Source organism: Sphingopyxis sp. (genome assembly GCF_050725655.1).
Lineage (GTDB): Bacteria > Pseudomonadota > Alphaproteobacteria > Sphingomonadales > Sphingomonadaceae > Sphingopyxis.
The window spans coordinates 1-56,309 of sequence record NZ_JBOHHT010000109.1; the positions used below are offsets into that span (position 1 = coordinate 1).

The 56,309-nt window shown below is 65.3% G+C and carries 48 protein-coding genes, 1 tRNA gene and 2 pseudogenes; 29 read left to right on the forward strand and 22 right to left on the reverse strand.

Annotated features, from left to right (window positions below; all coding sequences use genetic code 11):
- Positions 1-202: 202 nt before the first annotated feature.
- Positions 203-763, reverse strand: a complete 561-nt coding sequence (locus ACREBX_RS16270; protein WP_431562783.1) for a DUF4402 domain-containing protein — start codon at positions 761-763, stop codon at positions 203-205.
- Between the two features lie 102 nt (positions 764-865).
- Here ACREBX_RS16270 and ACREBX_RS16275 point away from each other — a divergent pair, with 102 nt between their 5' ends.
- From ACREBX_RS16275 to ACREBX_RS16295, 5 genes are read left to right on the forward strand one after another with little or no spacing between them, the layout of a single operon-like run.
- Entirely contained in the window at positions 866-1,789 is a 924-nt protein-coding gene (locus ACREBX_RS16275; protein WP_431562784.1) for an ABC transporter ATP-binding protein, read from the forward strand.
- The gene (locus tag ACREBX_RS16280) at positions 1,782-2,234 is read left to right on the forward strand and encodes an endonuclease domain-containing protein (RefSeq protein ID WP_431562785.1); all 453 of its coding nucleotides are present in this window, start codon (positions 1,782-1,784) and stop codon (positions 2,232-2,234) included. Before ACREBX_RS16275 ends, ACREBX_RS16280 begins: the two co-directional genes overlap by 8 nt.
- Positions 2,231-3,817 (forward strand): L-aspartate oxidase, encoded by a 1,587-nt coding sequence (gene nadB / locus ACREBX_RS16285; protein ID WP_431562786.1) that lies wholly within the window; start codon positions 2,231-2,233, stop codon positions 3,815-3,817. Before ACREBX_RS16280 ends, nadB begins: the two co-directional genes overlap by 4 nt.
- A gap of 57 nt (positions 3,818-3,874) precedes the next feature.
- A complete protein-coding gene (locus ACREBX_RS16290) occupies positions 3,875-4,600 on the forward strand; it encodes an AAA family ATPase (protein WP_431562787.1) in 726 nt (241 codons plus the stop codon).
- Positions 4,597-6,051 carry a hypothetical protein gene (locus ACREBX_RS16295; RefSeq protein ID WP_431562788.1) on the forward strand — a complete coding sequence of 485 codons (1,455 nt, stop codon included), beginning with the start codon at positions 4,597-4,599 and terminating at the stop codon, positions 6,049-6,051. The genes ACREBX_RS16290 and ACREBX_RS16295 overlap by 4 nt, the downstream gene beginning before the upstream one ends.
- Here the strand turns inward: ACREBX_RS16295 and ACREBX_RS16300 are convergent.
- The 3 genes from ACREBX_RS16300 to ACREBX_RS16310 are packed head-to-tail and all read right to left on the reverse strand — an operon-like array spanning position 6,048 to position 8,679.
- Positions 6,048-6,293, reverse strand: coding sequence for a GlsB/YeaQ/YmgE family stress response membrane protein (locus ACREBX_RS16300; RefSeq protein WP_431562789.1), 246 nt, complete (start codon positions 6,291-6,293; stop codon positions 6,048-6,050). The genes ACREBX_RS16295 and ACREBX_RS16300 overlap by 4 nt on opposite strands.
- A complete protein-coding gene (locus ACREBX_RS16305) occupies positions 6,290-7,486 on the reverse strand; it encodes a M20 metallopeptidase family protein (RefSeq protein ID WP_431562830.1) in 1,197 nt (398 codons plus the stop codon). Before ACREBX_RS16305 ends, ACREBX_RS16300 begins: the two co-directional genes overlap by 4 nt.
- 5 nt (positions 7,487-7,491) lie before the next feature.
- The gene (locus ACREBX_RS16310) at positions 7,492-8,679 is read right to left on the reverse strand and encodes an acyl-CoA dehydrogenase family protein (protein ID WP_431562790.1); all 1,188 of its coding nucleotides are present in this window, start codon (positions 8,677-8,679) and stop codon (positions 7,492-7,494) included.
- A 91-nt stretch (positions 8,680-8,770) separates the two neighbouring features.
- Here ACREBX_RS16310 and ACREBX_RS16315 point away from each other — a divergent pair, with 91 nt between their 5' ends.
- On the forward strand, positions 8,771-10,042 hold the full coding sequence (locus tag ACREBX_RS16315) for a dipeptidase (protein WP_431562791.1): 1,272 nt from the start codon (positions 8,771-8,773) through the stop codon (positions 10,040-10,042).
- A 3-nt stretch (positions 10,043-10,045) separates the two neighbouring features.
- Here the strand turns inward: ACREBX_RS16315 and ACREBX_RS16320 are convergent, their stop codons facing one another.
- Entirely contained in the window at positions 10,046-10,465 is a 420-nt protein-coding gene (locus ACREBX_RS16320) for a DoxX family protein (protein ID WP_431562792.1), read from the reverse strand.
- A 73-nt stretch (positions 10,466-10,538) separates the two neighbouring features.
- Between ACREBX_RS16320 and ACREBX_RS16325 the strand changes: the two genes are divergently transcribed.
- A complete protein-coding gene (locus ACREBX_RS16325) occupies positions 10,539-10,997 on the forward strand; it encodes a TlpA family protein disulfide reductase (RefSeq protein WP_431562793.1) in 459 nt (152 codons plus the stop codon).
- 8 nt (positions 10,998-11,005) lie between these two features.
- Here the strand turns inward: ACREBX_RS16325 and ACREBX_RS16330 are convergent, their stop codons facing one another.
- Positions 11,006-12,298, reverse strand: coding sequence for an FAD-dependent oxidoreductase (locus ACREBX_RS16330; RefSeq protein WP_431562794.1), 1,293 nt, complete (start codon positions 12,296-12,298; stop codon positions 11,006-11,008).
- A gap of 155 nt (positions 12,299-12,453) precedes the next feature.
- Between ACREBX_RS16330 and ACREBX_RS16335 the strand changes: the two genes are divergently transcribed.
- Positions 12,454-12,527, forward strand: a tRNA-Gln gene (locus ACREBX_RS16335).
- Between the two features lie 76 nt (positions 12,528-12,603).
- Here the strand turns inward: ACREBX_RS16335 and ACREBX_RS16340 are convergent.
- From ACREBX_RS16340 to ACREBX_RS16360, 5 genes are all read right to left on the reverse strand, one after another.
- Positions 12,604-14,721 carry a phosphocholine-specific phospholipase C gene (locus ACREBX_RS16340; protein ID WP_431562795.1) on the reverse strand — a complete coding sequence of 706 codons (2,118 nt, stop codon included), beginning with the start codon at positions 14,719-14,721 and terminating at the stop codon, positions 12,604-12,606.
- A 32-nt stretch (positions 14,722-14,753) separates the two neighbouring features.
- Complete coding sequence (gene phnE, locus ACREBX_RS16345) at positions 14,754-15,737, reverse strand: phosphonate ABC transporter, permease protein PhnE (protein ID WP_431562796.1); 984 nt, start codon at positions 15,735-15,737, stop codon at positions 14,754-14,756.
- A gap of 8 nt (positions 15,738-15,745) precedes the next feature.
- Positions 15,746-16,471 (reverse strand): phosphonate ABC transporter ATP-binding protein, encoded by a 726-nt coding sequence (locus ACREBX_RS16350; RefSeq protein WP_431562797.1) that lies wholly within the window; start codon positions 16,469-16,471, stop codon positions 15,746-15,748.
- Entirely contained in the window at positions 16,468-17,418 is a 951-nt protein-coding gene (locus ACREBX_RS16355; protein WP_431562798.1) for a phosphate/phosphite/phosphonate ABC transporter substrate-binding protein, read from the reverse strand. Before ACREBX_RS16355 ends, ACREBX_RS16350 begins: the two co-directional genes overlap by 4 nt.
- 87 nt (positions 17,419-17,505) lie before the next feature.
- Positions 17,506-19,683 carry a TonB-dependent receptor plug domain-containing protein gene (locus ACREBX_RS16360; RefSeq protein WP_431562799.1) on the reverse strand — a complete coding sequence of 726 codons (2,178 nt, stop codon included), beginning with the start codon at positions 19,681-19,683 and terminating at the stop codon, positions 17,506-17,508.
- Positions 19,684-19,932: 249 nt separating this feature from the next.
- Between ACREBX_RS16360 and ACREBX_RS16365 the strand changes: the two genes are divergently transcribed.
- From ACREBX_RS16365 to ACREBX_RS16410, 10 genes are all read left to right on the forward strand, one after another.
- Complete coding sequence (locus ACREBX_RS16365; protein WP_431562800.1) at positions 19,933-20,826, forward strand: MurR/RpiR family transcriptional regulator; 894 nt, start codon at positions 19,933-19,935, stop codon at positions 20,824-20,826.
- Between the two features lie 116 nt (positions 20,827-20,942).
- Complete coding sequence (locus ACREBX_RS16370) at positions 20,943-21,428, forward strand: cupin domain-containing protein (RefSeq protein WP_431562801.1); 486 nt, start codon at positions 20,943-20,945, stop codon at positions 21,426-21,428.
- A gap of 629 nt (positions 21,429-22,057) precedes the next feature.
- Complete coding sequence (locus ACREBX_RS16375; protein ID WP_431562802.1) at positions 22,058-23,923, forward strand: TonB-dependent receptor; 1,866 nt, start codon at positions 22,058-22,060, stop codon at positions 23,921-23,923.
- 336 nt (positions 23,924-24,259) lie between these two features.
- Positions 24,260-25,213 (forward strand): TauD/TfdA dioxygenase family protein, encoded by a 954-nt coding sequence (locus ACREBX_RS16380; protein ID WP_431562803.1) that lies wholly within the window; start codon positions 24,260-24,262, stop codon positions 25,211-25,213.
- A gap of 122 nt (positions 25,214-25,335) precedes the next feature.
- Entirely contained in the window at positions 25,336-27,009 is a 1,674-nt protein-coding gene (locus ACREBX_RS16385) for an arylsulfatase (protein ID WP_431562804.1), read from the forward strand.
- A gap of 110 nt (positions 27,010-27,119) precedes the next feature.
- Positions 27,120-27,386, forward strand: a complete 267-nt coding sequence (locus ACREBX_RS16390; RefSeq protein ID WP_431562805.1) for a TauD/TfdA dioxygenase family protein — start codon at positions 27,120-27,122, stop codon at positions 27,384-27,386.
- Positions 27,387-27,388: 2 nt separating this feature from the next.
- A complete protein-coding gene (locus ACREBX_RS16395; RefSeq protein WP_431562806.1) occupies positions 27,389-28,786 on the forward strand; it encodes an FAD/NAD(P)-binding protein in 1,398 nt (465 codons plus the stop codon).
- A gap of 201 nt (positions 28,787-28,987) precedes the next feature.
- A complete protein-coding gene (locus tag ACREBX_RS16400; RefSeq protein ID WP_431562807.1) occupies positions 28,988-29,578 on the forward strand; it encodes a hypothetical protein in 591 nt (196 codons plus the stop codon).
- Positions 29,484-30,110 carry an RNA polymerase sigma factor gene (locus ACREBX_RS16405; RefSeq protein ID WP_431562808.1) on the forward strand — a complete coding sequence of 209 codons (627 nt, stop codon included), beginning with the start codon at positions 29,484-29,486 and terminating at the stop codon, positions 30,108-30,110. Before ACREBX_RS16400 ends, ACREBX_RS16405 begins: the two co-directional genes overlap by 95 nt.
- Positions 30,107-30,430, forward strand: a complete 324-nt coding sequence (locus ACREBX_RS16410; protein ID WP_431562809.1) for a hypothetical protein — start codon at positions 30,107-30,109, stop codon at positions 30,428-30,430. Before ACREBX_RS16405 ends, ACREBX_RS16410 begins: the two co-directional genes overlap by 4 nt.
- A gap of 13 nt (positions 30,431-30,443) precedes the next feature.
- On the opposite strand, the gene ACREBX_RS16415 is transcribed toward ACREBX_RS16410, so the two are convergent.
- From ACREBX_RS16415 to ACREBX_RS16425, 3 genes are all read right to left on the reverse strand, one after another.
- The gene (locus tag ACREBX_RS16415) at positions 30,444-31,166 is read right to left on the reverse strand and encodes a hypothetical protein (protein ID WP_431562810.1); all 723 of its coding nucleotides are present in this window, start codon (positions 31,164-31,166) and stop codon (positions 30,444-30,446) included.
- 8 nt (positions 31,167-31,174) lie between these two features.
- A complete protein-coding gene (locus tag ACREBX_RS16420) occupies positions 31,175-32,386 on the reverse strand; it encodes a toxic anion resistance protein (protein WP_431562811.1) in 1,212 nt (403 codons plus the stop codon).
- 64 nt (positions 32,387-32,450) lie between these two features.
- Positions 32,451-33,419: a bile acid:sodium symporter family protein gene (locus tag ACREBX_RS16425; RefSeq protein ID WP_431562812.1), complete on the reverse strand. Its 969-nt coding sequence runs from the start codon at positions 33,417-33,419 to the stop codon at positions 32,451-32,453.
- A 215-nt stretch (positions 33,420-33,634) separates the two neighbouring features.
- On the opposite strand from ACREBX_RS16425, the gene ACREBX_RS16430 reads away from it, so the two are divergent.
- From ACREBX_RS16430 to ACREBX_RS16465, 8 genes and pseudogenes are all read left to right on the forward strand, one after another.
- A complete protein-coding gene (locus tag ACREBX_RS16430; RefSeq protein ID WP_431562813.1) occupies positions 33,635-34,285 on the forward strand; it encodes a purine phosphorylase in 651 nt (216 codons plus the stop codon).
- A 72-nt stretch (positions 34,286-34,357) separates the two neighbouring features.
- Entirely contained in the window at positions 34,358-35,278 is a 921-nt protein-coding gene (locus ACREBX_RS16435; protein ID WP_431562814.1) for a tetratricopeptide repeat protein, read from the forward strand.
- Positions 35,245-36,171, forward strand: a complete 927-nt coding sequence (locus ACREBX_RS16440) for a hypothetical protein (protein ID WP_431562815.1) — start codon at positions 35,245-35,247, stop codon at positions 36,169-36,171. The genes ACREBX_RS16435 and ACREBX_RS16440 overlap by 34 nt, the downstream gene beginning before the upstream one ends.
- A gap of 104 nt (positions 36,172-36,275) precedes the next feature.
- The gene (gene typA / locus ACREBX_RS16445; RefSeq protein ID WP_431562816.1) at positions 36,276-38,120 is read left to right on the forward strand and encodes a translational GTPase TypA; all 1,845 of its coding nucleotides are present in this window, start codon (positions 36,276-36,278) and stop codon (positions 38,118-38,120) included.
- A gap of 119 nt (positions 38,121-38,239) precedes the next feature.
- Positions 38,240-38,743, forward strand: a complete 504-nt coding sequence (locus ACREBX_RS16450; RefSeq protein WP_431562817.1) for a hemerythrin domain-containing protein — start codon at positions 38,240-38,242, stop codon at positions 38,741-38,743.
- Between the two features lie 48 nt (positions 38,744-38,791).
- A pseudogene (locus tag ACREBX_RS16455) lies at positions 38,792-38,970 on the forward strand (hypothetical protein); the annotation flags it as partial.
- A gap of 84 nt (positions 38,971-39,054) precedes the next feature.
- Positions 39,055-40,695, forward strand: coding sequence for an NAD(P)/FAD-dependent oxidoreductase (locus ACREBX_RS16460; RefSeq protein ID WP_431562818.1), 1,641 nt, complete (start codon positions 39,055-39,057; stop codon positions 40,693-40,695).
- The gene (locus ACREBX_RS16465) at positions 40,692-41,246 is read left to right on the forward strand and encodes a pseudouridine synthase (RefSeq protein ID WP_431562819.1); all 555 of its coding nucleotides are present in this window, start codon (positions 40,692-40,694) and stop codon (positions 41,244-41,246) included. Before ACREBX_RS16460 ends, ACREBX_RS16465 begins: the two co-directional genes overlap by 4 nt.
- Positions 41,247-41,365: 119 nt before the next feature.
- Here the strand turns inward: ACREBX_RS16465 and ACREBX_RS16470 are convergent, their stop codons facing one another.
- Together ACREBX_RS16470 and ACREBX_RS16475 are read right to left on the reverse strand one after the other, a co-directional pair.
- Complete coding sequence (locus tag ACREBX_RS16470; protein ID WP_431562820.1) at positions 41,366-43,459, reverse strand: DNA methyltransferase; 2,094 nt, start codon at positions 43,457-43,459, stop codon at positions 41,366-41,368.
- Positions 43,456-44,277, reverse strand: a complete 822-nt coding sequence (locus ACREBX_RS16475) for a hypothetical protein (RefSeq protein WP_431562821.1) — start codon at positions 44,275-44,277, stop codon at positions 43,456-43,458. The genes ACREBX_RS16470 and ACREBX_RS16475 overlap by 4 nt, the downstream gene beginning before the upstream one ends.
- Positions 44,278-44,579: 302 nt before the next feature.
- Between ACREBX_RS16475 and ACREBX_RS16480 the strand changes: the two genes are divergently transcribed.
- Complete coding sequence (locus tag ACREBX_RS16480; protein ID WP_431562822.1) at positions 44,580-45,077, forward strand: hypothetical protein; 498 nt, start codon at positions 44,580-44,582, stop codon at positions 45,075-45,077.
- Positions 45,078-45,083: 6 nt separating this feature from the next.
- On the opposite strand, the gene ACREBX_RS16485 is transcribed toward ACREBX_RS16480, so the two are convergent.
- On the reverse strand, positions 45,084-45,668 hold the full coding sequence (locus tag ACREBX_RS16485) for a hypothetical protein (protein ID WP_431562823.1): 585 nt from the start codon (positions 45,666-45,668) through the stop codon (positions 45,084-45,086).
- A gap of 24 nt (positions 45,669-45,692) precedes the next feature.
- Between ACREBX_RS16485 and ACREBX_RS16490 the strand changes: the two genes are divergently transcribed.
- The gene (locus ACREBX_RS16490) at positions 45,693-46,925 is read left to right on the forward strand and encodes a TonB-dependent receptor (RefSeq protein ID WP_431562824.1); all 1,233 of its coding nucleotides are present in this window, start codon (positions 45,693-45,695) and stop codon (positions 46,923-46,925) included.
- A 54-nt stretch (positions 46,926-46,979) separates the two neighbouring features.
- Here ACREBX_RS16490 and ACREBX_RS16495 read toward each other — a convergent pair whose 3' ends face one another.
- The 3 genes from ACREBX_RS16495 to ACREBX_RS16505 form a co-directional block, all read right to left on the reverse strand.
- On the reverse strand, positions 46,980-49,658 hold the full coding sequence (locus ACREBX_RS16495) for a TonB-dependent receptor (RefSeq protein ID WP_431562825.1): 2,679 nt from the start codon (positions 49,656-49,658) through the stop codon (positions 46,980-46,982).
- A 214-nt stretch (positions 49,659-49,872) separates the two neighbouring features.
- Positions 49,873-52,377 (reverse strand): DNA ligase D, encoded by a 2,505-nt coding sequence (gene ligD / locus ACREBX_RS16500; protein WP_431562826.1) that lies wholly within the window; start codon positions 52,375-52,377, stop codon positions 49,873-49,875.
- 1 nt (position 52,378) lies between these two features.
- Entirely contained in the window at positions 52,379-53,245 is an 867-nt protein-coding gene (locus tag ACREBX_RS16505) for a Ku protein (protein WP_431562827.1), read from the reverse strand.
- 233 nt (positions 53,246-53,478) lie between these two features.
- On the opposite strand from ACREBX_RS16505, the gene ACREBX_RS16510 reads away from it, so the two are divergent.
- Positions 53,479-53,949 carry a hemerythrin domain-containing protein gene (locus ACREBX_RS16510; RefSeq protein WP_431562828.1) on the forward strand — a complete coding sequence of 157 codons (471 nt, stop codon included), beginning with the start codon at positions 53,479-53,481 and terminating at the stop codon, positions 53,947-53,949.
- On the opposite strand, the gene ACREBX_RS16515 is transcribed toward ACREBX_RS16510, so the two are convergent.
- A complete protein-coding gene (locus tag ACREBX_RS16515) occupies positions 53,921-55,555 on the reverse strand; it encodes a ShlB/FhaC/HecB family hemolysin secretion/activation protein (protein WP_431562829.1) in 1,635 nt (544 codons plus the stop codon). The two genes, ACREBX_RS16510 and ACREBX_RS16515, sit on opposite strands and share 29 nt — an antisense overlap.
- 11 nt (positions 55,556-55,566) lie before the next feature.
- Positions 55,567-56,309, reverse strand: a pseudogene (locus ACREBX_RS16520) (hypothetical protein); the annotation flags it as partial.

A 56,309-nucleotide genomic window follows, 5' to 3' on the forward strand; every position in this document is an offset into this window, starting at 1 on the left:
CGCAGCGATGGGGAGGTGGCAGCGCGTAGCGCTGACGGAGGGGCTAATGGCGCAACGTTGCGGCCCCTCCACCATCCTGCGGATGGTCCCCCGCCCCATCGCTGCGCGACAGGGAGGATTAAACTGGGGTCTTGACGGCACCGGCAAGCGGCCTTTCGGGCGCAGATGGTCCCCGGTGCCGTCCTTCCCCCCACGGAAGGCCCTAAAGATAGTTGAGCGTGATCGTGAACGTGCCGCTGTAGTCGCCCGGCGCCTGGTTGGCGCCGACTTCGAGCGTACCGCCGACCGGGAAATTATAATTGCCGAGCGGCGAGGTGATACGAAAACGCGTCGGCGAGGTCGACAGGATCGCGGTCGGGGTGCTGCCGATCTCGAAATCGCGCACGCGCATTCGCACCCCCGGCCCGGTGATCCAGATACTGTTCGATCCGAGCGAAATATTGACCTGGCGATTCGGGGTTCCGAGCCCGGCAAAGCGGGCAGGCTCGCCGCCGCCGCCAGCGAGCGTTACCCCGCCGGTGCGGCTACGCGTGCCGTCGGGAGCAAGCCGCACCGTTCCCGATGTTCCCGACGCGATGATGCTGCCGAAATCGAGGTCGTTGACCTTGAAGAAAGAAAGCGGGCGAAGCACGATCGCTTCGGCCTCGCTCTGCGCGCTGCCTTGCGCCAGCGCCGGCGAAGCGGCGGCGGGTGCGATCAGGAGCGCAAAGATGGCTAGGCCGCGCTGCATCGGCAGCGGGCAAATGATGTGGCTGGTCCTCACACTCGCTGCTCTAGCGGTGAGTTTCGAATTTAGCGTTAATGCGGTGCTGAGGAAGAATTAGCGGGCTTTCGCAGGCTGGAGTGCGCGGCTATGGAGGCGGCCATGAGTGAAGCCGCTATCCGCATCGACGCCGTCTCCAAACTCTATGCCGGCGGCAAGCAGGCGCTCGACAATGTCAGTTTCGACGTGCCGCGCGGCCAGATCTTCGGGCTGCTCGGGCCGAACGGCGCGGGCAAGTCGACGCTGATCAACATCCTTGCCGGGCTGGTCAATAAGACCGGCGGGTCGGCGAGCATCTGGGGCTTCGACATCGACGCCGACCCGCGCAACGCCAAATATTCGATCGGCATCGTGCCGCAGGAAATCGTCTTCGATCCGTTTTTTACGCCGTATGAGACGCTCGAAAATCAGGCGGGGCTGTACGGCGTGCCGAAGGCGAAGCGCATTTCGGACGAACTGCTCGCCGCGGTGCATCTGTCGGACAAGCGCGACGCCTATGCGCGCACGCTGTCGGGGGGCATGAAGCGCCGGTTGCTCGTCGCCAAGGCGATGGTGCATTCGCCGCCGATCATCATACTCGACGAACCGACCGCGGGGGTCGACATCGAACTGCGGCAGCAGCTCTGGTCCTATGTGCAGTCGCTCAACGATCGCGGCGTCACGGTGGTATTGACGACGCATTATCTCGAAGAGGCCGAGGAGCTTTGCGACCGGATCGCGATCATCAACCATGGCAGACTGATCGCGAACAAGCCGACGCGCGAATTGCTCGACATGGCGCGCGAAAAGATCGTCGTCGTAACGCTCGACCAGGAAGTCACCGAGCTGCCGACGCACCCCGCCTTCGACAAGGTCGAGCGCGAGGGCGAACGCGGGCTGGCAATCAGTTACAACAAGGACCGGATGAACGCGGGCGAAGTGCTCGCCGCGGTGAATGCGATGGGGCATGGCATCGTCGACGTGTCGACGCGCGAGGCCGACCTCGAAGATGTGTTCCTGAATTTGACGCGCGCCACGAATGGGTGAGGGCGTCCCCTCTTCTCCCCTCCCGCAGGCGGGAGGGGTCGGGGGTGGGCCTGTACGGAAGTTCGGTCCACGCGAAACGCCAAAGGCGCAGAAGCTTCGTCGTGAAGCGACGCCGCCGGAACGAACGCTTTGGCGGGCTATCTCCAAGCGCCAGCTTGAAGGCTGGAAATTCAGCCGTCAAATGCCGATCGGTCCTTATGTAGCGGATTTTCTATGCCGCGAAGCGAAGCTCGTCGTCGAACTCGACGGCAGGTCGCATGATGCGCGCCAGGAACAAGATCGTCGCCGCGATGCTTATCTTTGCGAGCAGGGCTATCGGACGCTGCGTTTCTCAAATGCGGATGCCATGTCGAATCTGGAAGGTGTGTTGATGACGATTGCGGCGGCGTTGAATTCGGGCCCACCCCCGGCCCCTCCCGCCTGCGGGAGGGGAGGAAAACAATGACCGAAACGACCACCCACGACGTCATCATCGTCGGCTCAGGCGCCGCGGGGCTGACCGCCGCCATCGCGCTCGCCGATCATTGCCGCGTGCTCGTGCTCGCGAAGGGCGAGCTCACCGGCGGGTCGACCGCGTGGGCGCAGGGCGGGATCGCGGCGGTACTCGATGCGGGGGACACCTTCGAAAATCATATCGAGGACACGATGATCGCGGGCGGCGGGCTCAACCGGCGCGATACGGTCGAATTCGTCATAGAGAATGCGCCGCACGCGATCGAGCGGCTCGTCGAAATGGGGGTGCCGTTCAACAAGCAAGCCGAGGCGCTGCACCTGACGCGCGAAGGCGGGCATTCGCACCGCCGCATCGTTCATGTCGACGACGCGACCGGCTGGGCGGTGCAGGCCGCGCTGCTCAAGACCGCCGAGGCGCATCCGAATATCACCTTGCTGCCGGGACAGGCGTGCATCGACCTGATCACCGGCCGGCACGAGGCGCGCTATTCGGGGTCGGGGCGCGTGTGGGGCGTCTATGCGCTCGATGAAAAGAGCGGCAAGGTGCACGCGCATGTCGGCCGCGCGACGATCCTCGCGAGCGGCGGGGCGGGGCGTGTGTATCAATTCTCGACGGCTCCCAGAGGCGCGACCGGCGACGGCATCGCGATGGCATGGCGCGCCGGCTGCCGCGTGTCGAACATGGAAATGATGCAGTTCCACCCGACCTGCCTCTATAATCTCGACGTCAAGAATTTCCTGATCACCGAGGCGGTGCGCGGCGAGGGCGGCATATTGAAGCACCCCGTCACCGGCCACCGCTATATGCCCGATTATGACGCGCGTGCCGAACTCGCGCCGCGCGATGTCGTCGCGCGCGCGAACGATGACCAGATCAAACGGTCGGGGCTCGACTATGTCCATCTCGACATCAGCCACCAGGATCCCGATTTCGTCGCCGGCCATTTCCCGAACATCTATGAAAAGCTGTTGACGCTCGGCATCGACATGACGAAACAGCCGATCCCGGTGGTCCCCGCGCAGCATTATACGTGCGGCGGGGTGTTGATCGACCTCGACGGGCGCACCGACCTGCCGGGGCTCTATGCGGCGGGCGAATGCACCGAGAGCGGGCTCCACGGCGCCAATCGCCTCGCGTCGAACTCGCTGCTCGAATGTTTCGTGTTCGGCGAGGCGGCGGCGAAGCATATCATCCAGTGCTGGGACCAGCTCGACACGCCGCCCGCGATCCGGCCGTGGGACGCGAGCCGCGTCACCGACTCCGACGAAGAGGTCGTCATCAAGCAGAACTGGACCGAGATCCGCCGCTTCATGTGGAATTATGTCGGCATCGTGCGCACGACCAAAAGGCTGGAGCGCGCGCGGCACCGCATCGACATGATGACGCACGAGGTCGAGGATTATTACGGCCATTTCCGCGTCACGACCGACCTGATCGAGCTGCGCAACCTGCTGCAATGCGCCGAACTGATCGTCCGCAGCGCGCTCCACCGCAAGGAAAGCCGCGGGCTGCACTATACGCTCGATTACCCCGACCTCCTGCCACAGGCGGTCGATACGGTGCTGGTGCCGTGATCGGTGGCTAAAGGATCGCGGACGAAGCTTCCGCCGCCCTATCTGCGGCGGGTGTGGATGCGGGAGCCAGCCCCGGACGCGGACGCGCCCGGGGTCGATCGAGATCAATACCCCTTCAATATCCCGCTATTCGGCGATCCGGGGTTCGAAATCCGGTTCGAGAAACCCGTCACGATCCTGGTGGGCGAGAACGGATCGGGCAAATCGACGTTGCTCGAGGCGATCGCGGTGCTGGCCGGATTCAGCGAGGGCGGGGGCGGCTATGGCCATATGGCCGTCGAGCGGTCGGACATCTCGGGAAGTGATGGCGGCATATTGGCCGATGCCCTTCGTGCCGCGTGGCTCCCCAAGATCGGCAAAGGCTTCTTTTTCCGCGCCGAAACCTTCTTCACCCTGGCGCGCTACGTCGATCAGGCCGCCTATGACGTTGGCGCAGGGCGGCCCGATTATCTGTCCTGGTCGCACGGCGAAGGGTTTCTGGGTTTTTTCGAAGAGCGTGCCGATCAACAGGGCATCTATATTTTCGACGAGCCCGAATCGGCGCTCTCGCCGTCGCGCCAGTTCGATTTCCTCAAGCTGCTTCGCCGCATTCAGCACGCGAACAACAGTCAGGTGATCATGGCAACCCACTCGCCGATCCTGATGGCGCTGCCCGACGCGGACCTGTGGCAGATCAGCCCGCTCGGCATCGAGCCGGCGCGGCTCGAAGACACGTCGCATTACCGGCTCTATCGCGAGTTCATCCAATATCCGCACGCGACGGTGGAAGCGATGACCGAATGACGCGGGGCGCGGCAATCAGCGAGCGCCAGATCTTCTGGGGCGCGATTCTGCTCGCCGCTATGTTGCGTGCGGCGGCGTCGATCCCCTTCACCGTCGGCTGGTTCGACGAGATCTGGCAATATCTGGAGCCCGCATGGCACCTGGTCGAAGGGCCGTGGGTGCAGACCTGGGATTATCGCTCGGGCATCCGCAGCTGGCTGATCCCCGAACTGCTCGCGCTGCCGATGGGCGCGGGGCATGCGCTGGCGCCCGAGACGACATTCCACCTGACGCTGGTGCGGCTGACGCTCGCCGCCTTGTCGCTGGTAGTGGTCGGCGCGGCGACCGCGCTTGGGCTCAAATTGTCGCGGTTGCACGGGGCGATGGCGGGGTTCGTCGCGGCGATCTGGTTCGAGCTGATTTTCTTTGCGCCGCGCGCTCTCGCCGAACCGATCGGGCTTGCGCCGCTGATGGGCGCGGTCTGGCTGCTCGTCGCGCGGCGGCCGCCGCCGGGACCGCGACAATTCGCGGTCGCGGGGCTGTTGATGGGATTGAGCTTCGTCGCGCGCATCCATTACGCGCCCGCGCTGCTCGTCCTCGCGATCTTTACTGCGAAGCGCGACGGGCGCAGCGCATGGACGCCGCTGATCGCGGGCGGGCTCGTCGCGCTCGGCATCGACGCCGCGGCCAATCTCGCAATGGGGGCGGTGCCGTTCCAGTGGGCGGTCGAATCGGTGCGCATCAACATCGTCGAAAATCGCGCCGCGGCCTATGGGACCTCGCCGGTAACCGGCTATCTGGGGCTGTTCGGGCTTTACTGGCATGTCGCGCTGGTGCCGCTCGTGCTGCTCGCCTGGCTCGGGGCGAAGCGCTATCCGCTACTGTTCTGGATGGCCGCGGTACACCTGCTGTTCCACTCGCTGATCGGGCACAAGGAGTATCGCTTCGTGTTGCTCACCGCGGCCTTGCTCGTCATCCTTGCGGCGATCGGCACCGCCGATCTGTTGCGTCGGGTGCCGCGCCGGCGCCTGATGATCGCGGCCGCAGGCGCGATGGCCATGTGGGCGGGCGGTTCGGCCGCGCTCGCGGCCGCGAATTTCCGGCCGAACTGGTCGATGGAGGCGGGGCTCGCCGATGCGCTCGAACGCGCCGGGCGTCCCGCAAAGACCTGCGGGCTCGCGCTCTATCGCCCGCGCGGGACGGTGGCGGGCAGCTACGCGCTCTACCGCCGCGCCACGCCGATCTATGTCCTGACGTCACCCGCAGAGGCAGCGCGGCACACCGCGGCGTTCGACGTCGTACTGACCGGCCCGAAGCATAAGGATGAGCTTCCCGCTGCCTACCGCCTCGAAGCCTGCGCGCCGCCCGGCGTTACCGACGCGCCGTCGTGCGTACTCCGCCGCGTCGGCGGCTGTACGCCCGGCCCGGGGTTGCGCGAACTGAACGACTGGCTCGCCGCGGCGGGCAATTAGCCGCCGACGCCGAGCAAGCGCCCGACAAGGATCAGCACGATCGCGCCGATCACCGAGGCGAGGCAGCCCGCGCGGCTGAAGTCGCCGCGGCCGCGCGATGTCGCGAGACCGGCGAGGAGCGAACCGCCGATGCCGAGCAGGATCGTCGCGATCCACCCCATCTCGACCGCGCCGGGATAGAAGAAGCGCGCGAGCGCACCGATGATCAGGCCCGAGAGGATCGCGCCGATGATGTTGATCATGCATTGAATCCTTCATTGAGGAAGCGTTCGGCGAGCGCGGCATGCAAGGCGGCGCCGCGCGCCATCACACTTTCGTCGAGCACCATATGATTACTGTGGAGTCCGCAGCACTGCCGCCAGTCGCTGCCCGCCTCGCTCGCGCCGAGCCAGAACATCGCGCCGGGCACTTTTTCGAGCACATAGGAGAAATCCTCTGCGCCCATCACCGGATTGTCCATCGTCAGCCAGGCTTCCTCGCCGAAGGTCTCCTCGACCACCGACTGGCCAAACGCGACCGCACGGCTGTCGCAGATGGTGACGGGAAAGCCTTCCTCGATCTGCACCTCGGCGGTGCAGCCATGCGCCTCGGCGATCGCGGGGGCGAGGCGCTTCAGCTCGCGCGCGACCATCGTGTGGCGCTCGGGCGACAGCGTGCGGATCGTACCAAGCATTTCGGCGGTTTCTGGGATGATGTTGTTCGTCGTTCCTGCGGCGATCTTCGCGATGGTGACGACCGCGGGGTCGAACACCGAGATGCGGCGCGTGACCATCGTCTGGATCGCGGTGACGATTGCGCAGGCGACGGGGATCGGGTCGATGCTGTCGTGCGGCATCGAGGCGTGGCCGCCCGCGCCCTTGACTATGATCGAGAGGACATCGGACGAGGCGAGCAGAGGCCCCGCGCGCCCCGCGAAAATCCCGTGCGGCGCGTTCGGCATGATGTGAAGCGCGAAAGCCGCATCGGGCAGCGGGTCGATGATCCCGTCCTCCAGCATGAAGCGCGCGCCATGATGGCCCTCCTCGCCCGGCTGGAACATGAATATCACGGTGCCGGGCAGACGATCCTGCGCCGCGCAGAGCAGCTTCGCCGCGCCGACGAGCATCGCGACATGCGTATCGTGCCCGCATGCGTGCATCGCCCCGGCGATCTCCGACGTGAAATCGAGCCCGGTATCCTCAAGCAAAGGCAGCGCATCCATGTCGCCGCGCAGCAACACGGTGCGCCCGTTCGCAGGGCCGCGCAGGATGGCGATCAGGCCGGTGGTCGACGGCCCCTCGCGAAACTCGAGCGGCAGCCCGGCGAGTGCATCCTTGATCTTCGCGAGCGTTTTCGGGTTCTGCAGCCCGAGTTCGGGCTCGCGATGGATCGCGCGGCGGAGGTCGACGAGGTCGGGGAGGAGGGTTTCGGCTTCGGCGGGCCAGCTTCGGGCGATTTCGTTCACTTCTTTCCTCCAAACAACTGCCGCCCCGCAAGGTCGAGCATGATTTCCTCGCTCCCCCCACCAATCGCATTGACGCGGACTTCGCGGTAGATGCGTTCGACCTTGCTGCCGGTGATATAGCTCGCGCCGCCGAGGACCTGTGCGGCCTCGCGCGCGACGGCCTCCAGCATCCGCGTCGCCTGGACCTTGAGCATTGCGAAGTCGGCGGGGCGGGCCTTGTCGTTCTTGACCTGCCACGCGGCGAGGTCGACCCACGCCTGCGTCGCTTCGATCTGGCGCTCCATGTCGGCGAGTTTGATGCGGATCGACTGGTGGCCGACGAGCGGCTTGCCGAACGTCTCGCGGTTCTGCGCCCATTCGGCCGCCTCGGCCATCGCGACGCGCGCGTAGGCGCAGCAGCCCATTGCCATGCCGAGCCGCTCGCTGTTGAAATTGCGCATGATGCCGATGAAGCCGGCGTTCTCCGGGCCGATCAGGTTTTCCGCCGGGACGCGGACGCCATCGAAATGGATCGCGGCGGTGTCGCTGCAGCGCCAGCCCATCTTGTCGAGCCGCGAGCGTTCGACGCCGGGGCTGTCCATGTCGATCAGGAGCAGCGAAATGCCTGCCGCGCCCGGCCCGCCGGTGCGGACGGCGCAGGTCAGCCAGTCGGCGCGCATGCCGCTGGTGATGAACATCTTGCCGCCGTTGACGATATAGTGGTCGCCCCCGGAATCATTGGCGCGGACCGCCGTCGTCTTGAGGTTCGCGACGTCGCTGCCGCCGCCCGCCTCGGTGATGCCGAGCGCGATGATCCTGTCGCCCGCGAGCACGGGCGGCGCGACACGCTGCTTCAATTCTTCGGAACCCAAGGCGAGGATCGGGGGCAGGCCGATGCCGTGCGTCATCAGCGAGGCGCCGAGGCCGCCCGCGCCAACCGCGGCGAGTTCCTCGGTCAGCACGAGGCCGTGGAAATTGTCGAAGCCCTCGCTGTGCCCGCCATATTGTTCGGGATAGCGCAGGCCGAGGATGCCCGCCTCGGCCGCCTTTTTGTGCAGTGCGCGCGGCAGCTCGCCTTCGGCCTCCCAGCGGTCGATGTGCGGCGCGATCTCGCGCGCGACGAAGCGGCGGACGCTTTGCGCCAGCGCTTCGTGGGTTTCGTCATAATAGGGCGATCTTGCGCGCCAGTCATCGAAGGCTGTCATGGGCCGATGCTGCGCGGCGTTGACGCGCCGGTCAAGTGGGGGCGTCAAGTCGGGCTTGCACTGCGGCAACAAGCACTTAAGGTCGCGCGCCATGACAAAGCCCATCCTGCTCGCCGGCCTCGCCGCATTCGCCCTGATCTCCACCCCTGCCACGGCGCAGAAATCGCCCGAGGCGACCGCCGAAGCCGCGCTCAAGAAGGCGCCGGTGTTCGACGGGCACAATGACGTGCCGTGGGCGCTGCGCGGGCGCGAGGGCAATATGATCAACAGCTTCGATTTCCAGGACACGACCGACACCGCCCGGCCCGACGCGACCCCGCCCGAGATCGCGATGCACACCGACCTGATGCGGCTGCGCAAGGGGCATGTCGGCGCGCAATTCTGGTCGGTCTATGTACCGAGCAACCCGAACGAGCAACTGGCGGTGCAGCAGACGATCGAGCAGATCGACGTGATGAAGCGGCTTGTCGCCCGCTATCCGAACGATCTTGCGCTCGCATCGACCTCGGCCGAACTCGAAAAGGCGATGAAGGCGGGCGAGATCGCCGGAATGCTCGGCATGGAGGGCGGCCATTCGATCGGCTCGTCGCTCGCGGTGCTGCGCCAGATGTATGACCTTGGCGCGCGTTACATGACGCTGACGCATTCGAAGAATCTGAGCTGGGCCGATGCCGCGACCGACGCGCCCGCGCACGACGGCCTCACCGATTTCGGACGCCAGGTGGTGCGCGAGATGAACCGCATCGGGATGATCGTCGATCTGAGCCACGTCAGCGAAGCGACGATGAAGGATGCGCTCGAAACCTCGCACGCGCCGGTGATGTTCAGCCATTCTGGTGTGCGCGCGATCAATCCGCATCCGCGCAACGTCCCCGACAGCGTGCTGCCTGCGGTGAAGGCCAATGGCGGGATCGTCATGATCGTGCTGCTGCCGGGCTTCCTCGACGCCGATGTCCGCGCGCAGGGGCTGGCGCGCACTGCCGAGCAGGCGCGGCTGAAGGCGCTCTATCCGGGCGATCCGGCGGCGGAGAAGGCGGCGCTCAAAAGCTGGGACGCCGCCAATCCGACGCCAACGACCAATGTCGCCAAGGTCGCCGAGCATATCGATCATCTCAAAAAGACGATCGGGGTCGATCATATCGGGCTCGGCGGCGACTATGACGGGATGGATTCGGCGCCGGTCGGCATGGAGGATGTGTCGGGTTATCCCGCGCTGTTCACCGAACTCGCGAAGCGCGGATACAGCCAGGCTGATCTCGAGAAGATCGCGAGCGGCAATATGCTGCGCGTGCTGAAGACGGTCGAAGCCTATGCGGCGAGCCAAAAAGGCCAGCCACCGATCGAGACCCCGGTCGCGAAATAAGGGCTAGGGGCGGCGGCGAAACGGCCAGTTGGTCGCGCCGCCCGCCCACAGCGCCCACCAGATGATCAGCGGCTGCGCGGCAAGGCGCGGGCCGTGATACCACCAGCCTAAAGTCTCGCCGCCGATCGCGACATTGGCGAGCGCATGGTGGACATTCGCGGGCCAGACGCACAGCGCATAGAGCGCGAGGCCCCAGCCGGCGGCCTTGCGCGTGGCGGGGATCATCAGACCAACCGCGCCCGCGATTTCGGCAACGCCGGTTGCGGCGACGACCAGTTCGGGCTGTGGCACCCACGGCGGCGTGATCGCGAGGAAGGGCGCGGGACGCGTGAGATGCGCCCAGCCCGCATAGGCATAGGCGAGCGTGAGCAGCCAGCGAAACAGAATGCGGGCCCGATGTTGTTTCGTCTTGCCTCGTTTCATTTTTCTCTCTTACAACCCGGGCATGCAGGGGCAAATATTCCGCCATCGGGGGATGGCATTCGCGGTCGCCTTGATGGCGCCTTTTCTTGTCGGGGCAAGCAAGTCGACGCCGAAAATCGGCGTGGCAGCGCCCGAATTCACGCTTACGACCTTCGCCAAGCGCAAGGTGCGATTGTCCGAACTGCGCGGCAAGGTGGTGATCGTCAATTATTGGGCGACCTGGTGCGCGCCGTGCAAGGCGGAGATGCCGATGATGCACGATTATTTCCGGAAGAACGAGGCGCGGGGGTTGGAGATGTTCGGGGTGACGACCGAGGACAGCGTCCCGCCCTTTCAGCTGAAGAAGCTTTCCGCGGCGCTGTCCTATCCACTCGCGGCCAAGATCAACGGCAGCTATGGCGCGATCGGGAATGCGGTGCCGTCGACCTATATCATCGACCGCAAGGGGGTGGTGCGCGTCGCGCGCGCCGGTGTCTTCACGGCCGCCACCTTCAAGGCGGCGGTCGATCCCCTGCTTGCCGAAGCGCCATAGGTCCTGTTTTAGCGGCCGAGCGCGGTCAGCATCGTCTCGATGCTGGTGAATTTTTCGCGCGGGCGGCCGTCGAGCGCGGCCGCAACCTCGGCCTCTTCGATCCGGCGCCAGTCGCGGAAGGTGACGGGGGTGACGTTGCGGCTCGCGAGCAGCGCATCGAGCCCGGGGCGTCCCGCCTTGCCGCCACCGCGGCCGATATCTTCCAGCACCATTTCGCCGATGCGCGCGCCGTCGGGCTTGTTGGTGCCGATCGTTCCCGACGGGCCGCGCCGTGCCCAGCCGACGGCGTAGAGACCAGGCAGGATACGTCCCTCGTCGCTCGCGAAGCGGCCGCGGCCATGCTCATAAGGCACGCCCGGGATCGGCGGGGTCTGATAGCCGATGCAACTGATGACCAGCCCCGCATCGAGCGCATAGGTCTCGCCCGTGCCGTGACTGCGCAGGTCAGCGTCGAGCGTCGTGCGCTCGACGATCACGCGCTGGACGCGTCCGTCACCCTCGATCGCGATCGGCATGGCGAAGAAGTCGAAGTCGATCGTCACCGGCTTGGCGACCGGGTTGGCGGTGAAGCTGCGCAAATGCGTTACCGACTTGCGCATGCCGGGTTCGAGCATGGCATCGTCACCCTCGGGCGGCAGGTCGGCGGGGTCGACGCGCGGGCTGGCGCGTTCGAGATGGCCGAGCTCGCCGAGTTCCTTCGGCGTCATCGCGATCTGGTGCGGGCCGCGGCGGCCGAGGATCTGGATATGGCGCACCGCGCTTTGCGCCAGCGCATCGCGCGCGTGTGCGACGATGTCGCTGCCCGCGAATTCGCCCGGCGTCTTGGCGAGGATGCGCGCGACGTCGAGCGCGACGTTGCCGTTACCGATCACCACGACGCCCGGGGCGTCCAACGGCGGGTTCAGGTCGGCGAAATCTGGATGGCCGTTGTACCAGCCGACGAAGGCGGCGCTGCCGATCACCCCGGGCAGGTCGGCGCCGGGAATATCGAGCGGCCGGTCGTTGGGTGCGCCGGTCGCGAGGATGACGGCGTCGTAAAGCGCAACGAGCTCGTCGATCGTCACATCGGTTCCGACCGACACATGGCCGACGAAACGGACGTTATCGGTCAGCGCTGTGCCCTCGTAGCGGCGCGACACCGCCTTGATCGATTGGTGGTCGGGCGCGACCCCGGTGCGGATCAGGCCATAGGGGACGGGCAGCCGGTCGATGACGTCGACCGCAATATCGTCCGCTTTCTGCAATGTTTCGGCGGTATAATAACCCGCGGGGCCCGACCCGACGATCGCGACATGACGCATCAACCCACTCCTTCGGGTGTCCGCGCGGCCGCGCGGCCCCTATCTTGTTATGCGGGCGATGCTAGCGGCGAAATGCGCTAGGGCAAGCGGACTTGTTCGAGCGGCGAACCGGCCTTGACAGCGCGGCCGTCCAATCATATTGCGCCCGCCTCTGCTGCCCTGTCGTCTAATGGTAAGACTGCGGTTTCTGATACCGCCTATCGAGGTTCGAATCCTCGCGGGGCATCCAGAGCTTTCCTTAAATCGCTGAAGTTGAAGCGTCCGCGAAGCGCCGGGCGGCCCGATGGCGCGCCCGGCATGGCCTGCTAAACTGCGGTCAGCGGATCGCTGATGCCATGCGCGCCGCGTTCGATGCGGCCGGCGAGGCGGACTTCGATGCCCGACAGCGCGACGGTAACGTCGTACCAGTCGTGATCCTTCGACGTCGGCCATGCTTCGACCGCCTTGCCGCGGCTCGCGATCGTGACCGTCTTGCCGGCGGAAGGGACATAGGCGTCGCGGAGGATTTTCGCTTCCTGCCCATCGCCGCCGTCGTTGACGAAGGCGAGGGCGAGCGCGCGCTGCATGACGCTGTAGCGCGCGGTCATTGTCGGCGCACGCGCCGCCTCGCCGAGCGTGCCGCGGAAGGCGCGGTGGAAGCCGTTGGGGCCGAGAACCCAGAGATCGAATTCTCCGTCGGTCCCGACGGTCCAGCGATCGTCGATCCGTTTGCCCGCCTCGACCGTATAGCGGCGCGGGATGCGGTCGAGGTCGCGCTTGTCATAGACGTGGAACACCGCGCCCGCCGCACCCTCGTTGATGAAATCGAGCACGACCGCCTTGGCGGCCGCGTCGATTCGCGCGTCGACGTGGAGTATATAAGGCAGCGCGCGCGAGCGGCGGATGCCCTTTTCCTGGAACAGGTCCTGCGGCACGCGCGGCGGCAGCGCTTTCGGGCGCTGGAGGTGCGTATCGAGGATGGCGGTCGAGCCGCTGACATCGGGCAGCGCGGGGAAGGCCGCATCGGCGCCCTTCGAGAAGTCGAAGCACGAGGTCATGTCGCCGCAGACCGAACGGTGCCACGGGCTGATCGCCGGAATGGTGACGCCGAAACGCTGTTCGAGGAACTGGCCGACCGAGGTGTGGTCGAACACCTCGCTGCTGACCCAGCCGCCCTTGCTCCACGGCGAGACGACATACATCGGCACGCGCGGGCCTAGGCCGAACGGGCGCGTGCCGCCGGAGATCGTGTCGTCGCGCGACAGATATTTATCCTCATGATCGTCGAAATAATGGCCGGGCAGCGCGAGCGTCGCCTTGCCCGCGAGCGTGCCGTCGGCGTTGTAGGAGGGCGGCGCGGCAGGCGGGAAATGGTCGAACAGCCCGTCATTCTCGTCGAATGTCTGGAAGAAGACCGTGCCCGCCCATGTGTCGGGATTGGCGGTCAGCGCATTGAGCACCGATGCGGTGAATTCGGCGCCCTCGATCGGGGTCGAAGCCGAGGGATGTTCGGACCATTGTTTGGGCGGCAGCACCCATGACACCGCGGGCAGCGTGCCGTTCTTCGCATCCTCGGCGAGCTTTTCGAGCGAATGGTGCGACATTCCGCGTTCGTAGATCGGCGAGCCCGGCTTCGCGTCGCGGAAGCCCTTGAAGGCGAGGCCGCCGTGCATCGCGCCGGTCCAATTGTCGTTGGGGTCCTGATAGATGCGCCAGTCGACACCCGCCGCTTCGAGCACTTCGGGAATCGTCGCCCATTCGAGCGCGTTGCCGGCGTAGGTATAGCCGGGTTCGGGCAGCGCGCCCTTGATCCAGCAGCGCAAATTATTGGGTTCGGACTTGTCGTCGCGGCAGTTGGTGCCCGTTGCAGCGACCCCGGGATCGAAATTGGATCCCGACCAGAAGACGATGCGGTTGGGATCGGTGCCGGTGGTGATCGAGCAATGATAGGCGTCGCAGATGGTGAAGGCTTCGGCGAGCGCGAACTGGAAAGGAATGTCCTCGCGCTTGTAATAGCCCATCGAATAGTCGGTCTTGAACTTGGGCCAGAGGCCGAACTTGCCCTGGTTCCACGCCGCCTGAGCGTCGGAGAAGCTGTGCGGGGTGCCCGGCACCTTCAGCGCGTTGGTGCGTGCGGTGTCGAGGTGGAACGGCGGCAGGTCGCGCGCGCCGTTGCTCTGGAACCAGACATTCTTGTCGCCGGCGAGCGGGATCGGGTGGCGGTCGCCGAAACCGCGCACACCCTTCATCGTCCCGAAATAATGATCGAACGAGCGGTTTTCCTGCATCAGGATGACGATGTGGCGGACGTCCTTGATCGTGCCCGTCGTGCCCGTCGTGCGCTTCGCCGGGATGGCGAGCGCGCGGCCGATGCTGGCGTGAAAGGCGGCGGCGGACCCCGCAACGCCTGCGGCCTTCAGGAAATCGCGTCTCGAATTGCTCATTCAAACTACTCCGGGTTCAAAGGGAAATAGGGTTAGCGCCGCGCTTGGCGCGCGCGCGACGCGATCAGGTCGAGCCCGAGGATGACGAGGAAGATGGCGATCAGGATCGTGCCGACATGGCCATATTCGTACAGGTCGAAGCGGCCCTTGAGTTCCTGCCCGATGCCGCCCGCGCCGACGAGGCCGATCACCGAGCCCATGCGGACGTTGCGGTCGAAGGTGTAGAGCGTGCAGGCGATATGCTGCGGCAGCACCTGCGGCACGATCGCACTGCCCCAGATCGTCAGGCGGCCGGCGCCCATCGCCGCGAGCGCTTGCTGCGGCCGCGGATCGGCATCCTCGACATCGTCGGCATAGAATTTGCCGAGGAAACCTGCCGAATGGAGGCCAAGCGCCAACACTCCGGCGGTCGGTCCGAAGCCGAAGGCGATGACGAGGAACAGCGCCGCGATCAGTTCGGGGATAGCGCGCAGGAAAGCCGAGGTGGAACGCGAACCCGTCCGCAACGCCGGGTGCGGTGTGACGTTGCGCGCGCCGAGCAGCGCGAGCGGCAGCCCGATCAGCACCGCGATCACGCTGCCCCACAATGCGATCTCAAGCGTTTCGAGCATCTTGGCCGCGACATGGAAGGCGTAACCGAACGGTTCGACCAGCCAGGCGGTGCGCACCATGCGCTCTTCGCGGCGCAGCGTTTCGGGATTGAGTTCGGTGACGCGCGTCTGGGCCAATTCGACATGGGCAAAGGGCGGCAGGTGCGCGGGATCGAAACCCTCGATCCGGCTGACTTCGCGCCGCGACGATAATTGGATCGGCACCAGCTCTGCCAGCGTCGATCCGAGCCCGTCGGCGACTTGCGACCGGTCGGCCATGCCCGCCTGCGCCAGCACCGCCTCGCCGCCGAGCGCGAGCATACGGCCGATCTCGACGCGCTGCCCGGTGTACCAGAGGGTCAGCAGCGCGGCGACAAGCAGCGCGACGGCGCGCGCGTTGAGCAACGAAGGGAAGCGCCAAGGCATGGCCGGGCTCACCGCGCCGCCGCCCGGATTCGCGGCGCGATCCGCTCGCCGTCGAGCATCGCGGGCGTGCCGTCGAAGATCACGCGCCCCGCGTCGAGCATGATGATGCGATCGGCGAAGCGGCGCGCGAGCTCGGGCTGATGCAGGCTGCAGAGCAAAGTCGCGCCGAGGCTGCGGGCTTCGTCGCGGATCAGCGCGAGGGTGGCCTCGCCCGTCGCCGGGTCGAGGCTGGCAATCGGTTCGTCGGCAAGAATGATTGCGGGACGATGGAGCAGCGCGCGCGCGATCGCGACGCGCTGTTGCTGTCCGCCCGAAAGACTGTCGGCGCGCCGCGCGAGATGCGCTTCGTCGAGCCCGAGACCCGCGAGCAGTTGCGCGGCGCGCGCGCGATCGGCCGGCGGGTAAAGACCGGCGAGCGACCGCGCGATGCCGATATCGGCGACCGCCATGACGTTGCGCGCGACGCTGGCGCGTCCGCTCAGCGCGAAATCCTGCGGGATCAGGCCGAGGCGGCGGCGCTCGGCGTGGCTGGCGGGGGAGCCGTCATAGAGGATGCGCCCGCCGCTTGGGGCGACAAGCCCGCCGATCGCGCGCAGCAGCGTCGATTTGCCCGCGCCCGATGCGCCCAGCACTGCGCAGACCTGACCCGCGGGGATGTAGAGCGTGACGTCCGCGAGCGCATGGGTGCCGCCCGTATGGCGAACGCAGAGGTCCGCGATGCCGATGTCCATCATCGCGTCGGCCTTTCGGCCGCCTTGCGCAGCATTTCGTCCTTCAGCGCCGGGGTGACCTGCGCCATCTTGCGCGTGGCGGGGTCGAAATGGTCGGCGGGAACATGGCCGACATAGCCGTCGACGCGCGCGCCGCCATAGCCGCGGATCATTTCGGGCGTGACGCCCGCGGTGTGGTTGATCTGCTCGAACGCGCCGCGCAGCCGGTTGCGGAGAGCGGGATCGAGGCGCATATTCGCGATCAGCGGCGGATAGGGAATCGGCTCGCTGCGCGCGATCACGCGAAGGTCGCGCGCGCCGGGGACATCGGCACGCACCGCCTTGTCATAGCTGTCGAAGGAAAGCGCGGCGGCGTCGACTTCGCCGTTGATCAGCGCGGCGAGGCTGTTCGCGTGGGTGCCCGTCATGCGTACCGCCGACAGGTCGCGGACCGGATCGATCCCTGCGTCTAGGAACATTGCGACGGGGAAGATGAAGGCCGATGTCGAATTGACGTCGCCGAACGCGACGCGGCGGCCGCGAAGGTCGCCGATCGATCGGACGGGCGAGTCGGCGCGGACGAACAGCCCCGAATAATAGACCGAGCGGCCACCCTTGACCGCGACGGCGAGCAGTTCGGCGCAGCCGCGCTTTTGCGCCTGGAGATAGGTGACCGAACCGACGAAGGCGATATCGGCAGCGTTGTTGCACATCGCCTCAACGACCCCGCCATAGGATTGCGCGACCTTGAGGTCGAAGCGCAGGGAGGTGCTGCGCGCGATCGCGTCGAAGATCGGCCGATAGTCGGCGAGCGTGCCGCTTTCGGTCCCGCCGTCGGCGGGGATCAGCAGCACGCGGAGCGGCGGCGGCTGGGCCGAGCGCGGGGACGCCGACCACGGGGACAGGGCCAGCCAGGCCGGGCCGGCGACGCATAGCGCCGCCAGCACGCCCGCAATCATCCACCGCCGCATACACAATCTCCGTCGACCCGAAAACCGAGGGGCGATTACGACGGGGCTGTGACAGCGGCATGAACCGGACTCTCCGAACCGGCCCGATCAGAATGTGGTCGAGAAGGAGACGTACACGGCGCGCGGCTTGCCCTCGAACTCGTAACCATAGAAATATTCGGGGCTGTTGAGCGCTATCTCGCCGCGGATGAACGCCGAGCTGTAGCGCATGTTGCCGTAGCCGTAGCGTTCGGCATATTCCTTGTCGAAGATGTTGACGACGCGCAGCTGGATCTGGTGCTGGCGCTCGTCGCCGAGGCGGTATCCGATCGATCCGTTGAGCAGGAAATAATTGCCGAAATTGTGGCGCAGCGAGCTGTTGACGCCGCCCGTCGCATATTCGGGACCCTGATAACGCGGGAAGAGCGTGACCGAGAAGCGGTCGTCGGGGCTGGTCCAGCGGACGTTGCCACCGATCATATATTCGGGGGTCTCGTTGATCTGCAGCTTGCTGCCGTCGAGGCGCGCTTTCTGTTTGGTGTAGTTGACGTTGAACGAAAAACCCTTGCCGACGCGTATATCGAGTTCGGCGGTGAGCCCGCGGATTTCGGTGATGCGGTCGTTGTTGAAATAGGTGTTGGGGGTCAGGCCCGACGTCGTCTGGATGCGGTTGGTGACGTCGGTGTGGAATGCGCCGACCTCGGCATTCACCTGCACATTGCCGAAGCTCTGCGAAAAGCCGATGCCGCCATTATAGGTTTCGGTTTCCTCGGTCTTGAGATCGGGATTGCCGATCAGGGTCGGGCTTTCGGCGTAAAGCTCGTTGGTGCGCGGCAGACTGTACGAGGTGCCGCCGTTGCCGCGGATATAAAAAGCGCCGATCGGCTGACGGAAACCGAATTTCCAGATCGTCCGCGATCCGAAGCTGTCGGCGAAATCGGTGCGCAGCGCGAGCGAGAGCTTGGTGTCGGGGCTGAACGGGATCACCGGGCGGAAATCGGCATAGACGCCGGTGATCGTGTTCGCCTTGTTCGAGATCGGGAACACGGGGTCCGAGTCGTTCTTGTACGACACGACCTGGACGCCCGCGACGACTTCGAGGATGTTCGGGAGCGACAGCGTGTTGCGGACGTTCAGCCCCATTTCGCGGAAACCGCCGACCTTCGAATCCTTGCCGAAGCCCTTGTTGGGGAAGGGGACCGACTTGCCGGTCGCATCGCCGAAGCGGATGAGCTTGCCCGTCGTCGGGTCGGTGCAGCCCGCCGGGGTCTTGCAGATTTCGGCGAAAGTCTCGGTGTTGTTGAGCCGCGGGTTGCTCCAATAGCCCGCGATCTCGGTGTAGAGATTGTCCGACCAGCGGCGGTCGAGCGAGAAGTCGACGATCGGATAGCGGACGCGGTTCGGCGAAAAGGTTTCGGCGTCGGGGAAGGGATCGTGGAATTCGATCTGGGTATATTGGCCGTTCACCCGGAATTCGCTCTTGTCGTCGACCTTCCACAGATATTTGACGCCGATATTGCTGCGGTTGAGCGGATAATCCTGGATGCCGCCGGCCTTGGCGACATTGTCGACATAGGATTCGGGGGCAAAGATGCGCGGGCCGTCGGTCTGGATCGTGCCGCCATAGACCATCAGGCTGTGGCGTCCCTCGGGATCGATCGGGAAACTGGCGTTGCCCCAGATTTCGCGCGTGTTGAACGCGCCATACTGCGCGCCGAGTTCGAACTTGCTGGTGCCGTCGGGGCGTTTGGTGACGAGGCTGATCACGCCGATGCCGCCGTTGCTGCCGAAGAACAGGCTGTTGCCGCCGCGAAATACCTCGGCGCGCTCGATCATGTGCGGGTCGATCGTCGTCGAGCCCCAAATATCCTCGAGCGCCGGACCGCGATCGTAGAGCGGCACGCCGTCGAGCACGACGAGCGTGTCGCGGTCGCTGCCGCCGTCGAGGCGGATCGTATATTCGCCTTCGTCGGGCGAATAGCCGATGTTGGCGCCCTTGATGAGGAATTGTGCGATTTCGGCGAAGTTGGTCGCGCCGGTCGCGGCGATCTCTTCGGCGGTGACGATCTGGACGGCGTTGCCATATTCGACCGCTGCGGCGGCGAGCGGGGTGGCTTCGACGGTCGCGGTGCCGTTGACGATGATCTCGTCACTCGCGCCCGAACCGGCATCAGCGCTGTCGGCGGTCGCCTCATCGACGGCTGCATAGGCGACCGATGGCAGCGTGCTCGTCGACAGCAATAGGCCAAAAGATATGGCCGCACGCGTTTTGGAAGAGATGTGCACAATCATGCCCCTTTTGAAGAATCCCGGCACATCGGGGGAGCAGCGGCGGCCGTGTTCACGACTCGATGCTGCACCGCATCAATGTGCGGGGCCTCCGCTAAGGGGGGCGTGTGACAGTTGAGTGAAATTTGCTCAATTTTGTATTTAAATAAAATTGAGCAAATCACACTTTCGGATTGTTGCGATTTCGGCTAGCCTTGTCTGTCCCGCGGGGGCGGACATGCAGATTCTGACGGAGAAATGCGTAAGATGAGTGACAAGGGCGGGGCGACGAAAGCGGCAGGCGACGATCGGGCGCCGATCGAAAATGCGCTTGAACGAATGAGAATGGCTCATGGCACTATGGCGAAGGGCGCGCAGCGCATCGCCGATTACGTCCTCGCGCAGCCCGAGGAGATCGTCCGGATGTCGATCACCGAACTCGCCGAAGCGGTCGGGGTGAGTGAAGGCAGCGTCGTCAATTTCTGTCGCGGGATCGGGCTGTCTGGCTTCCAGCATCTGAAGCTCAGCCTGGCGCGCGAGACGGTGCAGTCGGTGCAGTTCATCCACGAGGATGTCGCGCGCGACGACGATATGGAGACGATCTGCCGCAAGGTTTTTCATTCGGGCATCCAGGCGCTGCGCGACTCGCTTTCGGTGCTCGACCCGCAGGCGCTGACGCGCGCGGTGGCTGCGATCCATACCGCGAAGCGCGTCGAAATCTACGGCATCGGCTCGTCGGCGCCGATCGCCGAGGACACGCATTACCGGATGCTGCGCATCGGGCTTGACGCGCGCGTGGTCACCGACAGCCATATCCAGGCGATCAGCGCCTCGCGCTGCGACCCCGACGTCGCGGTGCTGACGATTTCGCACAGCGGTGCGACGCACGAGACGGTCGCGGCGACGCGGCTCGCGAAGGAGGCGGGTGCACGGACGATCGTCATCACCAATTTCGCGCGTTCGCCGATCCAGGCTTATGCCGATGTCGTGCTCTTCACCATGGCGCGCGAAACGCGCTTTCGCACCGAGGCGATGACGAGCCGGATCGCCCAGCTTTGCGTCGTCGATGCGCTGATCGCGGCGCTCGCGCTCGGCGACTATGACCGGTCGACCGAGACGCTGCGCCAGACCTTTGAAGTGCTCTCGATCAAACGTTTCTGATCGTCCGCGATCGGCCACCGGCAAATGGTACAGGCGCTTCATCGCGGCTCGGTGCTCCAACCGTGCGCACGGCGTCCCTAAGGTTTGCGAATCATCCGAACCCGAGGAGACCGAAAATGAAGACCATGATCGCCGCCTGCGCTCTGTCCGCGCTCGTGGCCGGCTCGTTCCTGGCTGGTACGCTCCTGGCCGCGGCGCCCGCAGCCGCGCAAACCGATGCCACCGCACACGCTGGCCATGCCGCGCCCGCCGCCGCCAAGCCGGCGAAGGTCACGCTCGTGTACCAGCACGAGCTTCCCAATGTTCCGGGCAAGAGCGTCAAGGGCGTGCTTGTCGAATATGGACCCGGCGCGTCGAACGCCGCACACACCCACGCGCCCTCGGCGCTGATCTATGCGACCGTGCTCGACGGCGCGGTGCTCAACCAGATCAACGGCGGGCCCGTCCGCACCTTTCGCAAGGGCGAGAATTTCACCGAGCTGCCCGGCGACTTCCACAATGTTAGCGCCAATGCGAGCCAGACCGAGCCCGCGACGTTGCTCGCGGTGTTCATCGTCGATACCGATGACAAGATCCTGACCACGCCCGCCGCGCCGCGCTAAACGCGCCGTGTCCGCGCCTATATCATCGGCGGATAAGCCGCGGCTTGTCCGCCGATAGATTTTCTTCGTCGCAAAAACCGGCCTCCGCCGTTGACGAATCTAAAATCAATCGATTAAGTTGACATTGTCATTCGGGGCTGGTCGAGCCGAATGGCGGGCTCTTCTCCTCGACCCGCGGCTTTTGACCGGGAAGCAGCTTGCTCCGCGTTACCAACGGCTAAAGCGCGTGATGCTCGGGCGACATCGCCAGGCATTGCGTTCCCCCCAGAAGGGGTATTGCGATGCATATGTGTAGTAGCATCAACTAGATCATCGCCGCGCTAGCGCGGGGTAGCGGACCGACCGCGCCCCGCTTCGTCTCGCGGCATCCCAACATCTCCAGCCGCGCCTCCTCTCGCGAGACGTTGCGGTCTGACGTCCGGCACCCGAGCGCCGGCGTGGGGAAATATCATGCCTTTGCTGACCCAATCCGACCTGTCGGATCTGGCTCGCTATCCTGCGTCCCTGCGCAGCGCCGCCAGGGCGCTGTGGGGGGCGGAGCTGGCGGCTGTCCGATCCGGCGCGGCGCACCGCGCCACCAATCATCACATCAAAAAGGGGGCGGGATCACCGCCCGGGGACCCGATATAATGAACCGTTTCTCTCCCGATCATCGTTTGAAGTTTTTGCTTGGCGCGGCGCTGCTTTTGCCAGCAGCGCCGGCCTTTGCGGCCGAAACCACCGCCGACGACACCGGCACAGCGGCAGAAGAAGAGGGCGAAAGCGCTGCGGTGACGGCCGCCTCCGCCGCTTCCTATGACGGCGCCGAGATCATCGTATCGGCGCGCCGCCGCGATGAAAGTGCGCAGGACGTGCCGATCGCATTGTCGGTTGTCGGCGCGGCGCAGCTCGAAGCGACGGGCAATTACACGCTGACCCAGATCCAGCAGATCGTGCCCAGCCTGCAGGTATTCAGCTTTAATCCGCGCAACACCAATATCAACATCCGCGGGCTCGGCAGCAACGTCGCGCTGACCAACGACGGGCTCGAAAATGGCGTCGGCTTCTATGTCGACAATGTCTATTTCGGCCGCGTCGGCCAGTCGCAGTTCGACCTGGTCGACCTGCAGCAGATCGAGGTTCTGCGCGGACCTCAGGGCACGTTGTTCGGCAAGAACACCACATCAGGGGCGATCAACATCACCTCGCGCAAGCCAAGTTTCGACCCCGAATTTTCGGGCGAGGCGAGCGTCGGCGATTACGGCTATTACCAGCTGCGCGGATCGGCATCGGGGGCGCTGATCGACGATCTGCTTGCGGTGCGCATCAGCGGTTCGGTGACCGAGCGGCGCGGCTTCCTCTACAACGACACGCAGAATGAGCGCGCGCAGGATTATTCGAACTGGAGCGTGCGCGGGCAGTTGCTGTTCACGCCGACGCCCGATCTCGAGGTCCGCATCATCGGCGACTTTGCGCGGCAGAAGCAGAATCACGTCCTCAACATCTTCGCCGACTATTTCGGCACCTATGACAATGGCGCGGCGATCCCGAACAGCTTTGCCGAGCGTGCCGCGCGTTTCCCCGGCTACAGCTTCCCGACAATCGATCCCTTCGCGCGGCGCGGCGAGGCCGACAGCCATTATCAGTCGAACATGGACGGCTATGGCGTGTCGGGGCAAGTCGACTGGGACATCGGCGCCGCCAAGCTGACCTCGATCAGCGCCTATCGCTGGTGGGACTGGAACCCCGCGAATGACGGCGATTCGACCTCGCTCCCGGTGATCGTCAAGGCGCAGCAGGCAAACCGCCAGCGCCAGTTCAGCCAGGAACTTCGGCTGGCTTCCGACACCGATGGCCCGATCGACTATGTCGTCGGCGCTTACTATTTCTGGCAGGTTATCCGCGGCAAGGGCGCGAGCGCTTATGGCCCCGCCGCCGCGCTGTGGAACCGCCCCGCGACCTCGCCGATCCCGCTCGCCGCATGGGAGGCCGCGCTCAATGGCTTCGAGGCGAATTCTACCTCGGACCCGCGGACCAAAAGCTATGCGCTGTTCGGCCAGCTCGACTGGAAATTCACCGACCGGCTGACGCTGACCGCGGGGCTGCGCTACACGCATGAGACGAAGAGCGGCTCGTTCACGCAATTCCACGTCGCGGGCACCGACCTGTCGACCCTGCCTGCAGGACTGGCGGCGCAGGCGGCGGCACTCCGCGCACAGTTCAATCCGGTCACCAACTATTCGACCGGTTTCAAGGACAACAGCATATCGGGGCTCGCGACGCTGTCGTGGCAGTTCTCGGACGATGCGCTCGCCTATGCGACCTGGTCGCGCGGCAACAAGTCGGGCGGGCTCAACCTCACGAACCTGCCCGCCGGGATCGATCCCGACGTCGCGCCCGAAAAGGTCGACAGCTACGAACTCGGGATCAAGTCAGAGTGGTTCGACAAGGCGGTGACGCGGGCGCGACCTGTCGCTTTACGGGCACGCCGATTATTCGCACCGCTCGACCTTTAACACCTCGTCGAGCGACAGCATTTATGCCGATGTTCCGGCGTATGGCATCGCCAATGCGCGCATCGGCATCCGCACCGAAGATGGCCTGCTCGACCTGTCGATCTGGGCACGCAACCTGTTCGACAAGGACTATTTCCAGACGCTGTCGGCGCAGAACACAGGCATTGTGACCTCGCTGATCGGCGAACCGCGCACGATCGGCGCGACGCTGCGGACGAAGCTGTGATGGCCGCGCTCACCCCACTCGCGCGTGAACCACGCGCCCACCCCATTCGACGACCGCCCGCAGAGGCTCTTGCCGGATACCCCCGCCGTCCAACCCCAAAGGAGACTGACATGACGGACCTTCACAACAGCTATGCCAATGCGCGCGACAAGAATATCCCGCTCGACGTCACCCCCGTCACCGGCACGATCGGCGCGATCGTGAATGGCATCCAGCTGTCGGGCGACCTGCCCGCGGCGACGGTGCAGGCCATTCAGACTGCGCTCTTGCGGCACAAGGTGCTCTTCTTCCGCGACCAGCAGCATCTGACCGATCAGGAGCATGAGGATTTCGCCGCGCTGCTCGGCGATCCGGTTGCGCACCCGACGGTGCCGGTCGCCGAAGGGTCGCGCTACCTGCTCGAACTCGACAGCAAGGAAGGCTATGCCGCTTCGAGCTGGCACACCGATGTGACCTTCGTCGACGCCTATCCAAAGGCATCGATCCTGCGCGCGCTGACGATCCCCGAAGCCGGCGGCGACACGCAATGGGCGAACGGTGAGACTGCCTATGACGGCCTGCCCGACGTGCTGCGCCAGCTCGTCAACAATCTGTGGGCGACGCACACCAACCTCTATGATTATGCGTCGATCCTGCAATCGGCCCCCGACGGCGAAAGCGCGGCGAAGCGGATCAAGGAACATCGCAATGTCTTCGCCTCGACGGTGTATGAGACCGAACATCCGGTGGTGCGCGTCCATCCGGTCAGCGGCCAGCGCAGCCTGCTGCTCGGCCATTTCGTCAAGCAGTTCGTCGGACTGAACGCGGCGGACAGCGCGCGGCTGTTCCAGACGCTGCAGGATCATATCACCAAGCCCGAAAATGTCGTGCGCTGGCGTTGGCGCGAGGGCGACTTGGCGATCTGGGACAATCAATCGACCCAGCACCGCGCGACCGCCGACTTCGGTCTGCAGCGCCGGACGCTCCGCCGCGCGACGATTTCGGGCGAGGTTCCGGTCGCGATCGACGGGCGCCGCAGCCGCACCGTCCGCAAGGAAAAGGCGGTTCAATACGAACCCGCCTGACGAAATCGGCCGGCGCCTGTGGTTCTCCTCTCCCTTCCTGTGACTGCGCCGGCCCTGTCTGCGGCGCGCCCCGGTTCCATTCGCCCGGGCGCGCCGGCCTTTTGTTTTCGAAAGACCATCCGATGACCCATGGTTCGCGTTTCGCCCGCTTCCTCTTTGCCGCGCTGATCGGCGCCGCCGCGTCCATCGGTCCCGCGCAGGCGAAGGAGCGGCGGCCGAACCTGCTCGTCATCGTCGCCGACGACCTTGGCTATTCGGACCTTGGGGCGTTCGGGGGCGAGATCCGCACGCCGAACCTCGACAAACTCGCGCTGAACGGCATCCGCCTCGCGGGCTTCCACACCGCGCCGACCTGTTCGCCGACGCGCTCGATGCTGCTGTCGGGCACCGACAATCACCGTGCGGGGCTCGGCACGATGGCCGAGATGATCCGCCCGAACCAACAGGGCAAGCCGGGATATGAGGGCCATTTACGCAGCGATGTTGCAACGCTCGCCGAGCGGCTGGGGGCCAATGGCTATCGCACCTTGCTGTCGGGCAAATGGCATCTTGGCCTGACCCCCGAGCAGGACCCGCATGCGCGCGGGTTCGAGCGCAGCTTTGCGTTGCTGCAGGGCGGGCACAATCATTATGGCACCGACGTCCAGCCCGAAGCGACTCCCGGCACGCGCGGAATCGCGACCTATCGCGAAGACGGCAAGGTCGTCGCGCGCTTGCCCACCGATTTCTATTCGAGCGATTATTTCGCGACGCGTCTCATCGACTTTCTCGGCGAGCAGTCCGCGAAAGAGAAGCGCGAGCGACCCTTCTTCGCCTATCTGGCGTTCACTGCACCGCACTGGCCGTTGCAGGCACCAGCCGAGGACATCGCGCGATACAAGGGGCGCTATGACGCGGGCTTCGACATATTGCGCGAACGGCGGCTGGTGCGGCAGCGCGAGCTCGGCATCCTTGCCGCCGATGCCGCGGCGCACACCCCGCGCAACCGCGACGGCAGCTGGGATTCTTTGACCGCTGACCAACAGCGGCTCGCCGCGCGCAACATGGAAATCTATGCCGCGATGGTCGACCGGCTCGACCAGAATGTCGGCCGCGTGATCGAGTCGCTGCGCGCGTCGGGTGAACTCGACAACACGGTGATCGTGTTCCTCGCCGACAATGGCGCCGAGGCGCTCGACATCGAGACCACGGGCGCGCAAATGCTCGCCAGTTCGCTGAAGGGTGCCGACAACCGCTTCGCCAATCGCGGCACGGCGTCGTCGTACCTGACCTATGGTGCGGGCTGGGCGCAGGCGGCGACCGCGCCGTCGTGGCTGACCAAGGGCTATCAGAGCGAAGGCGGAACGCGTGCGGTCGCGTTCATCAGCGGCACGGGGATCGCGGCGCGACAGGGCGCCGAGACGCAATATCTGTCGGTCGCCGATGTCGCGCCGACCCTGCTCGATCTTGCGGGCGCCGATGCCAAGGCGTCGCAGGTCGCGGGGCGCAAGGTCGCGCCGATCACTGGCCGGTCGTGGGCCGCGTGGCTGAAGAATGCCGACGCGCGCGTCTATGGCGCCGACGACGGTGTCGGGGCCGAGCTATTTGGTTCGCGCGCCTATCGCCGCGGCGACTGGAAGCTCACCGACATCGGCGACGGCATCTGGCGGTTGTTCGACATCGCGCGCGATCCCGGAGAGACGCGCGACCTGTCGCTCGCCCATCCCGACCGCAAGGCCGAACTGGCGGCGGCGTGGGATCGCTACGCTTCCGACGTCGGCGTGATCCTTCCCGATGCGATCCCCTATCGGCCATAGGTCGCGCATTTCTCGCGGTTCGGCGTGTTGGGTATTGTCAATAATATAAGTTGAGTTACTTTCATGCGGTCCGGGACATATCCCGAATCGAACGACCGAAAGGACCGCTCATGGCCACGCAGCCGAACACCCCCGACCTGTTCGAAACCGCGCGATCGCTCGGCGTCGGGGTCAGCGAGGAGGACAGCGACAGCCTGCTCCGGCTCTTGTTCGACCGGATCAAGGTGCCCGAATATCAGGTGCGCTTCCGCTGGCCCCCGAATGCGATCGGCATCTGGGACAATCGCTCGACCCAGCATTATGCCGTCGGCGACTATTGGCCCGGGTATCGCGCGCTCGAACGGGTCACGGTGTTCGGCTGCGTGGTGACGCGGTGAGGATGATCGAAGCGCAGCTCCATTCGCCGCGTCCGCGTTTTCGCTCGGCGACGCGCGTCGCGATCGTCGGCGCGGGTTTTTCGGGGACCTTGCTCGCGATCAACCTGCTCGAACAGCCCGATGTCGAGGTGCTGCTGATCGAGCGCGACCGGCACCGGATGGGCGCCGGGGTCGCGTATAGCAGCACCGAGACGTCGCACCTGCTCAACGTTCGCGCAGGCAATATGAGCGCCTTTTCCGACCGGCCCGACCATTTCTGCGAGTGGCTCGCGGCGCGCGGGCTCGGCTGCGAAGCGGCGTTTGTAACGCGCGCGACCTATGGCCACTACCTGCGCGAGACGCTCGGCCAGGCGATGGAGAAATATGGCCGCCGGCTGAAGCTCGTCGACGACGCGGTGCTCGATATCGAGGAGAAGAGCGGGCAGGTCACGCTCGGGCTCGTCAACGGCGGGCTGATCGAGGCCGACCGCGCGGTGCTCGCGATCGGCAATCTGCCGCCGCACGACCCGCCGGCGATCGAGGGGGCGCATCTGCCGTCGCATCGTTACATCGGCGATCCGTGGGCGAGCGCGTTCGAGGACGGGCTCGACAAGCAGGTGCCGGTGCTGATCGTCGGCACCGGGCTGACCGCGGTCGATGTGATCCTGCGGCTCGCGGCACAAGGTCACGAAGGGCCGATCACCGCGCTTTCGCGCCGCGGCCTGCGCCCGCATCGCCATATCGACGGGCTGCCGCGCCCCAAGCCAGTGCTTGCCAAGCCGGCACCCGACCTGTCCGAACTGGTGCGCTGGGCGCGGGGCGAGGCGAAAGAACGCGACTGGCGGCTCGTCGTCGATTCGATCCGCCCGATCACCCAGATGATGTGGTCGGCCGCCGACGCCGACAAGCGCGCGCGTTTCCTGCGTCACCTGCGCCCCTTCTGGGACGTTCATCGCCACCGCCTCGCGCCCGAGGTTGCCGACCGCATCGACGCGCTTGTCGCGTCGGGGCAGCTCCATTTTCGCGCCGGCAAGATCGCGGGCGTCGCGGTCGAACCCACCGCGCTCGCCGTCTCGTGGCTGCCGCGGGGAGAGACCGAACTGGCAACGACGCGCGCGGCACGGATGATCAACTGTACGGGGCCGCAAGGCGATTTGCTGCGCTCGTCGGACCCGTTGGTGAAACGCCTGCTCGGCGCGCAGCGCATCCGCCCCGACGCGCTGCGCCTCGGGCTCGATATCGACCGCGACGGGCATATCGTCGATGCCTCGGGCCGTTCGTCGGAGCATATTCTCGCGATCGGCCCGATGACGCGCGGCGACCTGTGGGAAGTCGTTGCGGTCCCCGACATCCGCAACCAGGTGAGCGCGCTCGCGCGCCGCCTCGTCAACGCGCACTGGACGGGCGGCGAGGGCCTTTAGGCTTTTCGCCCAAAAAATCTCCCCCTCTGCATCCACCGGCGCGCATCGTGCCGTCCAGTCTATGATCGGCGGCTGCGCCGGTCCGGGCGGCGGCTTCGCGCGGCGGTTGATCTCGCTCCCCGGTGCAGATCATCGCCGCCTTGCCGGAGGCCGCCGCCTGTGGTTTCACCATGCCGAGCGGCATGAAGGAGAGATAAGTCGATGGACCTGATGATCACGGCGGCCGCTGCCGCCACCGCCGGGGCCCCCGCGGTGCCGCCCGCTGCAACGGTGACGGTTTCTGCCGGTCAATCGATCAGCCCGGCCGATGTTGCCGCTTACATCGACCCGCGCGACATTGCCTCGTTTATGCCCGCGCCGCCGCCGACCACCGAACTGGTCGCGGTCAGCGACAGTTTTTTCGGCCTGCTCGAACAGATCACGATGGTCGCGTTGCTCGTTGTCGGCCTTTTTCTGCTCGCGCGGCTGCTCCACGCATGGATGCTCCACCGCTCGATCCGACGCGCGCTCGATGCGAAGTCGGACGCGGTGACCCCGCTGATCGACAAGCTCAACAAGCCCTATGAGCATCTCGGCGGCCAAAGCCCCGATACGCCGGGCGACGACCGCAACGCGCTGGTGCTGCTCGCGATCGGCCTCGCCATGGCGGGCTTCGGGCTGATCCAGGGGCAAGAGGAGCTGATCCGCATTTCGGCTGGTGCGGCGCTCTTCCCCGCCTTTGTCGGCATCGCTCTCCTCGTCCGCCGCCGCCTCGCGCGCGCCGCGGCTACCGGGGAGCGCGCCGCTGCGTGATGAGGCAAGCGCCGATGAAGATCGGGCCCTCAACCAGCGTGTCGCCGGGGGAGATCGTGCCGCTTTCCAGCTCCTCGTGCTGCGGCATGAGGGGCGGTTGCGCGCCTTTCTGTCCCGCGCCGCCGGGTGCGACGCCGACGATCTGGCGCAGGAAGCCTTTGTCCGCGCGTGGCAGCGCGCGGGCGACTATCGGGGGCAGGGGAGTTATGCGGCGTGGGTCATGGGGATCGGCTGGCGGCTGTTCCTCGACCAGCGGCGCACCGCGCGGCGGCGCGAAGGACTGGCTGCGGGCGAGGAGGCCGCGACATCGACCGATCCGCGCCCGGCGAACGACGCCGCAATCGACGCCGACCGGCTGCTTGGCGCCTTGTCGGCGCAGGAGCGCGCCGCGCTCACTTTATGCTTTGGTCATGGCTGGTCGCATGGTGAGGCGGCCGCGATCATGGGCTTGCCATTGGGCACGCTCAAATCGCTCGTCTTGCGTGGGCGCGCGAAGGCGCAGAAAATGATCGGCGAAGGAGCGGACGCATGACGGCGCCGGACGATCAGGGCACCGACGCGATGCTGGCGGCGATACTGGCGCCGCCTGAGCGGCCGGGCGATCGCGGCTTTGCGATCGGGGTCGAGCGTGCGATCGATGCGCAGGCGGCCTATGCCCGCGCGCGAAGGCGCTTCTGGCGCAGCTTCGCGTTCGAGGCGCTGGCGGTCGGCGCGCTGCTTGCGGCGCTGTGGCTCCTGTCGTCGGCACCCTTGCTCGCGCCGCTGGCGGGGGCAACGCATTGGGGACTCGCGCCGCCGCTGCTGCTCATCCTGTTATTGTGGTTCGGGACGCAACGCTGGCGCCAGGCTTAGCTGGCGCCAGACGTCAGCTTGGCACGTCCTCGCCGTCGATGCCCTGATATTTGAGCTGGAGGTAACGTTCGCGCGTCGCGAGCTTGTCGAGTTCGCCCGCCGCAAGGCTGCGCGCGGCGTTGCCGATCTCGCTTTCGAGCATCTTCAGCCCGCCGACCAGCGTCTCGTCGGGAGTGCGCCCGGCGTGGGCTTCGGTGCGCAGGCCCGCGGGGATACGCTGATAGCCCGCCACCAATTCGGGCAGATCCTCGCCGACCAGCTTGCGAATGTTCGCCGCGGCGGGGCTCGATGCGTCGAGCGTCTGGAGCTGCGGCGCGAGCAGGTCGAGCTGGACCCCGATGCCGTCGACGAGCTGGCGCGCCGGGGCGGGGAGCGCGGGACGCTGTGCCTCGAGCCAGATTTCGGTGCGGCCGGCGAGTTGCTTGAGGTCGGCCTTGGGCAGATCGGCCTGGCGCGGTTCGGGGAAGGGCGACCGGCCGAACAGGACCGCGACGCCGATCAGGAGGATGAACAGCGCGAACAGCCCGGTGAAGCCGAGCGGCTGGATCAGTGCGCCGAACACCGCGGCGCCGAGCAGCACGATGCCGCCGGCGATCAGCATCCGGCCGAGCTTTTTGTAGAGATGCTGGCGGCGCAGCGCGACGCTCTTGGTGCCGATCGGGCGGCGGCGAGTCCGCGACCGTTCGATCGCCGATGCCGCCGAAACCCGGATCTTGTCGACTTCGCTCATGCTCATGATGTGCCTTAGCCTTCGAGCGATGCGAGCGGGCTGTCGGCGCCGCCAACGCTCGCCTGTGCCTGCGATGCCCCTTCGGCGCGCGCGATATAACCCTTCGACTTGGCGACTTCGCCCTCGAGCGTCGTCACCGTCGTCTTCATGCTGTCGAGCGCCTTCAGCTTGAAGGTGTCGATCGCGTCCATCGTGTCATAGATATTCTGGAACGCGCGCTGAAGCGTCTCCATCGGGATCGTGCTCGACGCCGCCTGTTCGTGGATGCGCGCGGTGTTGTCCTTCAGCATCTTTGACGTGCCGTCGATGATGTTCGCGGTCGTCGTGTTGAGCGCGGTGATCTGTTCGAGCACGAGTTTCTGGTTGGTCATCGCCTGCGCGACGGTGATCGCGGTCTTGAGCGCGCCGACGGTGGTGGTGCTGGCGCGATCGACGCCCTTCACCAGCTCGACATTATTCTTTTTGACGAGGTCGAGCGCGAGATAGCCCTGCACCGTCACCGCCATCTGGGTGAGCAGGTCCTGCGTCCGCTGGCGCGCATAGAAAAGCGCATTTTCGCGGAGTACCTTGGCCTTGGCGGGATCGACACCATCGAGCTCGGTCGCCTTGGCTTCGAGCTTCGCGTCGAGGGTGCCCGCGATGTGGACCATCTGTTCGAGCTTGCCCATCGCTTCCCACAGCTTGCGCCGTTCGACGTCGATCGCGGCATTGTCCATCAACAGCTCGTCCTTGCCGTTCGACAAGGCGGTCAGGATGCCGCCGATATGCGTCTGCGCGCTGCGATACTGCGCGAAATAATTGTTGATCTTGCCGCCAAAGATCTTGTCGAGAAAACCGCGCTTGCTCAGCAGCTTGCCGTTCGCCGACGGGTCGAGCCGCTCGACGGTTGTACGCAGTTCGATCAGATTCTGGCCGATGTCGGTGTCGCGGTCCATCGCGCGGATCGGGCGGTCGAGGAAGCGGTTCGACTGGTTCGCCGCCTCCAGCATTTCCTTGCGGCCCATGTTGGTGATCTGGTCGACCTTTTGGCCAAAGGCGGGCGAATTGACGTCCTGCGCGACAAGGTCGTCGATAAAGCCGTCGACGCGTTCCTCGAGCTTCGATTTCTGCTCGGTCGATAGCGGCACCAGCCCGGCCGCCTTTTCGGGGGAAACCGCGGGCACGGGATCGGGCGGGGTCAGCTTCAGCTCGTCGGTTGCGGTTGCCGTCGCGGTCAGTTCGCTCATTCGTCTTCCTTCCAGCCCCAGGTTATAATCCCGGGCCGCTGCCTATATGGCATGCGGCCCTGTGTTATTCAAGCACTACACCTTTGTCCGCGCGAAGCATCGGCGCGATCCACGCGGACAGGATCAGTTGCGCCATATGATAGACGAGGATCGGGACCAGCACCATGCCGGCGATGGCGGGCGGGAAAAGCGTCGCGGCGAGCGGCGCGCCGACCGCGATGCTCTTTTGCGCACCCGAAAAGAGCAAAGTGATGCGGTCGGGCCGGGCGAGCTTCAGCAGCCTGCCGAGCGCCCAGGCGCCGCCGAAGGACAGCGCGAGAAGCATCGCAACCGCTGCGAACACGATGGCAATCTCGCGCCCGTCGAGCAGGCTCCAGATCCCCGCGACGACGGCGGCCGAGAAGGCGACATAGACCGCGATCGCGATCGCGGTGCGGTCCATGAAGGTCGCGAGACTCCGGTGCGCGAGCACCCATGGCCGCAGCCAGCGCTGGACGAACTGCCCGGCGACGAAGGGTATGAGCAGGATCGAGACGATGCGCAGCACCGCCTCGCCATGGATTTCGCCTTCGCTGCCTGCGAGCAGCGCGAAGAGCAGGGGTGCGAGGGCGACGCCGCTGAGGTTGAGCAATGCGGCGGCGACGACGCTCGCCGCGACATTGCCGCCCGCAAGACTGCTCGCCGCGGTCGCCGACTGGACGGTCGAGGGGAGGATACCGAGGAAGAGGAAACCGAGCGCGAGCGTCGCGGGGAGCAGCGGCGCGGTCGCCGCCTGTGCGGCGAGCCCGAGCAGCGCCATGAAGCCGAAACAGAAAGCGAGCGCGCTTCCCTGCAGCTTCCAGTTGCGGATGCCGTGGAGAACCTCGTGGCGCGGCAGGCGCACGCCGTTGAGGAAGAAGAGAAAGACGATGGCTGCGGTCGACAGCCCTCCCGCGATCGGCACCGCCGCGCCGCGCACCGGGAGCAGGCTCGCGAGCAGGATCGTCGCGAACAGCACGGGGACGAAGCGGTCGGGAAAGATGCGGGCCAGCATTGGTGTGAGCGATGGCGGGATGAATGTGGATTGGCAAGCATCCAATCCTCCCTGTCGCGCAGCGATGGGGAGGTGGCAGCGCGAAACGCTGACGGAGGGGCTTTTTGGCGCCGACGTTGCGGCTCCTCCACCATTTGCTTCGCGAACGGTCCCCCTCCCCATCGCTGCGCGACAGGGAGGATTGGATATGCCGCAAACATGGCTAAACCGTCGCGATGGCCGACATATTGATTCTCGCCGCGCTGCCCGAAGAAGCCGATGCGCTGTTTCCCGACACCGGCGAACGCGTCGGTGGACTGTTTGCCGAACGGCGGCTGGCGGTCGGCGGGCACAGCCTCAGCATAGCGACCTGCGGACTCGGCAAGGTGAACGCGGCGCTTTGTGCCGGTACGTTGGCGGGCGATGCCGATATGCTGTTGATGACCGGCACTTGTGGGTCGCTCGGTGCGGCGCCCGGCGCTTATTGGCTCGCCGAGGCGTTGCAGCATGATTATGGCGCGACACACCCCGGCCTGTTTCGCCGCTACCGCGCGGGCGAATGGCCGATCGGCGAGGCGGGCGAGGCGCATTTTTCCGCGATGCCCGACCCCGGGCTCGGCCTGCCGCACGCACGGATCGCGAGCGGCGACTCTTTCGTCGCCTGCCCCGATGCCGCTGCCGATCTTGCGAATCTGGGTGCGACTTTGGTCGATATGGAGGTCGGCGCGGTGGCGCAGGTCGCGGCGCGGCTGGGCAAACCATGGGCAGCGATCAAGGCGGTTACCGACGAAGCGAACGATGACAGTGCGGGCGATTTTCACGCCAATCTCGTCCGCGCCGCGCGCATCGCCGGGCAAGAGGCCGAGCGGCTGATCGCGATGATCTGATCGTCGCTTCGTCGTTCCGCGCTGGCCGCGCTTGTGCTAGGCTGCGCCTGTATCGACCGAGGGAGACTCGTCATGCGCTACCGATCGTCACTATCCATCGCCGCCGCTTGCGCGGTCTTCGTCACGCCACTCGCCTTTGCAGCGGGAGGCGGCGGGGGCGGCAGCAGCGCGCCGCCGAGCCAGAGCGCCTATGACCCGACGGTCGATTACAAGAAGGGTGCCGATGCCTTCGCGGCGGGCAAATATGCCGAAGCGGCAAAGGCGTTCAAAAAAGTGGTGTCCGCGGTGCCGAAGAACCCGCAGGCCAATTATCTGCTTGGTGCGAGCTATATGGCGCAGGGCGATTTCTCGCGCGCGGTGAAGCCGCTCGAAGCCGCGGTGCGCTATGACGAGAAGATGGTTGACGCGCGCCGCGACCTCGGCATCACGCAGGCGAAGCTCGGCAAAGCCGATAAGGCCGGCGAGCAGCTCGGCGCGCTGAAAGCGATGCAGGAAGGATGCGCTGGCAGCTGCCCCGATTCGGCGAAGCTGACCGACGCGATTGTCAAGCTGGAGGCGGCCGTCGCCGCGGGCCCGCAGGCGCAAAATGCGGTCGAGCCCGAGGTGCGGCTGGCCGCGGCCGAGACGCTCGATGCGACCTATGTCGCCGCGGTCGGCTTGATCAACGAGCATCGCTACGAAGCCGCGATCGCCAAGCTCGACGCGGCGCTTTGGGCGGCGGGGCCGCATCCCGATGTGCTCACTTATCTGGGTTTCGCGAACCGCAAGCTGAAACGCTATGACGCGGCCGAGACCTATTATCGCGAGGCGCTCGCCATCGCGCCGGCGCATCGCGGTGCGCTCGAATATTATGGCGAATTGAAGCTTGAACGCGGTGACGTCGCGGGCGCCAAGGCGCATCTGGCGAAGCTGGAGGCGATCTGCGGTTTCGGCTGTCACGAAGTCGACGAGCTCAAGCGATGGATCGCGGCGGGGCGCGCATCCGCAAGCTGATCGCGCTGACCGCGCTGTTCCTCGGCGTCGCTGCGACGCCGGGTGGCGCGCCGTCGGCTTTTGAGCAATTGCGCTGGACCGCGCCGGGGGCAGAACTGGCCTTGCTGTCGGAACAGCCCGCCGCCTGTCTGGCTGCGGGCGATGAGCCGCGTATCCGGGCCGGCCGCGCCTTGTTCGGCGCGCCGACCTTGCTCGGTGGCCAGGCCGCGAAGGCGGGGCTGAGCTGCGCGAGCTGCCATATCAACGGCCGCGACAATCCGCATTTCCTGCTCGCGGGCGTATCGGCGGCGCCGGGAACGGCGGATGTCACGAACAGTTTCTTCAGCGCGGCGCGCGGCAATCGACGCTTCGACCCCGTCGTCATTCCCGATCTCGCGATGCCCGGAAAGGTGTCGCGCGATCGCGAAACGCGTGCGCTCGAAGCCTTTATTCGCAACCTGATTGTCGAGGAATTTGGTGGACAGGAGCCGAGCCCCGCGACGCTCGACGTGCTGGCGACCTATGTTCGCGCGGTGCGTGCGTGCCCAGGCGAGCGGAGCGTTGGGCGGCGTCTCGGTGACCAGCTTGCGGCTATCGACGACGGCGTCGCAGGCGCGCAGCTGATGATCGATCGCGCCGACCTGCAAGGCGCGCGGCTGTCGATTGCATCGATGCGCCATCAACTCGGACTGATCGCCGAACGCTATTCGGGATCGGGATTGACGCGCGAGCGAGACGGGCTGCTCGCCGCATCGCGCGAATTGCAGGTGATCGGCGACAGCGACGTCGGCCGGATCATACCGGCGCTCGGCCGCTGGAAAGGCGAGTTCGACAAGCGGCTCGCAAAACGGCTTCGGCGCGCCGAGGGCCGTTCGCTGTACGATGCAGATCGCTTGGCGAAAACGCTGCGCTAGTTCGCGCCGTCGGCAATCATGTTGCGCCGCAGCACCCATTCTGTTAGGGGCGCGGCGTTTCGCGGCGCTCCGGGCGCTGCCCCCTTCCATCAAGGCTCTTCCGCATGTCTTTGCGCAATATTGCGATCATCGCCCACGTCGATCATGGCAAGACCACTCTCGTCGACCAGCTGTTCCGCCAGTCGGGCACGTTCCGTGACAACCAGCGCGTCGAAGAACGCGCGATGGATTCGAACGATCTGGAAAAGGAACGCGGGATCACGATCCTCGCGAAGTGCACCAGCGTCGAATGGGCGCCCAAGGAAAATGGGGGCGCCGACCTGACGCGCATCAACATCGTCGACACCCCGGGCCACGCCGACTTCGGCGGTGAGGTCGAGCGCATCCTCTCCATGGTCGACGGCGTCATCCTGCTCGTCGATGCCGCCGAAGGCCCGATGCCGCAGACCAAGTTCGTCACCGGCAAGGCGCTCGCGCTGGGCCTCAAGCCGATCGTCGTCGTCAACAAGATCGACCGCAGCGACGCGCGCGCCGCCGAAGTGCTCGACGAAGTGTTCGAACTGTTCCTGACGCTCGAAGCCAATGACGAACAGCTCGACTTCCCGATCCTTTATGCCTCGGGCCGCGGCGGCTATGCCTCGGACAGCCCCGAAGCGCGTGAAGGCACGCTCGATCCCTTGTTCAAGACGATCGTGTCGCACGTCCCGACCCCGGGCCTGCCCGAAGACGGTCCGTTCACCTTCCTCGCGACGTTGCTCGACCGCGACAATTTCATCGGCCGCATCCTTACCGGCCGTGTCCAGTCGGGCACGATCAAGGTCAACCAGCCGATCCACGCGATCGACATGGACGGCAAGGTCATCGAAACCGGCCGCGCATCGAAGCTGCTGGCGTTCCGCGGGCTCGAGCGCGTTCCCGTCGAGGAAGCGCGTGCGGGCGACATCGTCGCGATCGCGGGCCTGACGCAGGCAACCGTGGCGAACACCATCGCCGACACGACCGTCACCGAGCCGATCGCCGCGCAGCCGATCGATCCGCCGACGCTGTCGATGCGCTTTGCCGTCAATGATTCGCCGATGGCGGGCCGCGAGGGCAGCAAGGTCACGAGCCGCATGATCCGCGACCGCCTGACCCGCGAAGCCGAAACCAATGTTGCGATCCGCATCACCGAAAGCGCCGACAAGGACAGCTTCGAAGTTGCGGGCCGCGGCGAGCTTCAGCTCGGCGTGCTCATCGAAACGATGCGCCGCGAAGGCTTCGAACTAGGCATCAGCCGTCCGCGCGTGCTGTTCGGCGAAGACGAAAATGGCAAGCGCACCGAACCGTATGAAACCGTCGTCATCGACGTCGACGACGAGCACAGCGGCACGGTTGTCGAGAAGATGCAGATCCGCAAGGCCGACCTGACCGACATGCGTCCGTCGGGTGGCGGCAAGACGCGCATCACCTTCAGCGGTCCGTCGCGCGGCCTGATCGGCTATCACGGCGAATTCCTGTCCGACACGCGCGGCACCGGGATCATGAACCGGTTGTTCGAGAAATATGGCCCGCACAAGGGTCAGATCGCCGGGCGCCAGAACGGCGTGCTGATCTCGAACGGCAATGGCGAAGCCGTCGCTTATGCGCTTGGCCCGCTCGAAGAGCGCGGCATCCTGTTCGTCTCGCCCGGCGAGGCGCTCTATGAGGGCATGATCATCGGCGAGAACGCCAAGCCCGACGATCTCGAAGTCAACCCGATGAAGTCGAAGCAGCTGACGAACTTCCGTTCGACCGGCAAGGACGACGCGATCCGCCTGACCCCGCCGAAGCGCATGACGCTGGAGCAGGCGATCGCCTATATCGATGACGACGAAATGGTTGAAGTGACCCCGAAGAACATCCGCATCCGCAAGGCGATCCTCGACCCGAACGAGCGCAAGAAAGCCTCGCGCAAGAAGGAAGCGGCGTAACGCGCGCCGCGATCGCCCGGCGCACGCCGCGTTTTTCGTGAACGCGGCGTTACCGGACGGTCAATTCTTTCTTCACGCGGAAAGTATAGCGTCGGCTTTTCCTGCAAAAGGAGATGGCGATGACGATGCGCGTGGAAATCGAACGGTTGCGGAACGAACATCGCCGACTGCTCACGCTCGCCGGCCATTTGGGGCGCCATATTGCGGGAGAGTTTCCGCGTGATGCGAAAGCGCGCGAGGATTTCAACGCGGTGCGCACCCGGTTTCGTACCGAACTGATCGCGCATCTGAAGCGCGAAGACTGGGTGCTCTATCCCTCGCTTCTCGCCAGCGGCGATCGCCAGCTGACCGATACGGCGCAGATTTTCATCGACGAAATGGGCCATATTGCCGATGCGTTCGGCGATTATAGCCGCCGGTGGCTGCCCGACGCGATCGCGGCCGACTGGCCGGACTATTGCGCCGCGACCAAAGCCATCCTCACCGCCCTTGCTGCGCGCATCGAGCGCGAGGACATGGGGCTTTATCCGCAGGCCCTGTCCGTCGATGCCGTCGATGCGCGGGGCGGCCACCCGGGGGGGCACGTTCCCACGGGCATTCCGGCGCAACCGCCCGCCGTCTGACCGCCGGTATCGGTGGATTGCGCCAGAGGAGGCGACGCAGGACCGCCCTCTGGCGCTGACGACGCGATCCGCCTGACCCCGCCGAAGCCATGACGCTGGAACAGGCGATCGCCTGTATCGACGACGACGAGATGGTCGAGGTGATCCCGAAGAACATCCGCATCCGCAAGGCGATCTTCGACCCGAACGAGCGCGAGCAAGCGTCGTGCAAGAAGGGAGTGGTATAAGGATGAGAGTGACGGTCCTTCGTGGCGGTTACCGTCCTTTCGAATAGCGTTTCCCCCGGACGGGATGCACACTACAGGCGTCCCATGCTTCGCCTGACCGAACTCACGCTGCCGCTGCACCATGCGCCGGAAGAGCTGCCCGCCGCGATCTGCAAGCGGCTGCGCATTTCCCCGCGCGATCTGGTGCGCCACGTCGTCGCGCGCCGCGCGCACGACGCGCGCGACAAGGCCAACATCAAACTCATCTATTCGGTCGACGTCAATGTGAAGGACGAGGGCGCAGTGCTCGCGCGCTTTCGCAAGGATCGGGGCGTCCAGCAGACCCCGAACACCAGCTATAAATTCATCACCCAGGCTCCGAAGGGGACGAAACGGCCAGTGGTCGTCGGCGCGGGGCCGTGCGGGCTGTTCGTCGGGCTGATCCTCGCGCAGATGGGGTTCCGCCCGATCATCCTCGATCGCGGCAAGGTCGTCCGCGAGCGCACGAAGGACACGTGGGACCTGTGGCGGCGCGGCGTGCTCCACCCCGAATCGAACGTCCAGTTCGGTGAGGGCGGCGCGGGCACCTTTTCCGACGGCAAGCTCTACAGCCGGATCAAGGATTCGCGGCACCTCGACCGCAAGGTGCTGACCGAATTCGTGAAAGCGGGCGCCCCGCCCGAAATCCTGACCGAGGCGCATCCGCATATCGGCACGTTCCGGCTGGTGACGATGGTCGAAAGCCTGCGCGAGACGATCGAGGGGCTGGGCGGCGAATATCGTTGGCAGCACAAGGTCGACGGGCTCGACATCGTGACTGACGGGGCCGGCGCGCGGCGGGTGCAGGGCGTGCATCTGAATGGCGGCGACTATCTGGAGGCCGACCGTGTCGTGCTGGCGGTGGGGCATAGCGCGCGCGACACCTTCGCGATGCTGCACGCGGCGGGCGTCCATGTCGAGGCGAAGCCCTTTTCGATCGGCGTCCGCATCGAGCATCCGCAATCGTGGATCGACACGTCGCGGTTCGGGGCGGATGCGGGCAACCCGATCCTCGGCGCCGCCGAATATCATATCTCGCACCACTGCAAGAACGGCCGCACCGTCTACAGCTTTTGCATGTGCCCCGGCGGCACCGTGGTCGCCGCGACGTCCGAGGAGGGCCGCGTCGCCACCAACGGCATGAGCCAATATTCGCGCAACGAGCGCAACGCCAATTCGGGCTTCGTCGTCGCGATCGACCCCGCGCGCGACTATCCCGGCGATCCGCTCGCCGGCCTCGCCTTCCAGCGGCATTGGGAATCGCTCGCTTATGTCGCGGGCGGCTCGAATTACCGCGCGCCCGCGCAGCGCGTCGGCGACTTCCTCGCCGGCCGCCCGTCGACCTCGCTGGGCAGCGTGGTGCCGTCGTATCGCCCCGGCGTGACCCCGACCGATCTTGCGGCATGCCTGCCCGATTTCGCGGTCGAGGCGATGCGCGAGGCGATCCCGGTGTTCGGGCGCCAGATCGCGGGATACGACCATCCCGACGTGGTGATGACGGGGGTCGAGACGCGCACCTCGTCGCCCGTGCGCTTTACCCGCGGCGACGATTTTCAGAGCCTGAACACCGCCGGACTGTTCCCCGCGGGCGAGGGCGCGGGTTATGCCGGAGGCATCTTGTCGGCGGCGGTCGACGGCATCAAGGTCGCCGAGGCGGTCGCGCGGAGCCTTGTTGCGGGACTGAACGTCGCGGGGCTGAAGCCATGACGACGATCCTGTTCAACAAACCCTGGGGCGTGCTCAGCCAGTTCACCGACCGGAGCATGGTCGGAGAGTCGGGAGGCGCGCGCGCGACGCTGTCCGATTATATCGACGTGCCCGGCGTCTATCCGGCGGGGCGGCTCGACCGCGACAGCGAGGGCCTGCTGATCCTGACCGACGACGGCGCGCTGCAGGCGCGCATTTCGTCGCCAAAACACAAGACACCCAAAACCTATCTGGCGCAGGTCGAGGGCGAGCCGGGCGATGCCGCTCTCGATGCGCTGCGCCGCGGCGTCACGCTGAACGACGGCCCGACGCGCCCCGCGACCGTCCGCCGCATCGACCCGCCACAGCTCTGGGACCGCGACCCGCCGGTGCGATACCGCAAGAGCGTCCCCGACAGCTGGGTCGAGCTGACGATCACCGAAGGCCGCAACCGCCAGGTCCGCCGCATGACCGCCGCGGTCGGCTATCCGACGCTGCGGCTTGTCCGCTGGCGGATCGGCGGGTGGGAGATTGGGGATTTGGGGTTGGGGGAATGGCGGGAGGTTGGGTGAAAAGCTTGCTTAAAGTTTGTCGCGAAAACATCGGAACGGTTTCGTCGGCGATCGGGCACAAGATCTAGTCAGCCTCATCGTGGCGAATGCGCTGTAAGCTACAGTGGCTCAGCCTATTCTTACTCGAGCTGCGCCCGCAGCGCGTCCAGGCTTCGACAAAATTCGGTTGAGGTGAGGCCGCGGGCCGATGCCAGCAACTCGCCCCCCGTAATCACGAATAAATCCGTGTTCGAGAGGTAAAGCCCGCCCTGCCGCAATTCGGCAGCTTGTTCCCTCACGCGCTTTTGGAGACTAGCCTCAGACCATATTGTCGGGTGCACTGTCTCCGTCTTTCGGCAGACCAAGATAGCGTCCAAGCTAATTGGGTCCTTGGCTGCCGATTTGGGGCTAGCAGCTCGCAACTCGGCATGCAGGGGATGGGACGCCACTACCGTTAGTCCTGCGCTGCTCAGCGCGTCATGGATCGCCGCCCAACCTTCGCTGCGAGAATGGTGGAAGCTGAAAGCCAAAACGCCATCGGCTTTCAGCACTCGGGCGCTTTCCTTCAGAACTTGGCCAAGCTGCTTTGCAAAAAAAGCTGCTTCCTTGTGCTGCACTTCACCGCTTGCACCGGAATCGTCACCCTCAAAAAAAGTGTATCGGCCATCAAGCGCCGGCTTCAACCAAGCATAGAAGAAATCGCTCAGCTCGCTGTAGTGGATGAAATCGAAATAGGGTGGGTCCGTTATCACGGCGTCGACGCTTTGATCGGGCAGCGGCAGCGACGCGCTGTCACCGTTCAGAATAAGCGCGGTTTTCTCGTCGTGATCGGAACGCCATTCGCCCACGATTTTCGGCGTGATCGATTCACTGGCAATTGGCTTTGCGGCTTTAGCCTCACTAGACGGCGCCCGCAGCTCGAAAGGTGCGTCCAGATAGCGTTTTGCAGGCAGCAATCGCGATTCGAACAAGGTAGCAAAAGTGCCGCTGCAACGCTTTCCGCCCCACACACTGCTTTCCAATGGGGTGCGTTCGGGTTTCAGGATATGATGCGAGAACATGTGCCGGACTGCGCCGGTGCCCTCGCCTTTGAAGCTGCAAAATCGGTTGTTGAACTCCAGCGTGCTTGAAAACAGGCAGAGCATCTGTTCCTGCACGGTAAAATCTTCGATTTTCAGGATCTCGCGTAGCAGAAGCCCCAGGCAGAGCTTTTGCCTGTCATTGAAAAAATCAGCCCACTTCGTGAAGCCATAGCCCCTGGCTTGGTTGGTATTATGCCCAGGCCGGACAAGCGCCGTGGGGATCGGCAAATCTTCCCTGGCAAGCCGCTCGGTCGCTTCGCGATACAAGGCGAAGTCCGCCTCGGTGGGAGTTAGATATATCTTTTCACCGTCCTCCTTGAGCGCCATTAAAGCGTAGAGGCGCTCGCGTGGTGGCGAGCCATCGGACGGCAGCAAGCTCTTGACCTTATATTGGTCGCCTTCTTTCCCCGTTACGGTTTGGCCGGAGGCCGGACCAAGCTGCGGATTGTACGTGTGGCTGCATTTTGGACAGGTCGCGCTTTCGGCGTCGTAGCGGTCCTGGAAGACATGCCAGCATGAAGGGCATAGCATTTGCGCTTTGGGGCGCTTCTTGGGATATGCGTCCCGAGAAAATATATAATTTGAAAACAGAGGGATGCGCTCTCCCTTGGGCGTCTCAACCTCTTTGACCCAGAAACCATAAAGGACAGGAATTGGTTTTCCCGTCTCCCGATCCAATGTCGAGTAATAGCGCTTTATCTCGCCGCTAATGCTCTGCTCAAGCGCCTCGAATGTCTCGCGTAGGGTCTTTTCGCTGACAGGCGTAAGTGCCTGGCGAACCAAGAAGGTGCTGACGGGATTAATGTCGCAGCCGACAACTGAACAGCCCAGTTTCAGGGCCTCGCCTAAAGTGGTCCCGCTTCCCATGAAGGGGTCGAGAACAACCTTTTCACGGAAATCGTGTTTCTTGTAAAATTCATCCCAAATGCTTGTGTCGGCGTCTGAAAGCGCGCCGAGCACAATCGCCCGAAAGACGGACCCCAAGCGTGTCGCCCACCATTTATGGATGTGGTATAGGGGCCTGCCCAGCTCCTTGCGCCAGCTCTCGCGCTCCGCAAGGCGGCTTATCGGAACGATGGGGAATCTATGTTCGATGGCCTTCGACCCGACATCGGTTTCCGTGAGCGGAGACTTGAGTGCCGAAAGGCTCATTCCTCGACCTCATGATTGTCGAGAGGCTGGACGCGTCCAAGAACCATCGAGACCGGTGTGGGGGCCTCGGATGCCAAACGATATGCCTTGAAATCATGCTTTGTGGCTGCTGTCGGATTGGGGATCGTCTGCGGAACGATCGCGTTCGTTTTAAGGTCGAACGAGTATCCGACGACGAGGTTCGGGCTTTCCGTCCGCTGCAAATTTCCAACGGCCACAAAACGATTGTCCACTGGCCAGTCGGCGGGCAAAATGAGCGTTCGCAGCCCTGTGGTGCCTTCGGTAAGGGCGAAAGGCGTGGGGGCCACATACATTTTGCGGTCACGGATCATAACATCGCCATAACTGCCAAAGCCCTTCACGCTCTTGTTCTTGTGAACATAGTTGTGATCCGAGTTCAGAAAATCGCCGTGGCACATAACGAGGTCGATAACGGGGTATTTCCTCGATCCGTCCACCGGCGCGTAAGGTGTTAAATCTGCTGGATAGCGGCCGAACACATAGAAAACATGTCGCCCATTATGCATGCCCGTAGGAACTTGGCTGTTGCAGTCATAGTCGCGCTCACGGCCAGGCCAGGCCAAACCTTTTAGCTCGAACCCCTCAGGTGAGTGAACGAGGGCAAAATCGGGATAGGTGTTACGCCCTGCCTGGTCGTAGTTGGTGTCGGTCGCAATCAGGCGTTTCTCAAACCAATTCTGAAAATGAAATTCCTTGTCCTTCGTATGTACCAATTCGATCAGCTCACCGCTGTTGATGGCTTCGACGGCGTCGGCAAAAATGTCGAGGCAAATCATTTTTTCGGGATGCTGGGTCATACGCGCTTATTTCTGCTCCTGCCTGGCAGCATAAAATTGGAACCTAGAACAAAAGAGAAACCCCCTCAAGGTCCGTGCCCTGCCACGCGGCGGGGCGAACCACTTTGACGCAGGCGCATGGCTGTGCGTGATCGCCGACGCCGGGAAGCGGCGCTCGCGCCCTCGCGGCCACAAAGCGGCTGGCCCCCCTAGCCGTCCGGCGCACTTCGATGCTGAAGGAAATCCGAATTTTCGCGCCGCGCCGGCAGGCCATGCTTCGGCCATATTTCAACGTAAGGATCGGGTTTCAGGGAGGGCATCCAATGACCATGAGATCCATCGCCGCATCGCTCGCGCTGCTGTCCTGCTGCGCGTCGCCGCTCCACGCCCAGGCGATCGACCGCAGCGCGCCGATGAACGGCGCCAGCCCGGTCGCGATGGGGGGCTTCGTCGGCGCGCGTCTTCGCATCCCGCTCGGCGGAACGAAAAGCGACGAGGGAAGGAAGCTTCGCGCCAGCCTGACGGTGGCGCCGATGCAGCGGAGCGACGGGGCGGGACTGAAGGGGCCAGCGTGGCGCATCGGCGAAGGGCTCGAGTTCGGCTTTTCGGGCGACGCGCGGTCGCCGCAAGTCTCGCTCGCCGGGCAGCGGCTGACGCCGGTGCGCTATGCGCCCGGCCGGTCGACGCCGACAAAGGGGCGCAGCAATATGTCCGACGCTGGGACCGTGGCGATCGTCGTGGGCGGCCTCGCCCTCCTCGCCGGGGTCGGGCTGCTGGTCGCGCTCGACGCGTCGGACGATCCCGACCGCTGCTGCGAATAGCTCCGGTCAGGCCGCCACGGCGACCGGTGCGGGTTTTGCGGCGCCGCCCGATCGGCGCCGCGCCCACAGGATCAGGAACAGGCCGCCCGCGATCAGCGCCGCGTTGACGATCCATGCCATGCCATCCGCCGCAGCGATGCCGCCGCGCAGCGCGAGATGCGTCGCGGCGGCGAGCAAGATCAGCGCGCCGGTCGTGACGCTGCCGACGGCCGAAAGCTTTTCGGCGGGCAGGCGGATCGCGGCGAGCAGGAAGGCGAGGCTGACGATCAGCCAAGTCGCGATCGTCGGGACGATGGTGCCCGCGACCAGCGCGGCGACCGCGGCCGCGGCGATGCCCGCGGGCTGGCCCCAGACGGTCGCGGTCCAGGCGCGCTCCCAGCCGGGCGCCGGGCGGCCCTTGTCGCGGCGCGCGAGCCAGATGTTCACCCCGCTCGCGGCGAGATAGGTGCCCGACAGGCAGACGAGATAGATGAGCGCGGCGAAGGCTAGCCCCAATGAGCTGTGGCCGCGCAGCACCGCGCGGACGAAGCCCGCGGGGATGCGCGACATCAGGTCTTTCGGCTTTTTGGGCTTCGGAGTTGCGGTGGTCATGCGAAGCCCTTCACGATGGCGGCGGTGAAGCTGATAAGCGCGACGCCGACGAGCACGGCGGTCGCGCGGAGGATGCGATTGTCGGCGAGCGTCCATGGCCTGACGAGCCAGGTCACCGCCTATCTGGTCAGCCAGTTCGGGCTACCGCTGCCGACCGCGCAGTTTCTCGCGGCGGAGGCGCGCAGCGTCTATCCCGACCGCGTCTTCATCTCGTCGCAGCAGCTTTATTCGGTCGACATCGAGACGACGGCGGCGTTCGGCGATGCGAGCTGGGAAGTCGCGCCGGGGCTGAAATTGCTCGCGGGCTTTCGCTACGACCGCGAGCGGCAGAAGGTGGCGAACAGCAATATGGTCATCCTCAACACGCCGATCCCCAATCCGGCCGACTATGCGAGCAACCCGACGCTCGCGCTGATCATCGGGGCGGTGAACGACCTGCTGACCGCGCAGATCGACAATGCCAACAGCAGCGGCCCCGAATCGACGACGACGTACGAAGCGTTCCTGCCCAAGGGGGGCGTGTCGTTCGAATTCGCGCCCGACAAGACGGTCAGCGCAATCGTCCAGCGCGGCTATCGTTCGGGGGGCAGCGGGGTCAATCCGGGGCGTGCCTCGACGCATGTCTACGACCCCGAATATACGTGGAATTACGAGCTGTCGCTGCGCACGCAATGGCTCGACCGGCGGCTGACGTTCAACACCAATGCCTTCTATGTCGACTGGACCGACCAGCAGGTCATCGTCCAGCTGTCGGACAGCGTCTATGATTATGAGACGCGGAACGCCGGCAGTTCGCGCGTCTGGGGTTTCGAGGTCGAGAGCGATTTCGACGTCACCCAGCGGCTGAATGTCTATGGCTCGGTCGGCTATGCGAACAGCAAGTTCCTCGATTTCCAGACGACCGGCGGGGTCGTGCTCGACCTGTCGGGGTTCGAGTTCGCCAATGCGCCACGCTGGACCTGGGCCGCGGGTTTCGACTGGCGGCACCCGAGCGGTTTCAGCGCCAATGTCAACGTCAACTATCGCGGCGCGCAGTTCCAGGACGTGCGCGACCAGAACGCCGGGCGCAACGTGCCGTCGCGGACGCTGGCCAACGCCAAGATCGGGTACAGCAACGACAATTTCGGGGCGTATCTGGTCGCGACAAACATCTTCGACGACAAATATTATGACTATCAGTACGAAAACGCCGGCCGCCTGCAGGCGCTGTTTGGCGAGCCGCGCATGATCGGGCTGACCTTCGAAGGGCGCTTCTGACAAAACCGAACCGGCATCCGGCGCTGCACGCGCCAGATGCCGGTCGCGGGGGGATCAGAACTTCAGGCGCGCACCGACATAGAATTGGCGGCCATTGTCATAGATCGCGCGCGGGCGGTCGCGGGTGCCCGAATATTGCACAATCTCTTCGTTGGTCAGGTTGATCGCGTCGGCGGTCAGCGCGATATTTTCGGTGATGTTGACGCTGACCGACGCATCGAGCGACGACAGCGCGGCCTGGTTGAGCGGAGTGGCGCGGTCGATGTCGATGAAGAATTTCGACCGGTAGTTGTACGAGACCCGCGCGCTGATCAGATCGTTCTCGAAATAGCCCGTCAGGTTGAGCGAGTGCTTCGAGTTGCCGGGGATCGGATCGCCATTGTTCGCCTTGGCGTCGGAGTAGGTGTAGTTCGCCACCGCGCCGAAGCCGCCCCAGATCGGGCGCGACACCTGGAATTCAAAGCCCTGGTTGCGGCCGCCGTCGCCGTTGGTGCGGCGATTGATCTGATAGGGGCAGTTGAACAGGTTCGGGTTGCCGCCGCCCGCCGCGACGCAGCCCACGGGCTGCGAGCCCGGCACGAAGACGCTCGGCAGGATTTCGATCGAGGTCGTGTTGACGATGTACGACTGGATATCCTTGTAGAAGGCGGCGAGTGCGACGATTGTCTCGCGGTCGGGATACCATTCGATCGACAGGTCATACTGGTTGGCGCGGTACGGATCGAGGTTCGGATCGCCACCGCGTCCGGTCAGCAGCGTGCCGTTGAGGTCGACGCCGGGGGTGATGTCGACGAAGTCGGGGCGCGTCACCGTCTTGCCCGCGGCGAAGCGCAGCACGACCTGGTCCGACAGATCGACCGACAGGTTCGCGCTCGGCAAAATGTCGGTGTACGAACGTTTCGCCCGCGACGGGGTGAAGCCGCCGAATGGGTTGGTGAACTCGGGGTTCGTGCCGCCGATGATGAAGCCGTCCGAGGTCTGTTTCGTCTCGACCACGCGCACCCCGACATTGCCGCGCCAGCCCTCGCCGCCGAATTTCGCGAGCCCGTAACCGCCCCACGCCTTTTCGTTGATCGAATAGGTGTTGCCGGGGACGAGGAAGCGGTCGGTGCCGGGTGCGGTCGCCGCGCCATAGATCGCGCGCAGCTTCGCGGGATCGACGCGCCAGTAATCCTTGAGCGTGCCGGGCGCAGCGATATTGTCGAGGAAGTCGCCGGGCATGCCGCTGCCGGTCGCGAAATCGGCCGAGGTGCACGGCGCGCCGTTGCAGCGCAGGCCGGGGGTGAACACGCCGCCGTTGGTCGCGAAGCGTTCGGCGACACGGTCATGGTCGGTATATTTGACCCCGAATTTGAGCGCGGTCATCGGGCCCCATTCGACCTGTTTTTCGACGTCGAGGTAGAAATATTTCTCCTCATCCTCGTTGGTGACCGACTGGATACGCGCGAAGTCGGGGCGGATGCCAAGCGGATTGAGCGGGTTCGGGTTCGAGAAGCTGACTTCGGGCCGGCCGCTGCGCAGATCATAGGCGAAGGCGCCGGGGCCGGCGAACTCGATGAAATTCTCGTTGCTCGTGTCGCCGTTCGCCTTCGTCCAGCCACCCTTGAAATGCACCGACAGGCTGTCGACGGGGCGCCAGGTCAGGTCGAAGTCGGCCGAGACGGTCTTGGCGACCGCCTGCCGGTCGATCGCGTCATAGACGACGCCAAAGCCCGTCGTGCCGCCCGTTGCCGACGCGATATTGCCCGCAACCGCGACGCCGTCCTCGACGATCGCACCCGTGATCGTGCCGCCGCCGCCGAGCGCCTGTTCGCCCCATGCGATATAATTCTGGTTGAAGTTGTCGGCGTTGAAGCGCGAATAGAGCCCGGTGATGTTGACTTCGAGCGTGTCCGACGGGCGGAACTGGATGCCGATATTGGCGCCGTAACGTTCGCGGTCCTGTTCGAACAGCGTCGAGCCGATCAGCGTCGGGACGAGCGCGCTCTGCCCGCCGCCGACGGGGAAGGAGCGGTAGCCGAAAATCTCGAGCCCGTCGCGGCGCGTGCGGCGCTTTTGATAGATCGCGCCGACGAGGACGCCGAAGGTTTCGTCTTCATTCTTCCAGCTGATGAGCCCCGAAACCTGCGGGTCGACCTTGCCCGACAGGTCCGAATAGGCGGCCTGCACCGACGCCGAGAGCGTGAGCGGGTCGAGGTCGAGCGGGTTGCGCGTGATGACGTTGATCGTGCCGCCGACCCCGCCTTCTTCGACGTCGGCCTGCGGGCTCTTGTAGACTTCGAGGCGGCCGATGATCTCGGCGGGCAGAGTCAGATAGTTGAAGCTGCGCGTCGAGGCGACCTGATCGAGGATGAACCAGTCGGCGGTCGCGACGCTATGCCCGTTGAGCAGGGTCTTGGTGAGGTTCGGCGCGGTGCCGCGGAGCGAGACGCGCTCGCCTTCGCCAAACTCGCGGTTGACGACGATGCCCGGAACGCGCTGGAGCGCTTCGGCGACATTCTTGTCGGGGAATTTGCCGACATCCTCGGCGGTGACGACGTCGGCGATCACCGACAGGTCGCGCTTGGCATCGATCGCCTGACGCAGCGACCCGCGGATGCCGGTGACGACGATTTCGCTCTCGGCGGCGTCGGCGGCGGGCGCGGCGGTGGTGGTCTGGGCGTTGGCCGCGCTTGCGGCAAAAAGCAGCGTACCAATGCTGGCCGAAGCGAGCAGGTATCTTGCATTGGTCATGTTTAGTCTCCCTCTTTTTGATCTTAGATCAATTTTGCTCTGATTTTCAAGGGAACTTATACATACCAATCTATACGTCAAGCTCGATATGGCGCAATTTAGTACCAATACAGACGAAATATGGGGTATTTTGGTATTTTATTGGTATCATTAGAGCTCTAACCAATTTCGCCGGAGTGTCTCGCGAAAAGCCGGCACGGTAAGGCCGCGAGAGCTAGAAATCGGGAAGCGACTGGTTTGCGAAGCCCCAGCCTTTGAGTTCGGGGCTGGCGGCGCGGTCCAGCAGCTCATCGCCATCCTTGATCGTCCACTGCCCGGCCTTTGTCGCATCGGCGAGCGCGTCCCAGCCGATCGGGGCGGCGACCGGCGCATTTTCCCGCGCGCGCGCCGAATAGGGCATGACCGCGGTGCTGCCGCGCTGGTTGCGCAGATAGTCGATGAAGATCTTGCCCTTGCGCTTCGCCTTGCTCATCGTCGCGACGAAGCGGTCGGGCTCGGCGAGGCTCAGCGCCTCGGCGAAGCGTTTCGAGAAATCCTTGTGCTTGTCCCAGCTGTGCCCCGGATCGAGCGGGACGACGACATGCACGCCCTTGCCGCCCGACAGCATCGCGAAGCTGACGAGGCCGATGTCGGCGAGCTGGCGGCGAATATCGGCGGCGGCTTTCTTGACGTCGGCGAAATCGAGCCCTTCGTCGGGATCGAGATCGAACACCATGCGGTCGGGTTTTTCGAGCGCGTCGACATGGCTGCCCCAGCCGTGGAATTCGATCGTCCCCATCTGGACGCAGGCGAGCAGGCCGTCGGCGTCCTCGACATAGAGATAATCCTCGTGCCCGCCGTCCTTCTCCTTGATCGGGATGTGGAGGACATGGTCGCCGAACGAGCCCGAATCATGCTTCTGGAAAAAGCATTTCTTGGCGCGGCCCTGCGGACAGCGGACGAGGCTGATCGGGCGGCGCGCGGTGTGCGGGAGCATGACCGGGGCGATCGCGGCGTAATAATCGGCGAGGTCACCCTTGGTCGCCTTCGCTTCGGGGAAGATCACGCGGTCGCGGCTGCTGATCGTCACGTCGCTTTTCACGGCGGGGGCGGCTTGTCTGATTTCGGGGGTCACGTCTTTTGCCTCCTTGTCGCTGCGCAGGCCGAGGAAGCTTGCGTGGCGCACCGATCCGCTCGCGGTGAATTCGGCGAAGGCGATTTCGGCGACGAGTTCGGGTTTGAGCCAATGGACCTTACGCGCCGATATGGCCTCGACTTCGAGCGGCGCGGTCTGGCGTTCGCGGGCGGCGAACTTCTTCGCGAGGTCGGCCATCGTGTCGGTGTCGAAGCCGGTGCCGACATTACCCTTGTAGACGAGCGTGTCGCCCTGGCGCTGCGCGAGGAGCAGCGAAGCGAAGGGCCGCGCCTTGGTCGATGACGGGTTCCAGCCGACGAGGATGAACTCCTGTCGGCGGGTGCATTTGACCTTCACCCAATTTTTCGAGCGTCGTCCCGAATAAGCGGCATCGGCGCGTTTCGAGATGATGCCTTCCTGTCCTGCACCGCACATCGCGTCATAGAGTTTTTCGCCTGCGCCGATGACATGATCGGCGACGGCGATCGGCGGCGCGGCGCGGCGGAGCAGGGCTTCGAGCCGCTCCTTGCGTTCGAGGTTGCCGAGCTTCGCGAGCGGTTTTCCGCCTTGTTCGAGCAGGTCGAACGCGAAGAAATGGAGCGCGGTGCCCTCGTCCTGCGCGCCGTGGCCGCGCTTGAGCACCGCTTGCAACGAGGAGAAGTCGGGGTTGCCGTCCTTGCCATAGGCGACGATTTCGCCGTCGATCAGGCACGGCGGCAGATCGAGCGCGGCGATATGGCGGACGAGCGGCGCGAACTTGTCGGTCCAGTCGAGGCCGCTCCGCGTATAGACGCGCACGTCCGATCCTGCGGCGGCAATCTCGGCGCGGTAGCCATCATATTTGATCTCGTGGAACCAGCCGTTGCCGCCGGGGACGGCGTCGACGAGCGTCGCGAGCTGGAGCGGGCGGAATTTGGGTGGCTCCAGGGCCACGGGCTTGGCGATTTTTTCATTATGTGCGGCGGCGTCGGCCATCTTCTTTGCGAAGGCCGCGCCCTTTGCTCCTTTGAGCGATTGCTCGCCACCCTCGTCGCCGGCGATTTCGGCCATGGTGCGGCCGGTAAGGATGCTCGTCAGCTCGCGGCCGACAAGATCGTCGGTGCCGCCGGCAAACGCGTCGTCGACTTTTCGCAGTAACCAGTTCTCGCGCTTCTCGCCGGGGCGCGGCTTCATGCGGACGAGCAGCCATTCGCCCTTCATCCGTGTCCCGTCGAGGGTGAAGTGGAGGTGGCCCTTGTCCAAATCCTTCGCGCTCTTGCCCGCGATCGGCGCCCAGGTGCCGCGGTCCCACAGCATCACCGTGCCGCCGCCATATTCGCCTTTGGGGATGCCGCCCTCGAAATCGGCATAGCTCATCGGATGGTCTTCGGTGCGCACCGCGAGGCGCTTGTCGGCGGGGTCGGCGCTCGGGCCCTTGGTCACGGCCCAGCTTTTGAGCACGCCATCGACTTCGAGGCGGAAGTCATAATGAAGCCGGGTCGCGTCGTGCTTCTGGACGATGAAGCGGTTGCCGGCCCCCTTGGCGATCTTGCCCGCGGGTTCGGGGGTCAGCGCGAAGTCGCGCTTTGCGTTATATTGCGCGAGCGGGTCGGCGCGTTTGGCCATGTCAGGCGCGCTTGCGCGCCGGTGCCTTCTTCGCCGGGGCCTTCTTGGCGGGCGCGGCTTTGGCGGGCGCAGTCTTCTTGCCGTCGACCGAGGTTTTGAGCGCCGCCATCAGGTCGATGACGTTCGAGCCGCGGTCGGTGCTGGCGGGCTCTTCGACGTCTTCGAGGACGCGCTTGCCCTTGGCCTTTGCCTTCTTGGCAATCACGCGCTTCAAGGCGTCGATATAGTGGTTGTGATAGTCGGAGGCGTCGAATTCGCCGCTCTTCTTGGCGATCAAGGTTTCGGCGAGGTCGAGCAGGTCGGCGTCGGGCTTGCCGCTGCCGACGTCGCGGAAATAATTCGCCGCCTTGTTCACTTCGTCGGCGTAGCGCAGCACTTCGAGTACCAATCCGCGCCCGCACGGGCGCAGCGCGACGAGCTGTTCCTGCCCGCGCAGCGAGAGCTGGCCGAGCCCGACCTTCTTCGTGCGCTTCAGCGCCTCGCGAAGGACGATATAGGCTTCTTCGGCGAGTTCGTCGGCGGGGACGACATAATAGGGCTTGGTGTAATAAAGGACGTCGATCGCGTCGGTGTCGACGAACTGGACAAGCTCCAGTGTGCGTTTGCTCTCGAGCTTGACCGCCTCGATCTCCCCCTCGTCGAGCAGGACATAATTGCCCTTCGACAGCTCGAACCCCTTGACGATGTCGTCATGGTCGACCGCGCCGATGCCGGGCACGATTTTTTCATATTTGATCGGCTTGCCGCTCGGTTCGTGGATCTGGCGAAAGGTGACCGCGGCGCCCGATTTTGTCGCCGAATAGATTTCGACCGGGATCGACACCAGCGCGAGCCGGATCTGCCCCTTCCAGTAAGCGCGTGCGGCCATCGACATTCCCTTTCGTTATCCCGAGTTACAATGAACAAGGCGGCGAGCGGTTCCCGGTGCGGCCGACCAATCGGATCCTGGCCGCTCCGGCCGCGAAACGAAGAGAAGGGTCCGCATTTCGATGCCGGCCCTTCGTGCGTTCCGAACATATCAAATATCAATTTGCTTTCCGATTGCGGTGCCCTCAAGATGACGTTGAGGGACCGCTCATATCGCTTGGAGCAACTATGCCTTTGAGCCGCGAAATAGAGCGACTGCGCGCCGAACATGTGGCGCTGATCGCGCTGGCGCGGATCGTGACCGAATTGCTCCAGGCTCCCGGCCCGTCGCGGCTGACCGAACTGGCGTCGGCGCGTGGACTGCTCCGCGAGACGTTGGTTCGCCACCTGAAATGCGAGGACTGGATCCTCTATCCGCGCCTGCGGGCGACTGGCGACCCGGACCTGATGTACATCACGCGCGAATTCGAATTGGAGATGGGCGACCTTGCCGCCGAATATGTCGCCTATGACGATAAATGGACCGCCGAGCGCGTAGCGGCGAAATGGACGGAATTCTGCCGCGAGACGATAGAGGTCTTCGGCGTGCTGGCGACGCGGGTCGAACGCGAGGAGCGCGAACTCTATCCGCTCGCCGACAAGCTTTACGCGGCCGCAGCGGCGCTCGGTCCCGCGGTCATGGACGAAGTGACAATTTCCAGCTGAGCGCGACGCGCCAGTCCTGATCATAGCCCGGAACCGGCTGGTTCCACGCGTCGGCGAGCTCGAGGCCGATCGTCGCATTCTCGGAATAGGAGAGGCGCACGCCGCCGCCCCAGCTGCCGAGCCGAAAACTGGTTTTCGGGATCGCCGTACGCGCGAGTAAGGTGACGTCGGCATAGTCGATGAAGCTGTAGATCTCGCTCTTCGCCAGCTTGCCGCTGCGCAGCGGGCGCAGTGCGAATTCGCCGAAGGTTGCATAGCCGCGATCGCCATTGACCAAGCCGTCGTCGAACGCGCGGCCGAAAGTCGCGCCGCCAACGCTGAAGCGCTGCGCCGCGGGCAGGCGGTCGCGGGTCCAGCGCCCGGTCGCGGCGGCACGCACGACCAGCGCCTTGCCGATCGCCTGGTTCGCCTCGACGCTCGCGTCGGCATAGAGGAATCCGGCTTCGCCGACGCCGGGGTCGACGCGCGCGCCCGCGAAATCGAGACCCTTGGCGCCGCCGATCCGGGCACCGACGACGGTGCGATCTTCGCTGAGGCGGAAGGCGAGGCTGCCGCTCGCCGTCCAGGTTTTCTCGGCGGCGATCGTCGAGCCGAAGAGCGCGTTTTTCGAATCGAGATAGTCGATCCGCGCCGCGGCGACCAAATTGCGCCGCGTTGCGCGGGTCAGCGGGTGGGTGACGCCGAAGCCTGCGCTCCATGCTTCGCCGTCGATCGCGAGACCCTTGGGCCGGGTGCGCAGCGCGGCAGCCGACAGTTCGGCGCGCGTCCCGCCAGCGCCGATCGGGGTCGAATGGCTCGCCGCCATATAGAGCAGCGACTTGAGGTTGACCGCCGCGGCGCCGGTGAGCCGCGTTTCGTCGCCGCTGCGCAGCAGGCTGGTGCCGCGGGCATTCGCCTCGACGATGCCGTCATTGACGAACTGGCTGGTCCGCGTCGTGAAGCCGAGCCCGACGGTGGGCTTCTTGGCATCGAGCGCGAGGTCGAGTGCGACCGCGCCCTGTTCGCCGCCGAGTGCCAGCGACGGGGTGACGGTAAGGCCCGGAATATCCGCGATATTGCCGAGCGTGCGTTCGAAGCGCGCGCGCGGCAGCGGACGCTGGCCGACAAGGCTCCGGACCATCCTGCCGACGAGCGGCGCGGGGCCGCTCTCGCGTTCTCCGCTCAGCGTCACCGAGCCGATATGGCCCTCGGCCGAGGCGACGGTGACGACGCCGCCCGACAGATTCTGTTCGGGAATGACGAGGGTGAAGAGCGCAACGCTCGATCGGTTGTAGGCGCGCGTCATCGCCGCGGCGAGTTTGGCGAGATTGTCGGCCGAGGCAGGGCGGCCGACGAAGCGCTGCGCTGCGCGGCCGACATTGGCGGGCACGCCCGCGCCGACGAAACGGATTTCGCGGATGGTGACATCGGGCCGCGCGCCGAGTTCGACCTTGCCGAGCGAGAGGGGCTTGGCTTCGGGGTCGGGAAGCGGATCACGGCTGCGATCGGGGGCGAGGGGCGGGCGGCCGTCGAGCGGCGTTGCCGCCGGCTGGGCCGCGAGCGCCGCGGCGGGGAGGAGCAGGGCTCCCGCCACCGCCGCGGCGCAGGCGTTGCGCAGTTCGCGCATCGGGTGCGGCTTCAGTTGCCGCGCTTCGGCTTCAGTCCGCCGAGGACGCCCCCGACGGTGCCGGTCACCCCGGTGACGAGGCCGGTCACGGGATCGACCGCCGTGCCGCCGCCCGCTGTGCCGCCGGTGACGCCGCCGCCGACTTGGGCGAGCGCGCCGGTCGCCGTGGTGACGACGTTACTCACCAGCGTGACGGGCGTCGCGGCGGGATTGCCCGTCGTGCCGCCGGTCAGCCCGCCGGTGACGCCGCCGAGCAGATTGCCGCCCGCGCCGGGCTGGAGCGTGACGAGCTGCCCCGCCGATCCGACCCCGACGGTCAGCAGGCTGCCGTTCTGCTGGCCGGGCGAGAGGATGCTCGCGCCGATCAGCGGCGAGGCGGAGGGGCTGCCGATCGCAGTCGCCTTGCCGATCGTCGCGGTGATCAGCTGGCCCGGGGCGGCGGCGAGACCGTCGACCAGATATTGCTGGCCGCTGCCGGTCTGGACGAGCGCGACACCGGTGCTTTTGACGACGCCGACGACGGTGCCGATGAGGTTGGTGTTACCGGGCACCTTGCCGTCGACCGCGCTGGCGAGCAGTAGTCCCTTGTCGGCAATGACATTGACGAGCCCGCCGGTCTTGACGAGCACGCCGCCGATCACCGGATTGGTGCTGGCGGGATCGCCGGTGCCCGCGAGCAGCCCGGTGCCCGCGACGCCGCCGGGGCCGACAAGGCCGCCGACCGCGAGCGCACCCGCGCTGCCAAGGCCGAGGC

Bases quoted from the DNA above. Each gene is read 5' to 3' on its own strand.
- ACREBX_RS16275 (WP_431562784.1), top strand. From the start codon at position 866: ATGAGTGAAGCCGCTATCCGCATCGACGCCGTCTCCAAACTCTATGCC.
- ACREBX_RS16280 (WP_431562785.1), top strand. From the start codon at position 1,782: ATGGGTGAGGGCGTCCCCTCTTCTCCCCTCCCGCAGGCGGGAGGGGTC.
- nadB (WP_431562786.1), top strand. From the start codon at position 2,231: ATGACCGAAACGACCACCCACGACGTCATCATCGTCGGCTCAGGCGCC.
- ACREBX_RS16290 (WP_431562787.1), top strand. From the start codon at position 3,875: ATGCGGGAGCCAGCCCCGGACGCGGACGCGCCCGGGGTCGATCGAGAT.
- ACREBX_RS16295 (WP_431562788.1), top strand. From the start codon at position 4,597: ATGACGCGGGGCGCGGCAATCAGCGAGCGCCAGATCTTCTGGGGCGCG.
- ACREBX_RS16300 (WP_431562789.1), bottom strand. From the start codon at position 6,293: ATGATCAACATCATCGGCGCGATCCTCTCGGGCCTGATCATCGGTGCG.
- ACREBX_RS16310 (WP_431562790.1), bottom strand. From the start codon at position 8,679: ATGACAGCCTTCGATGACTGGCGCGCAAGATCGCCCTATTATGACGAA.
- ACREBX_RS16315 (WP_431562791.1), top strand. From the start codon at position 8,771: ATGACAAAGCCCATCCTGCTCGCCGGCCTCGCCGCATTCGCCCTGATC.
- ACREBX_RS16320 (WP_431562792.1), bottom strand. From the start codon at position 10,465: ATGAAACGAGGCAAGACGAAACAACATCGGGCCCGCATTCTGTTTCGC.
- ACREBX_RS16325 (WP_431562793.1), top strand. From the start codon at position 10,539: ATGGCGCCTTTTCTTGTCGGGGCAAGCAAGTCGACGCCGAAAATCGGC.
- ACREBX_RS16330 (WP_431562794.1), bottom strand. From the start codon at position 12,298: ATGCGTCATGTCGCGATCGTCGGGTCGGGCCCCGCGGGTTATTATACC.
- ACREBX_RS16340 (WP_431562795.1), bottom strand. From the start codon at position 14,721: ATGAGCAATTCGAGACGCGATTTCCTGAAGGCCGCAGGCGTTGCGGGG.
- phnE (WP_431562796.1), bottom strand. From the start codon at position 15,737: ATGCCTTGGCGCTTCCCTTCGTTGCTCAACGCGCGCGCCGTCGCGCTG.
- ACREBX_RS16350 (WP_431562797.1), bottom strand. From the start codon at position 16,471: ATGATGGACATCGGCATCGCGGACCTCTGCGTTCGCCATACGGGCGGC.
- ACREBX_RS16355 (WP_431562798.1), bottom strand. From the start codon at position 17,418: ATGCGGCGGTGGATGATTGCGGGCGTGCTGGCGGCGCTATGCGTCGCC.
- ACREBX_RS16365 (WP_431562800.1), top strand. From the start codon at position 19,933: ATGAGTGACAAGGGCGGGGCGACGAAAGCGGCAGGCGACGATCGGGCG.
- ACREBX_RS16370 (WP_431562801.1), top strand. From the start codon at position 20,943: ATGAAGACCATGATCGCCGCCTGCGCTCTGTCCGCGCTCGTGGCCGGC.
- ACREBX_RS16375 (WP_431562802.1), top strand. From the start codon at position 22,058: ATGAACCGTTTCTCTCCCGATCATCGTTTGAAGTTTTTGCTTGGCGCG.
- ACREBX_RS16380 (WP_431562803.1), top strand. From the start codon at position 24,260: ATGACGGACCTTCACAACAGCTATGCCAATGCGCGCGACAAGAATATC.
- ACREBX_RS16385 (WP_431562804.1), top strand. From the start codon at position 25,336: ATGACCCATGGTTCGCGTTTCGCCCGCTTCCTCTTTGCCGCGCTGATC.
- ACREBX_RS16390 (WP_431562805.1), top strand. From the start codon at position 27,120: ATGGCCACGCAGCCGAACACCCCCGACCTGTTCGAAACCGCGCGATCG.
- ACREBX_RS16395 (WP_431562806.1), top strand. From the start codon at position 27,389: ATGATCGAAGCGCAGCTCCATTCGCCGCGTCCGCGTTTTCGCTCGGCG.
- ACREBX_RS16400 (WP_431562807.1), top strand. From the start codon at position 28,988: ATGGACCTGATGATCACGGCGGCCGCTGCCGCCACCGCCGGGGCCCCC.
- ACREBX_RS16410 (WP_431562809.1), top strand. From the start codon at position 30,107: ATGACGGCGCCGGACGATCAGGGCACCGACGCGATGCTGGCGGCGATA.
- ACREBX_RS16415 (WP_431562810.1), bottom strand. From the start codon at position 31,166: ATGAGCATGAGCGAAGTCGACAAGATCCGGGTTTCGGCGGCATCGGCG.
- ACREBX_RS16420 (WP_431562811.1), bottom strand. From the start codon at position 32,386: ATGAGCGAACTGACCGCGACGGCAACCGCAACCGACGAGCTGAAGCTG.
- ACREBX_RS16425 (WP_431562812.1), bottom strand. From the start codon at position 33,419: ATGCTGGCCCGCATCTTTCCCGACCGCTTCGTCCCCGTGCTGTTCGCG.
- ACREBX_RS16430 (WP_431562813.1), top strand. From the start codon at position 33,635: ATGGCCGACATATTGATTCTCGCCGCGCTGCCCGAAGAAGCCGATGCG.
- ACREBX_RS16435 (WP_431562814.1), top strand. From the start codon at position 34,358: ATGCGCTACCGATCGTCACTATCCATCGCCGCCGCTTGCGCGGTCTTC.
- ACREBX_RS16440 (WP_431562815.1), top strand. From the start codon at position 35,245: ATGGATCGCGGCGGGGCGCGCATCCGCAAGCTGATCGCGCTGACCGCG.
- typA (WP_431562816.1), top strand. From the start codon at position 36,276: ATGTCTTTGCGCAATATTGCGATCATCGCCCACGTCGATCATGGCAAG.
- ACREBX_RS16450 (WP_431562817.1), top strand. From the start codon at position 38,240: ATGACGATGCGCGTGGAAATCGAACGGTTGCGGAACGAACATCGCCGA.
- ACREBX_RS16460 (WP_431562818.1), top strand. From the start codon at position 39,055: ATGCTTCGCCTGACCGAACTCACGCTGCCGCTGCACCATGCGCCGGAA.
- ACREBX_RS16465 (WP_431562819.1), top strand. From the start codon at position 40,692: ATGACGACGATCCTGTTCAACAAACCCTGGGGCGTGCTCAGCCAGTTC.
- ACREBX_RS16470 (WP_431562820.1), bottom strand. From the start codon at position 43,459: ATGAGCCTTTCGGCACTCAAGTCTCCGCTCACGGAAACCGATGTCGGG.
- ACREBX_RS16475 (WP_431562821.1), bottom strand. From the start codon at position 44,277: ATGACCCAGCATCCCGAAAAAATGATTTGCCTCGACATTTTTGCCGAC.
- ACREBX_RS16480 (WP_431562822.1), top strand. From the start codon at position 44,580: ATGACCATGAGATCCATCGCCGCATCGCTCGCGCTGCTGTCCTGCTGC.
- ACREBX_RS16485 (WP_431562823.1), bottom strand. From the start codon at position 45,668: ATGACCACCGCAACTCCGAAGCCCAAAAAGCCGAAAGACCTGATGTCG.
- ACREBX_RS16495 (WP_431562825.1), bottom strand. From the start codon at position 49,658: ATGACCAATGCAAGATACCTGCTCGCTTCGGCCAGCATTGGTACGCTG.
- ligD (WP_431562826.1), bottom strand. From the start codon at position 52,377: ATGGCCAAACGCGCCGACCCGCTCGCGCAATATAACGCAAAGCGCGAC.
- ACREBX_RS16505 (WP_431562827.1), bottom strand. From the start codon at position 53,245: ATGGCCGCACGCGCTTACTGGAAGGGGCAGATCCGGCTCGCGCTGGTG.
- ACREBX_RS16515 (WP_431562829.1), bottom strand. From the start codon at position 55,555: ATGCGCGAACTGCGCAACGCCTGCGCCGCGGCGGTGGCGGGAGCCCTG.